The 57671-nt window shown below is 60.4% G+C and carries 52 protein-coding genes and 1 pseudogene (1 of these 53 only partly in view); 19 read left to right on the top strand and 34 right to left on the bottom strand.

Features of this window, described 5'->3' with window-relative positions; genetic code table 11:
• The first annotated feature begins 9 nt into the window (after positions 1 to 9).
• Complete coding sequence (locus AACY44_RS03680; RefSeq protein WP_339415528.1) at positions 10 to 969, top strand: amino acid ABC transporter permease; 960 nt, start codon at positions 10 to 12, stop codon at positions 967 to 969.
• Positions 962 to 1696, top strand: a complete 735-nt coding sequence (locus AACY44_RS03675; RefSeq protein ID WP_339457297.1) for an amino acid ABC transporter ATP-binding protein — start codon at positions 962 to 964, stop codon at positions 1694 to 1696. The genes AACY44_RS03680 and AACY44_RS03675 overlap by 8 nt, the downstream gene beginning before the upstream one ends.
• A 16-nt stretch (positions 1697 to 1712) precedes the next feature.
• Here AACY44_RS03675 and AACY44_RS03670 read toward each other — a convergent pair whose 3' ends face one another.
• From AACY44_RS03670 to ubiE, 11 genes are all read right to left on the bottom strand, one after another.
• A complete protein-coding gene (locus AACY44_RS03670) occupies positions 1713 to 3620 on the bottom strand; it encodes a methyl-accepting chemotaxis protein (RefSeq protein ID WP_339415530.1) in 1908 nt (635 codons plus the stop codon).
• Positions 3621 to 3748: 128 nt separating this feature from the next.
• Complete coding sequence (locus AACY44_RS03665) at positions 3749 to 5665, bottom strand: methyl-accepting chemotaxis protein (RefSeq protein WP_339427290.1); 1917 nt, start codon at positions 5663 to 5665, stop codon at positions 3749 to 3751.
• A gap of 111 nt (positions 5666 to 5776) precedes the next feature.
• Positions 5777 to 6484 (bottom strand): 16S rRNA (uracil(1498)-N(3))-methyltransferase, encoded by a 708-nt coding sequence (locus AACY44_RS03660; RefSeq protein ID WP_339415532.1) that lies wholly within the window; start codon positions 6482 to 6484, stop codon positions 5777 to 5779.
• Positions 6481 to 7272, bottom strand: a complete 792-nt coding sequence (tatC, locus tag AACY44_RS03655; protein WP_339415533.1) for a twin-arginine translocase subunit TatC — start codon at positions 7270 to 7272, stop codon at positions 6481 to 6483. Before tatC ends, AACY44_RS03660 begins: the two co-directional genes overlap by 4 nt.
• The gene (tatB, locus tag AACY44_RS03650) at positions 7269 to 7673 is read right to left on the bottom strand and encodes a Sec-independent protein translocase protein TatB (RefSeq protein ID WP_339415534.1); all 405 of its coding nucleotides are present in this window, start codon (positions 7671 to 7673) and stop codon (positions 7269 to 7271) included. Before tatB ends, tatC begins: the two co-directional genes overlap by 4 nt.
• A gap of 10 nt (positions 7674 to 7683) precedes the next feature.
• Positions 7684 to 7962 (bottom strand): twin-arginine translocase TatA/TatE family subunit, encoded by a 279-nt coding sequence (locus tag AACY44_RS03645; RefSeq protein WP_105695034.1) that lies wholly within the window; start codon positions 7960 to 7962, stop codon positions 7684 to 7686.
• Between the two features lie 25 nt (positions 7963 to 7987).
• The gene (locus AACY44_RS03640; protein ID WP_049710425.1) at positions 7988 to 8320 is read right to left on the bottom strand and encodes a phosphoribosyl-ATP diphosphatase; all 333 of its coding nucleotides are present in this window, start codon (positions 8318 to 8320) and stop codon (positions 7988 to 7990) included.
• A 2-nt stretch (positions 8321 to 8322) separates the two neighbouring features.
• Positions 8323 to 8715 (bottom strand): phosphoribosyl-AMP cyclohydrolase, encoded by a 393-nt coding sequence (gene hisI / locus AACY44_RS03635; protein ID WP_314561632.1) that lies wholly within the window; start codon positions 8713 to 8715, stop codon positions 8323 to 8325.
• A 41-nt stretch (positions 8716 to 8756) separates the two neighbouring features.
• The gene (gene ubiB / locus AACY44_RS03630; protein WP_339415535.1) at positions 8757 to 10361 is read right to left on the bottom strand and encodes a ubiquinone biosynthesis regulatory protein kinase UbiB; all 1605 of its coding nucleotides are present in this window, start codon (positions 10359 to 10361) and stop codon (positions 8757 to 8759) included.
• A complete protein-coding gene (locus tag AACY44_RS03625; protein WP_339415536.1) occupies positions 10358 to 10981 on the bottom strand; it encodes a ubiquinone biosynthesis accessory factor UbiJ in 624 nt (207 codons plus the stop codon). The genes ubiB and AACY44_RS03625 overlap by 4 nt, the downstream gene beginning before the upstream one ends.
• Complete coding sequence (gene ubiE, locus AACY44_RS03620) at positions 10981 to 11751, bottom strand: bifunctional demethylmenaquinone methyltransferase/2-methoxy-6-polyprenyl-1,4-benzoquinol methylase UbiE (protein WP_339415537.1); 771 nt, start codon at positions 11749 to 11751, stop codon at positions 10981 to 10983. The genes AACY44_RS03625 and ubiE overlap by 1 nt, the downstream gene beginning before the upstream one ends.
• A gap of 145 nt (positions 11752 to 11896) precedes the next feature.
• Here ubiE and AACY44_RS03615 point away from each other — a divergent pair, with 145 nt between their 5' ends.
• The 3 genes from AACY44_RS03615 (at position 11897) to AACY44_RS03605 (ending at position 13615) form a co-directional block, all read left to right on the top strand.
• Positions 11897 to 12172 (top strand): polyhydroxyalkanoic acid system family protein, encoded by a 276-nt coding sequence (locus AACY44_RS03615; protein WP_339427287.1) that lies wholly within the window; start codon positions 11897 to 11899, stop codon positions 12170 to 12172.
• A 105-nt stretch (positions 12173 to 12277) separates the two neighbouring features.
• Entirely contained in the window at positions 12278 to 12700 is a 423-nt protein-coding gene (locus AACY44_RS03610) for a phasin family protein (protein WP_065875741.1), read from the top strand.
• 12 nt (positions 12701 to 12712) lie between these two features.
• Entirely contained in the window at positions 12713 to 13615 is a 903-nt protein-coding gene (locus AACY44_RS03605) for a phasin family protein (protein WP_339435785.1), read from the top strand.
• Between the two features lie 146 nt (positions 13616 to 13761).
• Here the strand turns inward: AACY44_RS03605 and AACY44_RS03600 are convergent, their stop codons facing one another.
• The 10 genes from AACY44_RS03600 to AACY44_RS03555 form a co-directional block, all read right to left on the bottom strand.
• The gene (locus AACY44_RS03600; RefSeq protein ID WP_339415540.1) at positions 13762 to 14382 is read right to left on the bottom strand and encodes a TetR/AcrR family transcriptional regulator; all 621 of its coding nucleotides are present in this window, start codon (positions 14380 to 14382) and stop codon (positions 13762 to 13764) included.
• 27 nt (positions 14383 to 14409) lie between these two features.
• The gene (gene phaC, locus AACY44_RS03595; RefSeq protein ID WP_339506868.1) at positions 14410 to 16092 is read right to left on the bottom strand and encodes a class II poly(R)-hydroxyalkanoic acid synthase; all 1683 of its coding nucleotides are present in this window, start codon (positions 16090 to 16092) and stop codon (positions 14410 to 14412) included.
• A gap of 88 nt (positions 16093 to 16180) precedes the next feature.
• Positions 16181 to 17026 (bottom strand): poly(3-hydroxyalkanoate) depolymerase, encoded by an 846-nt coding sequence (phaZ, locus tag AACY44_RS03590; protein WP_016979176.1) that lies wholly within the window; start codon positions 17024 to 17026, stop codon positions 16181 to 16183.
• Positions 17027 to 17111: 85 nt separating this feature from the next.
• Positions 17112 to 18791 (bottom strand): class II poly(R)-hydroxyalkanoic acid synthase, encoded by a 1680-nt coding sequence (gene phaC, locus AACY44_RS03585; protein WP_339415542.1) that lies wholly within the window; start codon positions 18789 to 18791, stop codon positions 17112 to 17114.
• A 252-nt stretch (positions 18792 to 19043) separates the two neighbouring features.
• Complete coding sequence (locus AACY44_RS03580) at positions 19044 to 19421, bottom strand: DUF971 domain-containing protein (RefSeq protein WP_314561598.1); 378 nt, start codon at positions 19419 to 19421, stop codon at positions 19044 to 19046.
• An 82-nt stretch (positions 19422 to 19503) separates the two neighbouring features.
• The gene (hslU, locus tag AACY44_RS03575; protein WP_339427284.1) at positions 19504 to 20841 is read right to left on the bottom strand and encodes an ATP-dependent protease ATPase subunit HslU; all 1338 of its coding nucleotides are present in this window, start codon (positions 20839 to 20841) and stop codon (positions 19504 to 19506) included.
• Positions 20842 to 20878: 37 nt separating this feature from the next.
• Positions 20879 to 21409: an ATP-dependent protease subunit HslV gene (hslV, locus tag AACY44_RS03570; protein ID WP_049710414.1), complete on the bottom strand. Its 531-nt coding sequence runs from the start codon at positions 21407 to 21409 to the stop codon at positions 20879 to 20881.
• 257 nt (positions 21410 to 21666) lie between these two features.
• Positions 21667 to 22377, bottom strand: coding sequence for an SPOR domain-containing protein (locus tag AACY44_RS03565; protein ID WP_339415545.1), 711 nt, complete (start codon positions 22375 to 22377; stop codon positions 21667 to 21669).
• Between the two features lies 1 nt (position 22378).
• On the bottom strand, positions 22379 to 24115 hold the full coding sequence (argS, locus tag AACY44_RS03560; RefSeq protein ID WP_339435788.1) for an arginine--tRNA ligase: 1737 nt from the start codon (positions 24113 to 24115) through the stop codon (positions 22379 to 22381).
• Between the two features lie 199 nt (positions 24116 to 24314).
• A complete protein-coding gene (locus tag AACY44_RS03555) occupies positions 24315 to 26534 on the bottom strand; it encodes a primosomal protein N' (RefSeq protein ID WP_339529806.1) in 2220 nt (739 codons plus the stop codon).
• 214 nt (positions 26535 to 26748) lie between these two features.
• Between AACY44_RS03555 and rpmE the strand changes: the two genes are divergently transcribed.
• The 3 genes from rpmE to AACY44_RS03540 all read left to right on the top strand — a co-directional run bounded on the left by rpmE (position 26749) and on the right by AACY44_RS03540 (position 29250).
• On the top strand, positions 26749 to 26979 hold the full coding sequence (rpmE, locus tag AACY44_RS03550; RefSeq protein WP_049710411.1) for a 50S ribosomal protein L31: 231 nt from the start codon (positions 26749 to 26751) through the stop codon (positions 26977 to 26979).
• A gap of 14 nt (positions 26980 to 26993) precedes the next feature.
• On the top strand, positions 26994 to 27800 hold the full coding sequence (locus AACY44_RS03545) for a thermonuclease family protein (protein ID WP_339415548.1): 807 nt from the start codon (positions 26994 to 26996) through the stop codon (positions 27798 to 27800).
• 181 nt (positions 27801 to 27981) lie between these two features.
• Positions 27982 to 29250: a malic enzyme-like NAD(P)-binding protein gene (locus AACY44_RS03540; RefSeq protein WP_339415550.1), complete on the top strand. Its 1269-nt coding sequence runs from the start codon at positions 27982 to 27984 to the stop codon at positions 29248 to 29250.
• 135 nt (positions 29251 to 29385) lie between these two features.
• On the opposite strand, the gene AACY44_RS03535 is transcribed toward AACY44_RS03540, so the two are convergent.
• Positions 29386 to 31845, bottom strand: a complete 2460-nt coding sequence (locus AACY44_RS03535) for a penicillin-binding protein 1A (RefSeq protein ID WP_370467828.1) — start codon at positions 31843 to 31845, stop codon at positions 29386 to 29388.
• 221 nt (positions 31846 to 32066) lie between these two features.
• Here AACY44_RS03535 and pilM point away from each other — a divergent pair, with 221 nt between their 5' ends.
• The 10 genes and pseudogenes from pilM to hemE all read left to right on the top strand — a co-directional run bounded on the left by pilM (position 32067) and on the right by hemE (position 46390).
• Positions 32067 to 32720, top strand: coding sequence for a type IV pilus biogenesis protein PilM (gene pilM / locus AACY44_RS03530; RefSeq protein ID WP_339415552.1), 654 nt, complete (start codon positions 32067 to 32069; stop codon positions 32718 to 32720).
• Entirely contained in the window at positions 32717 to 33271 is a 555-nt protein-coding gene (locus AACY44_RS03525; RefSeq protein WP_339415553.1) for a PilN domain-containing protein, read from the top strand. Before pilM ends, AACY44_RS03525 begins: the two co-directional genes overlap by 4 nt.
• Positions 33268 to 34227 (top strand): pilus assembly protein PilP, encoded by a 960-nt coding sequence (locus tag AACY44_RS03520; RefSeq protein WP_339415554.1) that lies wholly within the window; start codon positions 33268 to 33270, stop codon positions 34225 to 34227. Before AACY44_RS03525 ends, AACY44_RS03520 begins: the two co-directional genes overlap by 4 nt.
• A gap of 138 nt (positions 34228 to 34365) precedes the next feature.
• Positions 34366 to 35622: pseudogene (locus AACY44_RS03515) on the top strand (type IV pilus secretin PilQ); the annotation flags it as partial.
• A 4-nt stretch (positions 35623 to 35626) separates the two neighbouring features.
• Complete coding sequence (gene aroK / locus AACY44_RS03510) at positions 35627 to 36145, top strand: shikimate kinase AroK (RefSeq protein WP_339415555.1); 519 nt, start codon at positions 35627 to 35629, stop codon at positions 36143 to 36145.
• Positions 36146 to 36270: 125 nt separating this feature from the next.
• Positions 36271 to 37371 (top strand): 3-dehydroquinate synthase, encoded by a 1101-nt coding sequence (gene aroB / locus AACY44_RS03505; RefSeq protein ID WP_065875726.1) that lies wholly within the window; start codon positions 36271 to 36273, stop codon positions 37369 to 37371.
• Between the two features lie 9 nt (positions 37372 to 37380).
• Positions 37381 to 38934, top strand: coding sequence for an SPOR domain-containing protein (locus AACY44_RS03500; RefSeq protein ID WP_339427280.1), 1554 nt, complete (start codon positions 37381 to 37383; stop codon positions 38932 to 38934).
• Positions 38935 to 39282: 348 nt separating this feature from the next.
• Positions 39283 to 43728 carry a glutamate synthase large subunit gene (gene gltB / locus AACY44_RS03495; protein ID WP_339497532.1) on the top strand — a complete coding sequence of 1482 codons (4446 nt, stop codon included), beginning with the start codon at positions 39283 to 39285 and terminating at the stop codon, positions 43726 to 43728.
• A 32-nt stretch (positions 43729 to 43760) separates the two neighbouring features.
• A complete protein-coding gene (locus AACY44_RS03490; protein WP_339415559.1) occupies positions 43761 to 45179 on the top strand; it encodes an FAD-dependent oxidoreductase in 1419 nt (472 codons plus the stop codon).
• 143 nt (positions 45180 to 45322) lie between these two features.
• Positions 45323 to 46390 (top strand): uroporphyrinogen decarboxylase, encoded by a 1068-nt coding sequence (gene hemE / locus AACY44_RS03485; protein WP_339415560.1) that lies wholly within the window; start codon positions 45323 to 45325, stop codon positions 46388 to 46390.
• Between the two features lie 48 nt (positions 46391 to 46438).
• On the opposite strand, the gene AACY44_RS03480 is transcribed toward hemE, so the two are convergent.
• The 3 genes from AACY44_RS03480 to AACY44_RS03470 form a co-directional block, all read right to left on the bottom strand.
• On the bottom strand, positions 46439 to 47080 hold the full coding sequence (locus AACY44_RS03480) for a retron system putative HNH endonuclease (RefSeq protein ID WP_339427279.1): 642 nt from the start codon (positions 47078 to 47080) through the stop codon (positions 46439 to 46441).
• Positions 47077 to 48345 (bottom strand): AAA family ATPase, encoded by a 1269-nt coding sequence (locus AACY44_RS03475; protein ID WP_339435790.1) that lies wholly within the window; start codon positions 48343 to 48345, stop codon positions 47077 to 47079. The genes AACY44_RS03480 and AACY44_RS03475 overlap by 4 nt, the downstream gene beginning before the upstream one ends.
• Before the next feature lie 75 nt (positions 48346 to 48420).
• A complete protein-coding gene (locus tag AACY44_RS03470; protein WP_339427277.1) occupies positions 48421 to 49698 on the bottom strand; it encodes an MFS transporter in 1278 nt (425 codons plus the stop codon).
• 124 nt (positions 49699 to 49822) lie between these two features.
• Here AACY44_RS03470 and AACY44_RS03465 point away from each other — a divergent pair, with 124 nt between their 5' ends.
• Positions 49823 to 50716, top strand: a complete 894-nt coding sequence (locus AACY44_RS03465; protein WP_339415562.1) for a LysR family transcriptional regulator — start codon at positions 49823 to 49825, stop codon at positions 50714 to 50716.
• 157 nt (positions 50717 to 50873) lie between these two features.
• On the opposite strand, the gene AACY44_RS03460 is transcribed toward AACY44_RS03465, so the two are convergent.
• The 9 genes in view from AACY44_RS03460 to AACY44_RS03420 are tightly spaced (at most 33 nt apart) and all read right to left on the bottom strand, a layout consistent with a single transcriptional unit that may run on beyond the window.
• Positions 50874 to 51317, bottom strand: a complete 444-nt coding sequence (locus AACY44_RS03460) for a hypothetical protein (protein WP_339415563.1) — start codon at positions 51315 to 51317, stop codon at positions 50874 to 50876.
• Between the two features lie 26 nt (positions 51318 to 51343).
• Positions 51344 to 52570, bottom strand: a complete 1227-nt coding sequence (locus AACY44_RS03455; protein WP_339415564.1) for a beta-ketoacyl-ACP synthase — start codon at positions 52568 to 52570, stop codon at positions 51344 to 51346.
• Entirely contained in the window at positions 52570 to 53298 is a 729-nt protein-coding gene (fabG, locus tag AACY44_RS03450) for a 3-oxoacyl-ACP reductase FabG (RefSeq protein WP_339529802.1), read from the bottom strand. The genes AACY44_RS03455 and fabG overlap by 1 nt, the downstream gene beginning before the upstream one ends.
• Positions 53295 to 53756, bottom strand: coding sequence for a hotdog family protein (locus AACY44_RS03445; RefSeq protein ID WP_339529800.1), 462 nt, complete (start codon positions 53754 to 53756; stop codon positions 53295 to 53297). Before AACY44_RS03445 ends, fabG begins: the two co-directional genes overlap by 4 nt.
• Positions 53753 to 54919: a beta-ketoacyl-[acyl-carrier-protein] synthase family protein gene (locus AACY44_RS03440; RefSeq protein ID WP_339497531.1), complete on the bottom strand. Its 1167-nt coding sequence runs from the start codon at positions 54917 to 54919 to the stop codon at positions 53753 to 53755. Before AACY44_RS03440 ends, AACY44_RS03445 begins: the two co-directional genes overlap by 4 nt.
• The gene (locus tag AACY44_RS03435) at positions 54916 to 55398 is read right to left on the bottom strand and encodes a hypothetical protein (protein ID WP_339415568.1); all 483 of its coding nucleotides are present in this window, start codon (positions 55396 to 55398) and stop codon (positions 54916 to 54918) included. Before AACY44_RS03435 ends, AACY44_RS03440 begins: the two co-directional genes overlap by 4 nt.
• Positions 55395 to 56129 (bottom strand): class I SAM-dependent methyltransferase, encoded by a 735-nt coding sequence (locus AACY44_RS03430; RefSeq protein WP_339415569.1) that lies wholly within the window; start codon positions 56127 to 56129, stop codon positions 55395 to 55397. The genes AACY44_RS03435 and AACY44_RS03430 overlap by 4 nt, the downstream gene beginning before the upstream one ends.
• Entirely contained in the window at positions 56126 to 57373 is a 1248-nt protein-coding gene (locus AACY44_RS03425) for an NAD(P)/FAD-dependent oxidoreductase (protein ID WP_339427276.1), read from the bottom strand. Before AACY44_RS03425 ends, AACY44_RS03430 begins: the two co-directional genes overlap by 4 nt.
• 33 nt (positions 57374 to 57406) lie before the next feature.
• Positions 57407 to 57671 carry the 3' portion of an MMPL family transporter gene (locus tag AACY44_RS03420; RefSeq protein WP_339529798.1) on the bottom strand. Its footprint extends 2048 nt past the window's final position, so 265 of the gene's 2313 nt are visible here — the last part of the coding sequence; its start codon lies beyond the right edge, outside the window; its stop codon occupies positions 57407 to 57409.

Raw genomic sequence — 57671 nt, 5'->3', positions numbered from 1 at the left:
GAAAGTAAAATGAAACAGAAAAAAGCCCAATGGCCCTGGCACCTGCTGACCGTGGTCGTGCTGGTCGGCCTGGCTGGCGCCTTGTACTACGCCACCTCGCTGATGTCCTACGAGTGGCGTTGGAACCGCGTGCCGCAATACTTCGTCTACCAGGCTGAGACGTCCCAGCGTGCCGCCGACATCTCCACGGTTGTCGAACTGGTGCGCAAAGGCGATGTGGCTGAAGTGACCCTGCGCAACGACGCGGGTGCCGAGCAAAGGCTGACCGTTGCCGACAACAGCCTGCAAGTGGCGCGTGGCGACGATGTGGCCGAAGGCGACGTGGTGGGCGTGACCCGGCATTGGGCGTTGGGCCCTTTGATGTGGGGGTTGTGGACCACGCTGTGGCTGTCGGTGGTATCCGGCATCCTCGGGCTGGCGATCGGGCTGGCGACCGGCTTGTGCCGGCTGTCCAATAACCCGACCCTGCGCGATCTGTCGACGATCTACGTCGAGCTGGTGCGCGGCACGCCGCTGTTGGTGCAAATCTTCATTTTCTATTTCTTTATCGGCACGGTACTCAACCTGTCCCGGGAATTTGCCGGTATCGCCGCGCTGTCGCTGTTTACTGGCGCGTATGTGGCGGAAATCGTGCGCGCTGGCGTGCAGTCCATCACCCGTGGCCAGAACGAAGCCGCTCGCTCCTTAGGCCTGAGCGCGAGCCAGTCGATGCGCCATGTGGTATTGCCGCAGGCCTTCAAGCGCGTGCTGCCGCCGTTGGCCGGGCAATTTATCAGCCTGGTAAAGGACACTTCCCTGGTGTCGGTGATCGCGATTACCGAACTGCTCAAGAGCGGCCGCGAGGTGATCACCACTTCGTTCTCGCCGTTTGAAATCCTGTTCTGCGTCGCAGGCTTGTACCTGCTGATCAACCTGCCGCTGTCGAAAATCGCCAGTCGGCTTGAGCGGAGGCTCGCGCAAAGTGATTGAAGTCCGCGATCTGGTAAAAGTCTTCGACACGCGTGGCCAAGTAGTGCGCGCGGTGGACCACGTCACCACCCAGGTGGCCAAGGGCGAAGTGCTGGTGGTGATCGGCCCGTCGGGCTCCGGCAAGTCGACCTTCCTGCGTTGCCTTAATGGCCTTGAGGCGTTCGACTCCGGCTCGGTGAGCATCGACGGCCTGCAACTGGCTGATCCGAAAACCGACGTCAACGCCTACCGCCGTGAAGTTGGCATGGTGTTCCAGCACTTCAACCTGTTCCCTCACATGACTGTGCTGGAAAACCTGTGCCTGGCGCAGAAAGTCGTGCGCAAGCGCGGCAAGCAGGAGCGTGAGGCCAAGGCCCTGGCGCTGCTGGAGAAGGTCGGTATCGCGCAAAAGGCCAATGAATTTCCATCCCGCTTGTCCGGCGGCCAGCAACAACGGGTCGCGATTGCCCGAGCCCTGGCGATGGAGCCCAAGGTGATGCTCTTTGATGAGCCCACTTCGGCGCTCGACCCGGAAATGGTCGGCGAGGTGCTGGATGTGATGAAGACCCTGGCCCTGGAAGGCATGACCATGGTCTGCGTCACCCACGAAATGGGCTTTGCCCGTGAAGTGGCCGACCGCGTGCTGTTTTTCGACCATGGCAAGTTGCTGGAAGACGCGGCCCCGGCCGAGTTCTTCGCTGCGCCCAAAGACCCAAGGGCCCAGGCGTTCCTGCGCCAAGTCCTCTGATGTCGCAAACCACAGGTCAAAGCCGGAACTTGTCGACCAGTGTCTGCAGGTCCAGGCTCAGCCGCGTCAACTGAACACTGGCCGCCGCCGTTTCCTCGCTGGCGGCCGCTGTTTGCTCCGACACGTCCCGCACTTTCATCACGCTGCAATTTATTTCCTCGGCCACGGCACTTTGTTGTTCGGCGGCAGCGGCAATCTGCGGGTTCATTTCCTGGATGATCGAGACTGTACGGATAATGGCTACCAATGCATCGCCTGCGTCGCGGCTCCGGTCGACACTGTTGTCGGTCAGCGCGCGGCTGCCGTCCAAAATGTCTGCCACCTGTTGGGTGCCGGTGTGCAGGCCGCAGATCAGTCCTTCGATTTCTTCAGCGGATGCCTGCGTGCGCAAGGCCAGGCTGCGGACTTCATCGGCGACCACAGCAAACCCTTCGCCTGCCGTGCCCGCACGCGCCGCTTCAATGGCCGCGTTCAGGGCCAGCAGGTTGGTTTGTTGAGACACTGATTTTATGACGTCCAACACACCTCCGATTTTTTGGCTTTCGCGTTGCAATGCAATCATCGCCTGGCTGGAGCGCGCCATTTCGTGGGCCAGATGGCCAATTTGCTCCACCGCCTGCCCGACGACCTTGTCCCCGGTGCTGGCTTGTTGATCGGCCTCATTGGCCGCCGCCGATGCTTGTTCGGCATGTCGTGCGACTTCTTGGGCGGTGGCGAGCATTTCATTCATCGCTGTGGCCATCTGGTCTGTTTCGTCTTTCTGATCATTGATCCCGGCGCGAGTCTGCTCGGTGACGGCTGAGAGCTGCGTGGCGGCGCTGGCGATCTGCCGGGCGCTGTCGCCAATGCTGCTGATCAGGCTGCGCAGGTTGCGGGTCATTTGTCCGATGCTTTGCTGCAACTGGCCCAGTTCGTCGCGACGTTCCACCTGGATGTCGTGGCTCAAGTCGCCGTCGGCGACACGGTGAGCGGCAGTGAGGATTTCGCGCAGCGGCACGGCAATCTGCCGGGCGATCCACCAGGCGGCAAATGAACCCAGCAACAAGGCGGCCACCGTGACACTCGAAAGCAAGGTGCGGGTATGGTCAGCCTCACTGTCGCGCTTGATGGTCTGGCTTTGGCTCAGCAATTCATTGTGTTCCAGTAACTGGTTGAGTTGTTGTTCAAAGCGGTTCTGTACGGTCTCAGTGGTGAGCTGGGCTTCCTTGAGCGTGAGGAGCTGCGCACGGTAGTTCGCCAGGTCTGTTTTGAGCAGGGCCGAATCGACAGGCAGGCGGGTCACGGCGGCCTGGGCAACGTCCAGCGCGTCGAGGGTGTTGCTGACGGCGTCGGCGTAGGCTTGCAACGTTTCGGCCGCCCAGGCGGGGCTCTGGGCGCGATCCGCGGCCTGCTCCATGACGTGGCGCAGGTTTTCAATCGCATCCAGTGCTTGCTGGTCTTGCTGGTCAGGCAGTTCGCTGGCCAGCTGCGCGAGGGTGTCGCTGGCCTGCAGCGCCATCGCGTGGAGCGGGGGGCGAGTATTGTCGCGCCGTTCGATCAAGGGCGGCAGTTCTACGAGCGTGGCTTTGAAACTGGCCACCAGGCGTTCCGCTTCCTGGATGCGCCGCAGTTCTGCTGGGTCCTCAAGGTGGTTTGCCAGGTCGCGCAGATGCTGGTCGATGGTTTCAATCTGTTGCGCCATCTTGCCCAGACTGGCGGTGTCAGTGAGGGTGCGGTAAACGATACGGTCGGCGCGCATCGCCTCCGCGACAGCCGCCAGTTGGCCCAGTGTCGACAAGTTGCTTGAGCGCAGAAGTACGTCATTCAGGGCCTGCCAGCCGGTCACGGCGATGACGAGGCTGAGGACCAGCACCTGGCCAAATCCCAGGGCGAGTTTGATACGGACGCTGGCGTTGACCAGCAAGCGGGTCAGCCGAGGAAACATGGTGAACCTCCAAATCTGAAAAAGCGCGTAGACCAACGCTAAATCGATTCGGGGTGATGGCGGGCTGATAACTACGTAGGAAGTTTCACAACTTGCGGCGGCCTCGACTGGCCGCCGCGTAGGACCGATCAGATACGGAAACGTCCGACCAGCGTCTGCAAGTAGATGCCCAGACGTGCCAGTTCAGCACTGGACGCGGCGGTTTCTTCACTGGCCGAAGAGGTTTGTTCCGACACATCGCGCACGTTCAGTACGCTGCGATTGATCTCTTCAGCCACGGCGCTTTGTTGCTCGGCGGCGGTGGCGATCTGCGAGTTCATTGCCTGGATGGTCGAGACCGTGCGGGTGATGTTCGCCAAGGCGCTGCCGGCACGGCGGGTCAGTTCAACGCTGCTGTCGGTCAGGCCACGGCTGTTATCCATGATGGTCGCCACCTGTTGGGTGCCGTTTTGCAGGCCGACAATCAGCTCTTCGATCTCTTCGGTGGACTTCTGCGTACGCTGGGCCAGGCTGCGCACTTCATCGGCCACCACCGCAAAGCCACGCCCGGCTTCACCGGCACGCGCGGCTTCAATCGCGGCGTTGAGGGCCAGCAGGTTGGTTTGCTGGGCCACGGACTTGATCACGTCGAGCACGCTGCCGATCTTGTCGCTTTCGCGCTTCAAGTCGCCCATGGCAGCGGTGGAGTTGCCGACTTCGGTGGCCAGGCGTTCGATCTGAGCGATGGCTTCACCGACCACTTTATCGCCCTCACGGGCTTGCTGGTCTGCGGCCACGGCGGCTTCGGACGCTTCCTCGGCGTTGCGCGCGACTTCCTGCACGGTGGCGGCCATTTCGTTCATGGCAGTGGCGACCTGGTCGGTCTCGATCTTCTGGCTGTTGACCCCGGCGCTGGTCTGCTCGGTAACGGCAGACAGTTGCTCGGCGGCGCTGGCGATCTGGGTGACGCCGTCGCTGATCCCGCCAATCAGCTCACGCAGGCCGACGGTCATGCTTTGCATGGCGCGTTGCAGTTGGCCCAGTTCGTCCTGGCGCAGGGAGGTCAGGTTGTGGCTCAGGTCACCCAAGGCCACGCGCTCGGCCACCTGGAGGGTCTCGTTCAGCGGGAGGATGATCTGACGGGTGATGGCCCATGCGGCGACCAGGCCAAAGATCAGCGCGAGTGTCGCGGCCAACAGCAACAACTGTTTGGCGCGTGCGGCGTCTGTATCACGCACAACCGTTTGCGAGGCGGTCAGTTTGTTGCTGCGGTCCAGCAGTAGTTCGCCCTGGTTGACCATGATTTTCAAGGCCTCGGCGCTGGAGACTTGAGAGTCACGGTATTGGCTCACCGCTGCACGGTAAGCTTGCAGCGAAACGCTGGCCTGTTGCAGGTTTTTTGTATATTGCTCGGGTAGCTGGCTATCGAGGGCGGTGATTTTCTTCAAGGCGTTGTCGATGGCGTCCAGCGCTGGTTGCTCGGCCTCGACCCTGCCGCTATAGGTGTAGCCACGCACCTGGAAGCGGGCTTGCTGGATCAGCTTGCTCAAATCGACAACGCTGTTGAACTGGCTGACGCTGTCGCCTTGCAGCAGAGCTTTTTCAACCTCACTCACGTTGGCCACTGCGTTGTCGGCCGTGTCGCCCAGTTTGCTGCGGGCGTTTTCCCGGTTGGCGCCGGCCTGCACCATGGCCTCGAATGCGCGCTTGTACTGGTCGACCGCCGCGAGTTGATCATCGATCAAGGCAATCTCAGCGGGCTGCTCAATGAGTGTACGTGCGGTTTTCAGGCCGCTTTCCAGTTGGCCGAGAAAACCATTGACCGTCGTCGGACCCTGCTCGCCACGGCGCATTTCAAAATCCAGGCGCGCGATGCGCAATTCCTTGCTCAGGTCGTTGAGGCTGGCGATATACCCCAGTTTGTCGCCGCGGCTGATCACGCCGGAGAGCCCGGTCCAGCCGGTGAACGTGATCATCAGCGTCAGCAGCAATACCAGCCCGAAGCCTACGCCCAGCTTGGTTTTGACACTCACATTCCCCAGCCTTTCGGCTAACCATCGATACATGCTGCAAACTCCCCTGGAACAAGGCTTGGACTTATTCGAAGGGTATCGGCACGCACGCAGTATTCTGTAGCGACACAGCTCCAATGTGGGAGCGTCTGTTGGACCGAGTAGTTAGAAAAGTCGGGCGAGGAGGGCGGTGACGGCGGTTTCGACGCGCAGGATGCGCGCGCCGAGCTGCACGGGCTGCATGCCGGCCTTGGCCAGCAAGTCCACTTCGTAGGGGATCCAGCCGCCTTCCGGGCCAATCGCCAGCGTCACCGGCTCATCCAGCCCACGCGGGCAGGCCGGGTAATCGCCGGGGTGACCGATCAGGCCCAGGGTGCCTTCAGTCATGGCCGGCAGGCGGTCTTCGACGAACGGTTTGAAGCGCTTTTCGATAACGATCTCGGGCAGCACTGTATCCCGCGCCTGTTCCAGGCCCAGGATCAATTGCTCGCGAATCGCCTCGGGCTCCAGGAATGGGGTTTGCCAGAAGCTCTTTTCGACCCGGTAGCTGTTCAGCAGCACTACCTTGGGCACGCCCATGGCGGCCACGGTCTGCAGCACCCGGCGCAGCATTTTCGGGCGCGGCAGGGCCAGCAACAGGGTCAGCGGCAGTTTGGCCGGTGGCGGCTGATCGACACTCACTTGCAGCTCGGCTTCACCGGCGTCCAGGCGCAGCAACTGCGCATTGCCCATCAGCCCGCCGATACGGCCGACCCGCAGGCTGTCGCCGACGGCGGCGCGGTGGACTTCCTGCATATGCACCAGGCGCCGATCGCGCAGCACCACTCGCTCGGCCGTAATAAAATCGGCCTCTTCCAGCAGCAGCAGGTTCACGGCTGGGTCGCTGGCGGCTGGTCGTCGTCGGCGGGTTGATCATCCCGGTGTTCGCCGCGCTTGCTGATCAAGGCACTGAACAGGATGCCAATTTCGAACAGCATCCACATCGGCACGGCCAGCAGCGTCTGGGAGAAGATATCCGGCGGCGTGAGGATCATGCCGACCACGAAGCAGCCGATGATCACGTAGGGGCGGATCTTTTTCAGGTACGACACGTTGACCACGCCGATCCACACCAGCAGCACCACGGCCACCGGGATTTCGAAGGCCACGCCAAAGGCGAAGAACAACGTCATCACGAAGTCGAGGTAGCTGGTGATGTCGGTCATCATCTCCACGCCGGCCGGAGTGGCTGCGGCGAAGAACTTGAAGATCAACGGGAACACCAGGAAGTACGCGAACGCCATGCCGGTGTAGAACAGCAGGATGCTCGACACCAGCAACGGCACCGCGATGCGCTTCTCATGCTTGTACAGGCCTGGCGCGATAAAGCCCCAGATCTGGTGCAGGATCACCGGGATCGCCAGGAACAGCGAAACCATCATGGTCAGCTTCAACGGCGTGAGGAACGGCGAGGACACATCGGTGGCGATCATCGTCGCGCCGGCCGGCAGGTACTGGCGCAGTGGCGTCGAAACAAAGGTGTAGATCTGCTGGGTAAAGGCGAACAACCCGGCAAAAATGATGAAGATGGCCGCTACGCAACGCAGCAGGCGGGTACGCAGCTCAGTGAGGTGCGAGACCAGCGGCATATGCTGGTCGTTTTCCGGTTTATCAGCGCTCATGGGGCTCGCGGCGGCAATGTAGGGTCATGGGGCGCGGGCGACGCAACGGGCGTCGGCGCAGGCTCGGTTGGCGCGGTCGGTGCCACGGGGGCGGTTTCAGCGACGGGCGCGATGCTGTGTTCGGCCACAGGCTGCGCCGGTTTGGCGGGCTCCTGCACGGGCGACAGAATCTTTCGCGTTTCCTGTTCCAACGACAGAATGTGCTCGTTGTGCAGTTGCCGACGAATCTCGTCGGCGCCGATTTCCCGTTCAACTTCCTGTTTGATGGCGTTGAAACTGCGTTTCAGGCGCCCGATCCACAGGCCGGCCGTGCGCGCTGCACCGGGCAGGCGTTCCGGCCCCAATACCAGCAAGGCCACGAGGCCGACGAGCAGCAGTTCAGAGAAGCTGATACCAAACATTAGTCAGTGCTCACGAGTCTTTGCGGGTCGGCTCTTCGACTTTCTCAGCCTGCACGTCGAAGGTACGACGTTCGGTGATCGGCTGGGCGGCCTGCGGGTGCACAGGCTGGGCCGGCGGTACCGGGTTGGCGACCGGGTCGGCTGGTTTTTCATCATCGTTCATGGCTTTGCGAAAGCCCTTGATCGACTCGCCCACGTCGGTACCGAGGTTTTTGAGTTTCTTGGTGCCGAACACCAGTACCACGACCACCAGAATGACGATCCAGTGTTTCCAGTCAAAAATGCCCATGCTGCAAATCCTCAGTCAACGTTATTCAAGTGGACGGACGCGAAGCCTTTTCGGCATGCCCGGACAAGCCAAAGCGACGGTCCAGTTCATCCAGTACAGCCTGCGGATGCTGCCCCAGTTGGGCGAGCATGACCAGGCTGTGGAACCAAAGGTCGGCGGTTTCGTAGATCACATCGCTGCAGTCGCCGCTGATTTGCGCGTCTTTGGCCGCGATGATGGTCTCGACGGATTCTTCGCCGAGTTTTTCCAGAATCTTGTTCAGGCCCTTGTGATACAGGCTGGCGACATAGGAGCTGTCGGCATCCGCACCTTTGCGGTCCTCCAGCACCTGGGCCACACGGTTCAGGGTATCGCTCATGTCTAGTGTCCTGCCGGGTAGATGGCGTGCGGGTCTTTGAGTACCGGCTCGACGATCTTCCATTCGCCATGCTCGAACACGCGATAGAAGCAGCTGTGACGGCCGGTATGGCAAGCGATGCCGCCGATCTGCTCGACCTTGAGGATCACCACGTCGGCGTCGCAGTCCAGGCGTAGCTCGTGCAAGGTTTGCACATGCCCGGACTCTTCGCCCTTGCGCCACAGTTTGCCACGCGAGCGTGACCAGTAGATGGCGCGCTGCTCAGCGGCAGTGAGGCTCAGGGCCTCGCGGTTCATCCAGGCCATCATCAGCACGCGCCCGGTCTTGTAGTCCTGGGCAATGGCCGGCACCAGGCCGTCACTGTCCCACTTGATCTCGTCCAGCCAGTCTTTCATGTTCGGCTCCGGCAATTTGCGACAGTGTATAACCGGATTGGCTATCGACGCACGATCAGATAAACACCCACGGCGACCATGATGCCAGCCGGCCAGTGCCCCAGTGGGTTCAGCGGGCCCCCAATCGCCAGCATTACGCCGCCGACCAGATGGGCCGCACCCAGCAGGCGCAGGAACCAGTCGTCCTTGCGTTTCTGCCACGGCGGCGCCGGGTCCTTGGCGTGGGGCTGGGACATGCGCTCCAACAAGTCGCGGGTCATGTTGGCCAGATGCGGCAGTTGTTCCATCTGGCTGTGCAGGTTGCCCAGCATGGTCTTCGGGCTCATCCGCTCGCGCATCCAGCGCTCCAGGAACGGTTGGGCGGTGTTCCACAGGTCGAGGTCCGGGTACAGCTGACGGCCCAGGCCTTCGATGTTCAGCAGGGTCTTTTGCAACAGCACCAGTTGCGGCTGCACTTCCATATTGAAGCGCCGAGCGGTCTGGAACAGGCGCATCAGCACCTGGCCGAATGAAATATCTTTTAACGGTTTTTCAAAGATCGGCTCGCACACGGTGCGGATCGCCGCTTCGAATTCGTTGAGTTTGGTTTCTGCCGGTACCCAGCCCGAGTCGATGTGCAACTGCGCCACGCGGCGATAGTCACGCTTGAAGAAGGCAAACAGGTTACGCGCCAGGTAGTCCTGGTCCTCGGGGGTCAGGCTGCCGACGATACCGCAGTCGATCGCAATGTATTGCGGGCTCCACGGGTTGACGGTGCTGACGAAGATGTTGCCCGGGTGCATGTCGGCGTGGAAGAAACTGTCACGGAACACCTGGGTGAAGAAAATCTCCACACCACGCTCGGCGAGCATCTTCATGTCGGTACGCTGGTCGGCCAGGGTCGCAAGGTCGGTGACCTGCACGCCGTAGATGCGCTCCATCACCAGCACTTTGGGTCGGCACCAGTCCCAATACACTTGCGGCACGTACAGCAACGGCGAGCCTTCGAAGTTGCGCTTGAGCTGGCTGGCGTTGGCCGCTTCGCGCAGCAGGTCGAGTTCGTCGTAGATGGTTTTTTCGTAGTCGGCGACCACGTCCACTGGGTGCAACAGGCGCGCATCGGCGCTGAAGCGCTCGGCGGCGCGGGCGAGGATGAACAACCACGCCAGGTCCTGTCCGATGATTGGCTTGAGGCCTGGACGGATCACCTTCACCACCACTTCTTCGCCGGTCTTGAGCCGCGCTGCGTGCACTTGCGCGACCGAGGCCGAGGCCAGTGGCTCGACGTCGAAGCGGCTGAAGACTTCGCTGATCTTCTTGCCAAGCTGCTCTTCGATCAGCTTCATCGATTGCTGGGAATCGAAGGGTGGCACGCGGTCCTGCAGCAGCATCAGCTCGTCGGCGATGTCTTCCGGTAACAAATCGCGACGGGTCGAGAGGATCTGCCCGAACTTGATAAAGATCGGCCCCAGGTCCTGCAAGGCCAGGCGCAGGCGTGCGCCCCTGCTCAGCTCCAGCTGTTTACGCGGGAACCAACGCCATGGCAGCACATAGCGCACGGCAAGCAGGAACCACGGCAGGGGCAGGGCGAACAGCAGGTCATCAAGGCGGTAGCGGATTACGACGCGCTGGATACGAAACAAACGGCGGACGGCAAGCAGCTTCATGCGTTATCGCTTGGATCAAGGGAACGGCTCAGGCGCTCGAAGCGTGCCTCAAGGCGTTCCAGGTCGATTTTGGCCTTGTCGAGTTCACGAAAGCGCGCTTGCGCTTCCCGTTCTCCGACCAGGGTGCGCGATTCTTCGCTCAGGTATTCGGCAAGGTTCTGGTTGAGGCTGGCGAACCCTTGCTGGTACCAACGCGACCTGCTGCGCAGGTGTCCGCTGATCAACTGGGTAGCCACGGGGCCGATCCAGCGGGACAGCTCGTATTCCCAGTCCAGTTCCAGGTCTTGCAACACGGCGGCCAGGTCCATCAGCGCCGCGCTGTCGCCTTCCAGCTCCACTTCGGCACTGTGCAGGATGGCGGTCTTGTTGCGACTCAGGGCCAGGTGCAACAGGCTCGATGCCGGCGCACGCAAGGTGCAATCGGCCTCGGCGGCCCATTGGCTCGCAAGCATCAGGCCTTCATCGCTGGGCAGGATAAACAGCTGCAAGGCGGGGCTGCGGCAATCGACGGCAATGACTTTGCCGTTGAGGTGCGCAAGCCGCGCCAGGGCGGTGCTGTCCAGGCGCAGTACACGATTGAGGCCGTGTTCGACGCTGGCGAGAAGTCCGGCGAACACCATCAGGGCTTGATGCCGCGGTGCAGCGCGACGACGCCCGAGGTCATGTTGTGGTAAGTCACGCGGTCGAAACCGGCCTCTACCATCATCGACTTTAGGGTTTCCTGGTCAGGGTGCATGCGGATCGATTCGGCCAGGTAGCGGTAGCTCTCGGCGTCATTGGTGATCAGCTTGCCCATCAACGGCATGAAGGCGAACGAGTAGGTGTCGTAGACCTTGGACATCAGCGCGTTGGTCGGCTTGGAGAATTCCAGCACCAACAGGCGGCCGCCCGGCTTGAGCACGCGCAGCATCGAGCGGATCGCGTCTTCCTTGTGGGTCACGTTGCGCAGGCCGAAAGCGATGGTCACGCAGTCGAAATGGTTGTCGGGGAACGGCAGCTTTTCAGCGTCGGCCTGGACGAATTCGATATTGCCGGCCACGCCTTTGTCGAGCAGGCGGTCGCGACCGACCTTGAGCATCGAACCGTTGATGTCCGCCAACACCACCTGGCCGGTCGGGCCAACGAGCTTGGAGAACTTCGCTGCCAGGTCGCCCGTGCCGCCGGCGATATCCAACACACGGTTGCCGGTGCGTACACCCGACAGCTCGATGGTGAAGCGCTTCCACAGGCGGTGCATACCGCCCGACAGCACGTCGTTCATCAGGTCGTACTTGGCGGCTACAGAGTGGAACACCTCAGCGACTTTTTCCGCTTTTTGGCTTTCCGGGACGTTCTTGAAGCCGAAGTGAGTGGTGGGTTCGGCATCGCTGCCTTTGCGCTGATCAGTCATATCGCTGTCACCAAAAGAGAATGCGGCACATGATAATCCCCAAGGCCTGCTTTGTCTTGGCAAGGCTGCAGGTAAGATAGGCCATCACAGAGACCTTTTGCCGCATGGAAGGTTTACAACGTCGCTATAAAGAGGAGTCATTGCAATGGCCCGTATAACCGTTGAGCGTGCACATTCCCTGGGTAAAGAAGGCGCACGGGCAAAGGCCGAAAAGTTGGCGCAAAAACTCAAGGAGCAATACGGCCTCGAGCCGTCGTGGTCCGGGGACACCTTGAACCTCAAGCGTTCAGGGGTGAAAGGCACGGTAGTAGTGGCCGACGATTCTTTACGCATTGATGTGGAGCTGGGCCTGTTGATGTCGGCCATGAGCGGCTCCATCAAGTCTGAAATTGAAAAGGCGCTGGATAAGGCGCTGGCGTGATCCGCTCGTTCTTAGGGTGCCGATTCTAATTTTTCACCCTACTTTGTGCCCAAGCCCTCAACTCCTGCGGGCCGTTCCTCCACCCTATTCTGCGTGAGGTGCACCATGGCCAAAGTTATCCTGAAGAAAAAAATCGACGTCGAGACCACTACGCTGAGCGACGTTAAATCCTACGCCCGCAAGATCTGGCTGGCAGGACTTGGTGCCTATGCCAAGGTTGGAAGTGAGGGCGGCGAGTATTTCAAAGAGCTGGTTAAAACTGGTCAACATGTTGAAAGTAAAGGCAAAAAAGTTGCAGTTGAACAACTTGAGGCCGCCAACAGTCAGATTGATCAAGTCAAGAGTAATGTCTCCTCCGTCAAAGGCCTGGTAGAAGTTCAGCTGGATAAAGTTGAAAAAGCTTTTGATACTCGTGTTGCAAGTGCCTTGAATCGAATCGGCATTGCATCTAAACATGACGTTGAGACACTCTCTGCTAAGCTCGAAGAGCTGACGACATTGCTAGAACGTGTCGCGCGTAAACACTAAGGAGACATCGGGATGGCTGTTAAAAAGACTACTCAGAAAGAAGGCAGCTCGTGGGTCGGGGAAGTTGAAAAATATTCCCGTAAGATCTGGCTTGCTGGTTTAGGCGTGTACTCGAAGGTTAGCAGTGACGGTGGCAAGTACTTCGAGACTTTGGTCAAGGACGGCGAGAAGGCCGAGAAGTTGACCAAAACCACGGTTGGTAAAAAAGTTGATGCGGCCAAGGCAACTGCCGGTTCCGCCAAATCGAGCATTTCTGACACTTGGGGCAAGTTGGAAGAAACTTTCGACAAGCGCCTTAACAGTGCCATTTCGCGACTGGGCGTGCCTAGCAAAGCAGAACTGAAGACGCTGCACAGTAAGGTCGATACCCTGACCAAGCAAATTGAAAAGCTGACGGGTGCCAAAGTAGCTCCGGCGAAAACTGCCGCCGCTAAACCCGCTGCCAAGCCGGCTGCTAAAACCGCTGCTGCCAAACCTGCCGTGAAAGCTGCCGCCAAACCGGCTGCCAAAGCTGCGACCAAGGCACCAGCCAAAGCTGTTGCTAAACCAGCCGCCAAGCCTGCGGCAAAAACGGCAGCTGCCAAGCCCGCCGCAAAGCCTGCTGCTAAACCGGTAGCCGCTAAAGCTGCTGCTAAGCCCGCCGCCAAGGCAGCAGCAAAACCAGCCGCCAAGCCTGCGGCTAAAACCGCAGCTGCAAAGCCTGCTGCCAAACCAGCATCCAAGCCCGCCGCCGCGAAGCCGGTCGCGAAACCTGCTGCCGCGAAGAAGCCAGCAGTAGCGAAAAAACCAGCCGCACCCAAGCCTGCTACTCCGGCACCAACCGCTTCCACAGCCAACTCGGTGTCCGCACCGACGCCTGCTGCTGTGACCCCGACTGCAACGCCGGCAACCCCGACGCCATCCAGTCAGTCCTGATTTTCCCCAGGACACAAAAAATGCCCGGCCTGCAAAGGTCGGGCATTTTTATGGGTGGGAGCTGGCTTGCCTGCGATTGCGGGGTGTCAGGCCCCACGTGAGCTGACGGGTCAAGTGCTCTCGCAGGCAAGCCAGCTCTCACATTTTCAGATGGGGTCATCCAGGTATTTCAGCGCGAACGTCTCGGTTGCGAGTCGCGCCGGCAATAACAGATGCGGCGCCACCAACATCATGATTTGGTACACCACCACCCGCACCTCGCCTTCACGGTCGAGAATCCGCTGGTAATCCAGGGAAAACAACAAGGTCATGGTGATCTGCTCCACCAGTTGCCCCAAGGCTTGAGTGCCACTCACCAACTGCCCCGCCGCCTTCAGCCTCGCCAGCAACGAAGCCAGGGTGCGCTTGAGCGCCGTGAGCAGGTTGCGAATACCTTTGGCCAGCTTCGGCAGGCGCCCGGCCAGGTTCGACAGGTCCTGGAACAGGAACCGGTAATGGGCCATACGCTCGACGATCAGGTGCAGGAACAGCCAGTAATCCTCGGCTTCCAGCTGTGCGTCGGCGGGTGGGTTGAGCAGCGGCGCCAGCTCATTCTGAAAGCGCTCGAACAGGCCGAGGACCAGCGGCTCCTTGCCATGGAAGTGGTAGTAAAGGTTGCCGGGGCTGATCCCCATTTCATTGGCCACCTCCATGGTCGACACGTTTGGCTCGCCCTTCTGGTTGAACAACTGCAGGGCACATTCAAGGATACGGTCGCGCGTCTTCATCCAGTCTTCTTAATGTGATCGTTGAGCTCAACGCACCCGAACATAGGTGCCAGGCGCTGCTTCCATCGGTGGGTAATTCTGGTTGCCCAGGGCGGTGAGGGTTTCGCGTTGCACGCCTGAGCGTTGCTGGATCCACTCCAGCCATTGCGGCCACCAGCTACCCTCGACGTGGTGGGCGTCGTAGTACCAGGCGCGCGGGTCGCTGCTCATCTTAGGGTTTTCGACGTAATTGGCCTTTGGGTTGCCGGGCGGGTTGAGGATGCTCTGGATATGCCCGCTGTTGGAGAGCACGAAGCGTCGCTTACCGCCCAGCAGTTGGGTCGAACGGTACACCGCGTCCCACGGCGTGATGTGGTCGTTGATCCCGGCCACACTGAAACTGTCCACCGTGACCTTTTGCAGATCGATAGGCGTGCCGCACACCTCCAGGCCGCCGGAATGGCTGAGTGGGTTGTGCTTGAAGAAGTCCAGCAGGTCGCCGTGCAGCGCGGCGGGCAGGCGCGTGTTGTCGTTGTTCCAGTACAGGATGTCGAAGGCCGGCGGTTCCTTGCCCAGCAGGTAGTTGTTGATCCAATAGTTCCAGATCAGGTCATTGGGGCGCATCCAGGCAAAGACTTTGGCCATGTCGCGGCCATCCAACACGCCTTGCTGGTAAGAGCGGCGCTTGGCGGCTTCCAGGGTTTGCTCGTCGGCGAACAGTGTGGCGGGGCTGTCGATCTGGCTGTCCAGCAGGCTGACCAGGTAGCTGGCGCTGGAGACGCGCCGCAACTGACGCTTGGCTTGCAGGTGGCCTTGCAGTGCGGCGATGGTCAGACCGCCGGCGCAGGCGCCCATCAGGTTGACCTCGCGGGCGCCGGTGATCGCCCGGCACACGTTGAGCGCTTCTTCTGCGGCGGCGACGTAGGTCGAAAGGCCCCATTCGCGGTGCCGCACGTCCGGGTTTCGCCAACTGATCATGAAGGTCTGCAGGCCGTTTTTCAGGGCGTATTGCACAAAGCTGTTGGCCGGGCTCAGGTCGAAAATGTAGTACTTGTTGATTTGCGGCGGCACCACCAGCAGGGGCTTGGCATATTGTTTTTCGCTCATGGGCTTGTACTGGATCAGCTCCAGCAGCTCATTGCGAAACACCACTGAGCCGGGTGTAGTGGCGACCGTCTTACCCACTTCGAACGCGTGCTTGCTCACCTGGCGTGGCAGGCCATTGTTGTGCAGCAGGTCCTCGAGCAGGTTACTCACGCCGCGCACCACACTGTTGCCACCGGAGTTGAGCAGTTCCTTGATGGCCAGCGGGTTGAGCAGGCTGTTGGAGGGCGAGACGGCATCGTTGAACAGGGAGAACGCAAAATGCGCCCGTGCCCGGTCATCGTCGCTCAGGGTGCTGTCGTCAATCCACTGGCGTGATTGCTTCTGCCAGCTCAAATAGGCTTGCAGGCTGCGCCGGTACAGGGGGTTGAGTTTCCAGGTGGGGTCGGTGAAGCGGCTGTCATTGGGGTTGGGCGCATGCACGGTTTCGCCCAGCAATACACGGCCCAATTGCCCGCCCAGCGCCACGGCGTGGCGCGCGGTATGCACCGGGTTGCGCAAGCCGTGGGCGGCGACGCTGCGCAGGGTTGACAGTAAATCCCGGCCACGCAGGCCGGTGATCGCATTTTGCGCATTGATGAACGCGGCAGGGGTGGGCGCCGGGTTCGTCACGGGTCTTTCTCGCATGAGCCAACACTCCTTCGTCAAGCCATCAACAGGCACGCCAATTCAGAACCATAGTCGGTTCCTGGCAAGTTGCGCGGCGGTGTGGTCCTTACACCGCCGGTCGCGGATGAATCACCGCGCGCATGCGCTCCTCTTCGAGAAATTTCATGATGATCGGCGCCACGGCTTCGGCCCGGGTGATCAGGAATAGGTGGCCATCATCAATGATGTGCAACTGCGCATTGGGAATGCGCCAGGCGAGCATGCGCATGTTGATCAGCGGGATCAGCGGGTCGTCGTCCCCGGCCAGCACCAGGGTGGGTTGGCGGATTTTGTGCAGCCAATGGATGCTGGTCCAACCCAGCCCGGCAAACAGCTGCCAGTAGTAACCCAGCTTGCCGGCCGAGCGCACTTTGCTCGCGTGTTCGGCGGCCAGTTTCGAATCGCGGCGGAACGAGCCGCCGTAAATCATCGGCGCAATGCGCACCACGTGGGACGGTTGGATGTAACGGCGTGGGCTGGCCATCAGCCACAGCACTTTGGGCTTGCCCGGCACCATCACCGCACCCGCTGCCGTGGCCGCGAGGATCAGCTTTTTGCAACGCTCCGGGTAGTCGTAGGCGAATTGCTGCGCTAGCGCGCCACCCCACGACACACCCACTGCGTTGACCTGGCCGTAGTCCAGGTAATCGAGCATGCGCGCGGTAAGTTTGGCCAGGCCGGGAAAACGGTAGGGCCGGTTGGGCGTCGACGAACCGCCCACGCCGGGCACATCGAAGGCGATCACTTCCAGGTCCGGGTCCAACGCCTGGACGAACGGAAACACCAGCTCAAGGTTGGCGCCGATGCCATTGAAGATCAGCAAAGGCGTCAAGTGAGGCTTGCCCGGGCGCACCGCCGTGCGGATGGTCTGGCCATCCAGGTCGATGGTACGGAAGATGAACGGTTGAGGCATGGGGGAACCCTTCGGGTTAGGGGGGGCAGTTGCGAGCTTCAAGCTACAAGCTGAACTCAATCAGCTTGAGGCTTGTAGCTTGCAGCTATCGTTCATGCACATATGTTCCCGGCGCCGCTTCGGCTGCGGCGTACTTTTTATTACCTAATGCCGTCGGTGCTTTCTTCAACTTCCCCGCCCGCTCCGCCTGCCATACCTGCCAATGCAGCCACCAGGAATCGGTGTGCTTGGTTGCATTCTCCTGCCATTCCAGCGGTTTCGCCGTGAGGCTGTCACTGGTCTGGTAACGCGCCTTGGGATTGCCCGGTGGATTAAGAATGCTCTGGATGTGACCGCTGCTGGACAACACGAATTCAACCTTCCCACCAAACAGCTGCGCCGACTTGTAGCAAGACTGCCACGGCGTGATGTGGTCGTTGGTGCCGGCCAGTGAATAGATATCGGCGGTGACCTGCTTGAGGTCAATCGGCGTACCGCACACTTCCAGGGCGTTGGCGCGGACCAGTGGATTATTTTTGAACAGTTCGATGAGGTCGCCGTGGAAGGCGGCCGGCAAGCGCGTGGTGTCGTTGTTCCAGAACAGGATGTCGAACACCGGCGGCTCGTTGCCGAGCAGGTAATTGTTGACCCAGTAGTTCCAGATCAGGTCGTTGGGGCGCATCCAGGCGAACACTTTGGCCATGTCGCGGCCTTCCAGCACGCCGGCTTGATAGGAATGGCGCTTGGCCGCTTCCAGGGTCTGTTCGTCGACAAACAGCGCCACCTGGGTGTCCAACGTGGTGTCCAGCACGCTCACCAGCAGGGTCAGTGCGTTGACTTTCTTCTCGCCCAGCGCCGCGTAGTGGCCCAGCAGCGCGGTGCAGGTAATGCCACCGGAGCAGGCGCCGAGCATGTTGATGTCTTTGCTGCCCGTGATCGCGGTGACCACGTCGACCGCTTCCTTGAGCGCTTCGATATAGGTCGACAGGCCCCATTCGCGCTGGGCCTTGGTCGGGTTGCGCCAGCTGACGATAAACGTCTGCTGGCCATTGCGCAGGCAAAACCGCGCCAAGCTCTTATCCGGGCTCAAGTCGAACACATAGAATTTGTTGATCTGCGGCGGCACCACCAACAGCGGGCGCTCGTGCACCTGTTCGGTGATCGGCTTGTACTGGATCAACTCCAGCACGTCGTTGCGAAACACTACGGCACCTTCGGTGGTGCCCAGGCTCTTGCCCACTTCAAAGGCGCCCATGTTGACCTGGCTCGGCATGCCGCCGTTGTGCACCATGTCCTTGGCGAGGTGGGAAAGGCCATCAAGCAGGCTTTTGCCGCCGGTTTCAAAAAAGCGTTTGACCGCCGCCGGGTTGGCCGCGCTGTTGGTCGGGGCCATGGCTTCGGTCATCAGGTTGATCACGAAGTGGCCGCGGCTGACGTCCTGTTCCGACAGGTTGCTGTCGCCGATCCAGTCGTGCAGTTCCTTGCGCCACGCCAGGTAGGTCTGCAAATAACGTTTGTAGAGCGGGTTCTGGCTCCAGGCAGGGTCATGGAAACGACGGTCGTCGCTTTCGGGTACCAGCTGCGATTTGCCGAACATCACATTCTTCAATTCCACGCCAAAATGCGCGACGTGTTTGACGCTGTGCAACGGTTGCTTGATGGCTTGGGTCAGCACCATCTTCGCCGAGGCGAGTAAATCCTTTTTACGTAACGCGATGATCGGGTTCAGCCCCAGGGTGTTTTCCGAGGCCTGGCGTTTCAAGTCATCGTTATTCTTGTTACTCATCTACGACGCTCCATTGTCCGAAAGACGAGTACCCGTTACTGCCGCTGTGCACCCAGTTTCGATACACAACACAAGCCAGGTACTGCGACTCGGGTGACCGTTGATACCGCATCGTCAAATGCAGGGAACTTGCCAGCTCCATTGGTTACCCGAGTTTAATTTTTTTCGCAAGCGGACCAAGCGTTGGTCACGCGACAGGGCATTCAAGCAGATGAAATTAGAAAATGCCCTCTAAAGAGCAAGACGCCTGGGCTAGAGCATCAGCCGCACGACCGACTGACTTGGATCGCGGGTTTTGCCGGCCGCTTTGAGTTCGGCAAGGTAGTCGGCCCACAGCGCGTCCTGGCGCACGGCCAATTGGTAGAGGTAGTCCCAGGTGAACAGTCCGCTGTCATGACCGTCGTCGAAGGTCAATTTCAGTGCGTACTGACCGGCCGGTTCTATTTTGACCAAGCGCACGTTGAGTTTGCCGAATTGCAGGATGGGTTTGCCGTGACCCTGGACTTCTGCGGAAGGCGAGTGGGTGCGCAGCAGTTCGGCGGGGAGTTGGTACACCTCGTCGGGCCCGTAGGTAAGGCCGAGGGTGTTGGAGGTTTTGTGCAGGTTTACAGCTGTAGGGAATTTGGACATGGGAGCCTCCAGCGGCCAGCCTTAAGCTACAAGCGGCAAGTTGAATGGGCTCAACTTGAAGCTTGTAGCTTACAGCTTGAGCTCACAGAATGTAGCGCGACAGATCTTCGTTCTGCGCCAATTCGCCCAAGTGGCTATTGACGTAATCCGCATCAATTTTGATCACTTCGCCATTCTGCGCACCGGCCAGGTCGCCGGCGCTGAAGGACACTTCCTCCAGCAAACGCTCAAGCAGGGTATGCAGTCGACGCGCACCAATGTTCTCGGTCTTCTCGTTGACCTGCCAGGCGATCTCCGCCAGACGCTTGATGCCGTCCGCTTGGAACTCGATACCCAAGCCTTCGGTTTTCAGCAACTCACGGTATTGCTCGGTCAGCGAAGCATGCGGCTCGCTGAGGATGCGCTCGAAGTCGCCCGGGGTCAGTGCCTTGAGCTCGACGCGAATCGGCAGGCGGCCTTGCAGCTCCGGCACCAGGTCGCTTGGCTTGCTCAGGTGGAAGGCACCGGAGGCGATAAACAGGATGTGGTCGGTCTTGACCATGCCCAGCTTGGTGTTCACGGTGCAGCCTTCGATCAGCGGCAGCAGGTCGCGCTGCACGCCTTCGCGGGACACGTCGACGCCACCGGAGTTACCGCGCTTGGCGACTTTGTCGATCTCATCGATAAACACAATGCCGTGTTGCTCGACCGCTTCCAGGGCCTTGGCCTTGAGCTCTTCCTCATTCACCAGGCGCCCGGCTTCTTCGTCGCGCACCAGTTTCAGCGCTTCCTTCACCTTGAGCTTGCGGCTTTTCTTTTTGCCCTTGCCCATGTTGGCGAACAGGTTCTGCAACTGGCTGGTCATTTCTTCCATGCCTGGCGGGGCGGAGATGTCGACACCGGAGACTTCGGCGACTTCGATCTCGATTTCCTTGTCGTCCAACTGGCCTTCACGCAGGCGCTTGCGGAACAGCTGGCGGGTGTTGGAATCCGAGGCCGTTGCGGCGTCTTCGTTGAAACCCGCGCGTGCCGGTGGCAGCAGGGCATCAAGGATGCGTTCTTCCGCGGCGTCTTCGGCGCGATGGCTGACCTTGGTCATTTCCTGCTCGCGCAGCAGCTTCAGCGCTGCATCGGCCAAGTCACGAATGATCGACTCGACGTCGCGGCCCACGTAGCCCACTTCGGTGAACTTGGTGGCTTCGACCTTGATGAACGGTGCATTGGCCAGTTTGGCCAAGCGACGGGCGATTTCGGTTTTACCGACGCCGGTAGGGCCGATCATCAGGATGTTTTTCGGCGTTACTTCAACACGCAGCTCTTCGGGCAGTTGCATGCGGCGCCAGCGGTTACGCAGCGCGATGGCAACGGCGCGCTTGGCATCGTCCTGGCCGATGATATGGCGGTTGAGTTCATGGACGATTTCGCGGGGAGTCATGGACATAGTGTTTGGCGGCCTCAAGCGAGAATAAGCCTACGGCTTATTCGGCGAGGTCCTGCTCCTCAATGGTCTGATTGTGGTTGGTGAACACGCAGATATCGCCGGCAATGCCCAAGGCCGTCTCGACGATTTCGCGGGCCGACAGGTCGGTTTTTTTCAACAGTGCGCTGGCTGCCGCTTGGGCGTAACCACCGCCGGAACCCATAGCGATCAGGCCATGTTCGGGCTCAACCACATCGCCGTTACCGGTGATGATCAGGGAGGCATCTTTGTTGGCGACGGCCAACATGGCTTCCAGGCGGCTGAGCGTACGGTCGGTGCGCCATTCTTTGGCGAGCTCGACGGCGGCGCGCACGAGGTGGCCCTGGTGTTTTTCCAGCTGGCCTTCGAAGCGCTCGAAGAGGGTGAAGGCGTCGGCGGTAGCGCCGGCAAAGCCCGCGAGAACCTGGCCGTGGTAAAGGCGACGCACTTTCTTGGCGTTACCTTTCATCACGGTATTGCCAAGGGAAACCTGGCCGTCGCCGCCCATGACGACTTTGCCGTGGCGACGTACTGAAACGATGGTGGTCAAGGGGAGAGTCTCCACGCAGCGGGGCGAAAATGCCCTGATGGAAACTGATATGGGGGTGGCGAGGGGGATTTCAACTGTAGGACGGGAGGGAGGACGAGTTGTGTTTATGTGTCGGACTCGGTCCTGAGACCGCTGAAAATAAATGTGGGAGCTGGCTTGCCTGCGATGGCGGTGTGTCAGTTACTGAAAATATTGACTGTTACACCGCCATCGCAGGCAAGCCAGCTCTCCCACATTTGTACTGGGTTGGCTGGGAGTTAGCGGCTCTGGCGTTGTTGTAACAACAGGTTGCTAAACCCTGCGCCCGCCAGTTGTTTCTGCGCGACGGTCAGCTGTTCACGGTTGCTGAACGGCCCCACCAGCACGCGGTACCAGGTCGCATCCTTCACCGTACCGGACTCTACCGTCACCGCTTGGCCCAGCAGGATGATCTGCGCGCGCACGCGATCCGCATCCGCCTGTTTCGGGAACGAGCCCGCTTGCAGGAAGAACTTGGTCACCGGCGCTGCCTTGGTCTCGGCGACCGGTGGTGCTGGCGGCGGAGTGATCCCGGCCAATGCGGCCTGGGCGCGCGCGGTGTCGATTTTCGCGGCTTCTGCCGGCGTGACCGGCGTGACCGGCGTGGTCGGCACTTGCGGCGTCGGCAGGGTTTTCTCCGGTACGGCGTCAGGCGGCACGATCACTTCCGATTCCGGCAGCAGCGTGTAGAAGTCGTACTTTGGCTTCACCGGTGCTGTTGGGCTTGGCGCGGTCTTGTTGGCTTCGGCCATTTTGGTGGCTTTCTGCTGCTCCTGTTTGACCCGTTTGACGTCGTCGCCCTGGCCTGGCTCCAGTTTCATCAGGAACACGATAAACGCGCCAACGGTGAGGCCGATGGCCATCCACAGCCAGCCTGGAATAGGCTTCTTTGCCGGGGCCTGGTAACGGCTGGCGCCGCGCTTGGGTGCAGGTTTTTTCTTGGCAGCCAACTTACATACGCTCCAGAGTTTCCAGGCCCAACAGTTCCAGGCCTTGCTTGAGGGTCCGTCCAGCCAGTGCGGCGATGCGCAGACGGCTTTGCTTTTGGGCTTCGTCGTCGGCGGTCAGGATCGGGCAGTTCTCGTAGAAGCTGGAGAACAGGCCCGCGACTTCGTACAGGTAGGTGCACAGAATGTGCGGGGTGCCTTTCTCGCCGACGCTGTTCAGCACTTCGCCGAATTGCGCGAGCTTGGCGGCCAGTTCTTGTTCGTGCGGAGCCTCCAGCACCATCTGGCCGTCAACTTCGCTGAAGTCCTTGCCCAGCTTGCGGAACACGCCAGCCACACGGGTGTAGGCGTACAGCAGGTAAGGCGCCGTGTTGCCTTCGAAATTGAGCATCAGGTCGAAGTTGAAGCTGTAGTCGCTGGTGCGGTGCTTGGACAGGTCGGCGTATTTGACCGCGCCAATGCCCACCACGCGGGCGATGTTGCGCAGGTCGGCTTCGGCCAGCTCCGGGTTCTTTTCCTTCACCAGAGTGTAGGCGCGTTCCTGGGCTTCGGTCAGCAGGTCGATCAGCTTTACCGTGCCGCCATCGCGGGTCTTGAACGGACGGCCATCGGCGCCGTTCATGGTGCCAAAGCCCATGTGCTCCATGTGCATCGGGTGGGTGACGAAACCGGCTTTGCGCGCTACGGCGAACACTTGCTGGAAGTGCAGGGCCTGGCGCTGGTCGACGAAGTACAGCGCGCGGTCAGCCTTGAGCGTGCCGCTGCGGTAGCGTACAGCCGCCAGGTCAGTGGTGGCGTAGAGGTAGCCGCCATCGGCCTTGACGATGATCACCGGCAGCGGCTCGCCGTCGGCGTTCTTGAATTCGTCGAGGAACACGCACTGGGCGCCGTTGCTCTCGACCAGCATGCCAGCAGCCTTCAAGTCGTTGACCACATTGATCAAGTCGTCGTTGTAGGCGCTTTCGCCCATCACATCGGCCATGGTCAACTTGACGTTGAGCTGTTCGTAGATCTTCTGGCAGTGGGACAGCGAGATATCCTTGAACTTGGTCCACAACGCCAGGCATTCGGCATCGCCGGCCTGCAGCTTCACTACCAAGCCACGGGCGCGGTCGGCGAACTCTTCTGACTCATCAAAGCGCTTCTTGGCCGCGCGATAAAAATTTTCCAGGTCTGACAATTCGTCGCTGGTGATCGGGTTTTCCTGCAGGTAGGCCATCAGCATGCCGAACTGGGTGCCCCAGTCGCCGACGTGGTTCTGACGGATGACTTCGTCACCGAGGAACTCCAGGACCCGTGCTACGCCGTCGCCGATGATGGTCGAGCGCAAGTGGCCGACGTGCATCTCTTTGGCCAGGTTGGGGGCCGACAGGTCGACCACGGTGCGCTGGGCCGGGCCGGCTTTGCGCGCGCCCACATGGGCATCGACCAAGGCCGCGTCGAGGCGGTTGGCCAAGGCCTGGGTGTTCTGGAAGAAGTTGATGAAGCCAGGGCCGGCGATTTCGGCCTTGGTGACGCTTTCATCGGCAGGCAGCGCGGCAATGATTTTTTCAGCCAGGTCGCGTGGTTTCATGCCGGCAGGCTTGGACAGCATCATCGCAATGTTGCTGGCGAAGTCGCCGTGGGTCTTGTCGCGGGTGTTTTCCACCTGGATCGCCGGCGTCAGGCCTTCAGGCAACACACCTTCGTTGACGAGTTGGGTGAGGGCTTGTTGGAGCAGCTGGCGAATGGTGTCTTTCATGGTGTTCTCTTTCGACCGCAAGCGGCGGCGCGCGATGCGCAGGTGGAAAAACTGGGCATTATCCGTGGCGAGGGCGGGCTTGCCAACCATTCAGACGGGTTGGCGACCTGCGGGCCTCATCGCGGGCAAGCTCGCTTCCATATTTAAGGCTGTTCACATTTCAAAATGTGGGAGCTGGCGTGCGATAGCAATGTAACGATCAGTACAAATCCACCGGGTCCACATCCAGCGACCATCGCACTTGTCGGCCGCTGGGCATTTGCTCCAGGGCAAGCAACCAGCTACTTAATAGCCGATGCAGGGGCGCACGGGAGGTTGCTTGCAAGAGTAGCTGAGCACGATAACGCCCGGCGCGGCGTTCCATGGGCGCTGGCACCGGGCCGAGCAGCTCGATGCCGCTCAGGCTCAGCTCGCCGAGCAAACGTTCGGCGGCGCTGCACGCTTCATCCAGAAAGCTTTCGGCCTGCCCTGGTTTGTGGGCTTCGGCGCGTAATAACGCTAAATGCGAAAAAGGCGGCAGGCCGGCGGCGCGGCGTTCGCTCAGCGCCTGTTCGGCGAACGCAAAGTAACCTTGTTCAGTCAGTTGGATCAGCAGCGGATGTTCGGCCAGGTGTGTCTGGATAATCACCCGGCCTGGCTCTTCGGCGCGGCCTGCGCGGCCGGCGACCTGCACGATCAACTGCGCCATGCGTTCGCTGGCGCGGAAATCTCCGGAGAACAGCCCGCCGTCCGCGTCCAGGATCGACACCAGGGTCACCCGTGGAAAATGGTGCCCTTTGGCAAGCATCTGCGTGCCGATCAAGATGCACGGCTGGCCCTTCTGGATGGTCGCGAACAGTTGGTTCATCGCGTCTTTGCGCGAGGTGCTGTCGCGATCGACGCGCAGCACCGGGTAATCGGGGAACAGAATGCCCAGGCGCTCTTCCGCGCGTTCGGTGCCTGCGCCTACAGGTCGCAGGTCGACTTTGCCGCATTGCGGGCAGTGGCGAGGCAGCCGCTCCACATGACCGCAGTGATGGCAGCGCAACTCGCCGTGGCGCTGGTGCACGGTCATGCGCGCATCGCAGCGCTCGCACTCGGACATCCAGCCACAGTCGTGGCACAGCAGGGTCGGCGCAAAGCCCCGACGATTGAGAAACACCAATACCTGTTGGCCGGCGGCGAGGGTCTGGCCGATGGCTTGTTGCATGGGCCCGGAAATACCGCTGTCCAATGGGCGACTTTTAACGTCGAGGCGTAGGAAGCGTGGCTGCTTGGCGCCGCCCGCACGCTCGTTGAGGCGCAGGAGGCCGTAACGGCCGGTGTAGGCGTTGTGCAGGCTTTCCAAGGACGGCGTGGCCGAGCCCAGCACAATCGGGATGTCTTCCTGGCGTGCGCGCACCAGCGCCAGGTCGCGGGCGTGGTAGCGCAAGCCTTCTTGCTGTTTATAGGAGCCGTCGTGCTCCTCGTCGATGATGATCAGCCCGGGGTTCTTCATCGGGGTGAACAGCGCCGAACGGGTGCCGATAATAATGTCGGCTTCGCCATCTCGCGCGGCCAGCCACGACTCCAGGCGCTCACGGTCGTTGACCGCCGAGTGCACCAGGGCGATACGTGCGTTGAAGCGTTGTTCGAAGCGCGCCAGGGTTTGCGGGCCCAGGTTGATCTCGGGGATTAACACCAGTGCCTGTTTACCGGCTTGCAGGGTTTCGCGGATCAACTGCAAATAGACTTCGGTCTTGCCGCTGCCGGTGACCCCGGCCAGCAGGAAGGCATGGAAACTGTCGAAGCCTGCACGAATGGCTTCATACGCAGCGCGTTGCTCTGGGTTCAGCGGCAATTCCGGTTGGGCCAGCCAGTGTTCGTGGCGGGCGTTGGGGGCTTGCTTGCGGATCTCCACCTGCACCAAGCCTTTAGCCAGCAGCAGGTTGAGGCTGTCCTTGCTCAGCATCAGCTTGCTTAACAGTTGATGGGCCACGCCGTGGGGATGCTGTGCCAGTGTCGCCAAGGCTTCACGTTGGCGCGGGGCGCGGGCGATACGCGGGTCGTCGAGGCTCGCGCCGGGCACCGTCGACCAGAAGCGTTCCTGGCGTGCTTCGGCCAGTTCGCCTTGGCGCAGCAGTACCGGCAATGCCCAGCTTAAGGTGTCGCCCAGGCTGTGCTGGTAATACTGGGCCGTCCACAGGCACAGCTTGAACAGCGCAGGTGGCAGCGGTGGGGTGGCGTCGAGCACCGCCAGCGCGGGCTTGAGCTTTTCCGCAGGCACTTCGCTATGGTCGGCCACTTCCACCAGGATGCCGATCATTTCCCGCCGGCCAAAGGGTACACGTACGCGCATGCCCGGCTGTAACTGCGCCCGCAGCACGCCAGCCGGAGCCCGGTAATCGAACAGGCGGCGCAGGGGCGAGGGCAGGGCTAGGCGCAAAATGGCGTCGGGCACGCGGGGGTCTCATATAAAGGCAGGCGGTGGCGCAGGGGCGGGAGCCTAGCAGACAGGCGCAGGCTTGGGTATGCCGCACTTTCTGATGAAAGGCGCGGATTCAGCCAGATGCGCCGCTTGCGCGATTAAAAAGGTCTGGTAGAATCCGCGGCCTAATTACGTGCGGTATTCGACAATAGTGTCGAGTGGCGGCACGCTAGCCCGAGGAAGTGCCATGAAAGCCGATATCCATCCAGCGTACGAAACCATCGAAGTAACCTGCAGCTGCGGCAACAAGTTCGAAACGCGTTCGAACCTGTGCAAGCCACTGGGTACTGACGTATGCAACGAGTGCCACCCGTTCTACACCGGTAAGCAGAAAACTCTGGACACCGGCGGCCGTGTACAGCGCTTCGCAGATCGCTTTGGTGCTTTCGGCAAGAAGCCTGCTACTCCAGCAGAGTAAGGCTCAAAAGCCTTATGGGCTTTTGCCAGCTGTTGAAAAAGGCGTCCCTTGTGGGCGCCTTTTTTGTGCCTGGGATTTGGCAGTCAGCCGCCCAGGCGCAGGTGTTCTGTCCCGCGCCGTCAGGCCTTGCCCGGGTTGAGGTGCAGCGCGTGGTGGATGGCGACACGGTGCGCCTCAAGGATGGTCGCAGCGTACGGATGATTGGCCTCAATGCGCCGGAGACCGGCAGGCGAGGCCGTTCCGACGAGCCCTACGCTGTCGCTGCCCGTCAGCGCTTGCAGGCATTGGTAGACGCCAGCGACAGTCGCCTCGGCCTGGTGCCTGGGCGCGAGAGCAAAGACCACTACGGCCGCACGCTGGCTCACCTCTATGGTGCCAATGGCGAGAATCTGGAAGCGCAGTTGCTGGCCGAGGGCCTGGGGTTCCAAGTGGGCGTCGCGCCCAATGTCGATCTCGTCACTTGCCAGCAGGCGGCCGAAAACACTGCCCGCAAGGCGCGACTGGGTCTTTGGCGCCAGTCGCCAGTGCGACAGGTGGCGCAGCTCAAGCAATCCGGCTTCGTGCTTGTCAGCGGTAAAGTGCGCAAGATCGAACGCAATCGTGGTGGAATCTGGATCGAATTGCGGGGTTCACTGGTATTGCGCATTGCACCCGACCTCATCCAACAGTTCGACGCCGCATGGCTAAGTGGTCTGCAAGGCAAGGCAATCGAGGCGCGCGGCTGGGTGCAGGATCGCGCCAAGCGGGGCGCCCTGAAAAACGGCCAGGCACGTTGGCTGCTGCCAGTGACCGACCCCGGTATGCTCAAATCGATTTATTAATAAAAAATTGTAGACATTTTTTTAGGTGATTGTGAACACTTGAGCCCTTGTGTCCCGTGGCCTTAGACCAAAGTACGGCACTTTGGGGCCTTGACACCTGTGACTGCCCAGTCTTGTAGGGACTTTGCGACACGCGTATCCTCGGCGGTCCGTCGACCAACAGCAAAAGCGGAATGCCGATATGTCTGATTTGAAAACTGCCGCTCTCGAATACCATGCCCATCCTCGTCCAGGGAAGCTGAGTGTAGAGCTCACCAAAGCCACTGCCACCGCCCGCGACTTGTCGCTGGCCTACAGCCCTGGTGTTGCCGAGCCCGTACGTGAAATCGCCCGCGACCCTGAACTGGCGTACAAGTACACCGGCAAAGGCAACCTGGTTGCAGTGATTTCCGATGGCACCGCGATTCTCGGCCTGGGCAACCTTGGCCCATTGGCGTCCAAGCCAGTCATGGAAGGCAAAGGCGTGCTGTTCAAGCGCTTCGCCGGCATCGACGTTTTCGACATCGAAGTCGACTCCGAAAGCCCGCAGGCGTTCATCGACACGGTCAAGCGCATTTCCATCACCTTTGGTGGCATCAACCTGGAAGACATCAAGGCACCTGAGTGCTTCGAGATCGAAAAAGCCCTGATCGAACAGTGCGACATTCCGGTATTCCACGATGACCAGCACGGCACCGCGATCGTTACCGCTGCCGGCATGATCAACGCCCTGGAAATCGCTGGCAAAACCCTGGCTGATGCCAAGATCGTCTGCCTGGGCGCTGGCGCCGCGGCCATCTCTTGCATGAAGTTGATCGTGAGCATGGGCGCCAAGCTGGAAAACATCTACATGGTCGACAGCAAGGGCGTGATCCAGTCCGAGCGTACCGACCTGAACCAGTACAAGGCGATGTTTGCCCATCCTTCGTCCAAGCGCACCCTGGCTGACGCGCTCGACGGTGCAGACGTGTTCGTTGGCCTGTCCGGCCCGAACCTGCTGAGCGCCGAAGGCCTGAAGTCCATGGCCGCCAACCCGATCGTGTTCGCCTGCTCCAACCCGGACCCGGAGATCTCGCCGGAACTGGCGCATGCCACTCGCAACGACGTGATCATGGCCACTGGCCGTTCGGACTACCCGAACCAGGTCAACAACGTTCTGGGCTTCCCGTTCATCTTCCGTGGCGCCCTCGACGTTCGCGCCCGGCGCATCAACGAAGAGATGAAAGTGGCTGCTGCCAACGCCCTGCGTGAACTGGCCAAACTGCCGGTGCCTCAAGACGTGTGCGATGCCTACGGTGGCGCCAAGCTGGAATTCGGTCGTGAGTACATCATCCCGAAACCAATGGATAAGCGCCTGATCACCCTGATCTCCGATGCCGTGGCCAAAGCCGCCATCGAGACCGGTGTGGCTACCCTGGCGTATCCGAAGAACTACCCGCTGCAAAGCGTGGATGATGTGTTCAACGGCTAAGCCGTAGACCCATAAAAAAACCCGGCTCGGAACGCCGGGTTTTTTTATGGGGAGGTTTCAAGCTGCAAGCTGCAAGTTTAAGGGTGGCACATCACGGCTCTTTCTTGCCGCTTGTAGCTGACAGCTTGCCGCTCTCTAAAAGAGATCGATCGGCGCCGCCTCGTCTGCTGGCAGCGGGCTGCCCGGCGCGACGCCATTGCCCAACTCATTAATTGACGGCGGCGTGTCTTCGCTCTTGAACAGTTCGAAGTACGCATTCGGCGTGCTTGGCGATGCCGCACGGCCACTGATCGGGTCGATCCGCAGGCTGAGGATGCCTTCCGGCTCCGGCTGGGTGTGCAGTGGCTTGTCCTTCAAGGCTGCGCCCATGTAGCTCATCCAGATCGGCAGCGCGACGGTGCCACCGTACTCTCGACGACCAAGGCTTTCCGGTTGGTCGTAGCCGGTCCACACGGTGGTGACGTAGTCGGCGTTGTAGCCGGAGAACCACGCATCCTTGGACTCGTTGGTGGTGCCGGTCTTGCCCGCGATATCGGCGCGGCCAAGGGCCAGGGCGCGGCGGCCGGTGCCCTTCTTGATCACGTCTTCAAGGATGCTGTTGAGGATATAAGTGGTACGGCCATCGACGATGCGCTCGGCCACGGCTGGCGCCTGCGGTTCGGTTGCAGCGGCGTTGGCAGTTGGCGCAGCACCTGGGGTTGGCTCAATGGTGATGCCGCCATTACTCGGGGCCGCCAGGCCATCATTCGCGGCTACGCCGTTGACCACATCCCCCGGCACTCGCGGCGGGTTGGCGGTAAACAGGGTGTCGCCGTTGCGGCTTTCGATCTTGTCGATCAGGTACGGCGCGATCTTGTAGCCGCCGTTGGCAAAGGTACTCCAGCCGGTGGCGATTTCCATCGGCGTAAGGGTCGCGGTGCCCAGCGCCAGGGACAGGTTTGGCGGCATGTCGGATTTGGCAAAGCCAAAGCGCGTCATGTAATCGATGGTCTTGCCCACGCCCATCGCCTGCAGCAGGCGGATCGACACCAGGTTACGCGACTTGTACAACGCCTCGCGGATGCGGATCGGGCCGAGGAACGTGTTGTTGTCGTTCTTCGGGCGCCAGACTTTGTCCAGGTACTCGTCGACAAACACGATCGGGGCATCGTTGACCAGGCTGGCGGCGGTGTAGCCGTTGTCCAGTGCGGCGCTGTAGATGAACGGCTTGAAGCTCGAGCCGGGCTGGCGCTTGGCCTGGGTCGCACGGTTATAGTTGCTCTGCTCGAACGAGAAACCACCCACCAGCGCGCGGATTGCACCGTTCTGCGGGTCCAGAGACACCAGAGCGCCCTGGGCCAATGGCACCTGGCTGAATTTGAGCGTGTCGTCCTTCTGGCGTTGCACGCGGATCAAGTCACCCACCTGCGCGACGTCAGACGGCTGCTTGGGTATTGCGCCCATGCTGTTAGTGTTCAGGAAAGGGCGCGCCCATTTCATGCTGTCCCATGCCACATGGGCTTCACCCGTGCGGGTCAGCACCTGCACGCCATCCTTGTTCACTTGGGTGACGATCGCCGGCTCCAGGCCGCTGATCGCACGTTGCTTGCCCAGCTCGGTGGTCCAGGCGCTCAGGGTCTTGCCCGGCAGGCGCGATTCAGGGCCGCGGTAGCCGTGGCGCTGGTCGTAGGTGATCAGGCCGGAATGCACCGACTCATTGGCGATGTCCTGCAGGTTGCTCGGCACGGTGGTGGTCACACGGAAACCTTCGGTGTAGGCCTCGCTGCCGTAGCGGCCGACCATCTCGGCGCGCGCCATTTCGGCGATATAGGGTGCGTTCACTTCCGGCGTCTGCACGTGGTAGCTGGCGTTCAATGGCTCGGCGATGGCGCTTTCGTAAGCGGCCTGGTCGATCTTGCCCAGCTTGTACATGCGCCCCAGGATCCAGTCGCGGCGTTCTTTGCTGCGTGCCGGGTTGGCCAGGGGGTTGAAGCGTGATGGGGCCTTTGGCAGGCCGGCAATCATGGCCATCTGCGCCAGGCTGGCATCACGAATTGACTTGCCGTAGTAGACCTGCGAAGCCGCCTCAATCCCATAGGCACGGTTGCCCAGGTAGATTTTGTTGACGTACAGCTCGAGGATCTCGTCCTTGGTCAACTGGCGCTCAATCTGCAGTGCCAAGAGGATCTCCGTGGCCTTGCGCGAAAAGCTGCGCTCGCTGGTGAGGAAGAAGTTCTTCGCCACTTGCATGGTGATGGTGCTGCCGCCGGACTGAATGTGTCCGCTTTTTACCAATTGTGTCGCCGCACGCAGCAGGCTGCTTGGGTCGACGCCATAGTGGTTGGCAAAGTTATCGTCTTCGGCCGACAGCAGGGCGTTGATGAAATTGGGTGGAATATCGGCAAAACGAATCGGTGTGCGGCGCATTTCGCCGAACTCCGCGATCAGTTTTTCATCGCTGCTGTAGACCCGCAAAGGAATCTGCAACTGGATGCTTCTAAGGGCCTCTACGGAGGGTAAACCCGGACTAAGGTAGAGGTAGGCCCCGCTGAGCACGAGCAGCAGCCCGCAAACGATGGCGACAATGGAGTACCCGAAAAACTTCAGCAGACGAATCAAGGCTTTTGGATTTCCAGAGAAAAGAATGAGTTAGGCGTCGGGGCATGCATGGCAAACGATGGATCGACCCGAGCTGCAGATAAATAGCGGGAAAAAGCGATGGGCATTAAAGCATTTTTCGACTTGGGGCGTCATTCGCGCCGGTTCAACAAGTCGACCGAATGCAGAGTGCACAACGGCAATCAGGCGGTATGACAGACAAAGTTTTAGGGAGTTTTATGAGAAAGGGATTTTTCACGCGAAAAGCCGACACCTTGCTAGGTGTTGACATCAATGACACGAGCATCCGGCTGATCGAGCTGGGTCGCTCAGTTTCGGGGTTCAACGTTCAAGGCTATGTTACACAGGCATTGCCTGCGCACACGGTGGTCGACGGCACATTCCTCGATCTCGAAGGTGTAGGGCGCACCTTGCGCAGTGCGTTGTCGCGGTTATCGACGTCGGCCCGTGGTGCTGCCGCCTCTGTGGCCGGGCCTTCGGTGATCACGCGGATGATCGAAATGGAAGCGGGGCTCACAGACGATGAGATGACCTGGATGATCCAGATGGAGGCAGACCAGTACATTCCTTATCCATTGGATGAGGTGGCCATCGACTTTCAGGTGCGCGGGCCGACTGCACTTGACCCAGGCCGTGTCGAGGTACTGCTCGCTGCATGCCTCAAGGATCAGGTGGAAGCCCGCGAGGCAGTTTTGGCCCTGGCGGGGCTGGTGCCGAAGGTGGTCGATGTCGACGCGTTTGCATTGGCGCGCGCTTGCAGTCAGGATTTCGCAAGCTTCACGCCGAGCCATCGAGTGGATAGTGCACAATGGGCCGTGGATGCCCAAGGGATGGGAATTGCTTGCGGGTTGGCCCTGAGGAGTTTCGCTTGAAGACACGAATCAACCTACTGCCTTGGCGCCAGTCGCTGGCAGAGCGGCGTCGCAAGAATTTGCTGGCGTGTTTGCTGGCGTTCGCTTGTGCGGCACTGGGGACTGTGTGGCTGGCGGATCAGGTGATCGACCAAGCCATTGATCGTCAGGTGACTCGCAATGACCATCTGGGCAAGGAAATCACCGGCCTGGATTCGCGCATCAAGACCATCGATGACCTGCAGGAGCAAAGCCAGCAACTGGCGCAGCGCATGAAGGTCGTGCAAGACCTGCACGATGCCCGCTCGAATGGTGCTCAGCTGTTGGATCAGTTGGCGCGTGCGGTGCCTGACGGTGTACACCTGCATGAAGTGCTGGCGAAGGGCGATACGGTAAGTATCAGCGGCAGCGCTGAATCCAGCCAGGACATCGCCCGGTTGATGCGCCGCCTGGAGGCCGCGCAAGGCGCCCATTCGACGCGGCTGCAACATGTGCGGACGGATGGCGCGCGCGGCAACAATGAGTTCCAGCTGATGGTCCGTCAGGGAGAGTCCACCGAGGCTCAACCTTGAGCCTGCTGAGGCTCAATCTTTCTGCACTCACTCACAACGCTGCAAAATGGCCCTTACCCGGCAAGGCCCTGTTGGGCTGTGCGCTGACGGGTCTGGTGTTTGTGGTGGGTGACCTGACGTACCTGAGTCCTTCGCGGGCGCGGTTACATCAAGTTGAGGCGCGGGAAGTGGCCCTGCAGCAGCAAGTCGCACAAAAAACTGTCCTGGCTGCCAGCCTTGAGGCGCGCACGCAACAGCTTCAGTTGATGCAGGCGAAGGTCGATGAGCTTTTGCAGGCATTGCCGAGCGAGTCAGAAATGCCCGGCTTGCTGGAAGACGTTGCGCGTCTGGCACTGGCCAATGGTTTGCTGGTTGAGAGCGTCACCCCGTTGGATGAGTTGTCGCGTCCGTTCTATCACGAACAACCTGTGCAGATCGGTGTCGCGGGCGCTTATCACGACCTCGCGATGTTCCTGAGTGGCCTGGGTGGCCTGTCGCGCATCGCCACGGTGCACGATGTGGCCTTTAGGCGTGATGGCAAGCTTTTACGCCTTGACCTGCTGGCCAAGACTTACTGGCATGCCCAGGGCGGTGGGCGAGGCGGGCAAGGGCAGCCGTTTGTCTACGACTCATTGGGGCTGCGCGATCCTTTTCAATTGCTTGCCATTCAGGTAGACCACGTGTCTGGTCGGCCAGCCCGCGCGCCAGACCTCGCCCGGCCACGTGGTGTACTGGAAAGTCTACCTATGGAACAGTTTGAAATGGTCGGCACGCTGTCCCTTGGGGTGCGAGCTTTCGCCCTGCTGCGTGCGGCATCCAACGTGCACCGCCTGGCGGTCGGTGACTACTTGGGGCCGGACCATGGGCGTATCACTGCCATCCACGAAGGTTACATAGAACTGGTCGAGCTGTTTCCTGATGGTCAGGGCGCCTGGATCGAGCGTCCCCGAACGCTGGTGTTAAACCTCAACTCATAACGGAATCAAACAATGAAAAGGACTTTTTCGTCCGTCGGTGTGGCGCTATGGATAGCGTTCACGGCACCGATGGCTAGTGCTGTGCCCAGTCGCGTGGATTTGATCCAGTTGCCGCCTCCCGGCAGCGCCATGTCAAGCGCCTACACAGGCGACAAGCTGAACCTTAACTTCCAGAGCATCGAGTTACGTACCGCGTTGCAGCAAATTGCCGATGTGGCGGGCCTCAACCTGGTAGCGAGCGACGATGTGCAGGGCTCGATCACCCTGCGCCTCAAGGATGTGCCCTGGGACCACGCGCTGGACCTGGTGCTGCAAGCCAAGGGGTTGGATAAGCGGGTAAAGTCCGGCGTATTACTGGTGGCGCCTGCCGAGGAGTTGGCCGCGCGTGAGCTGCTGACCCTTGAGTCGCGCAAGCAAATGGCCGAACTGGCGCCGTTGCGCCGTGAGCTGTTGCAAGTCAACTACGCCAAGGCGGCGGACCTGGCCAAGCTGTTCCAATCAGTCACGGGCCTTGAGGGCGTCACCGATGAGCGTGGCTCGGTGGCGGTCGATGATCGTACCAACAACATCATTGCCTACCAGACCGGGGAACGGATGGAGGAGCTGCGGCGGATCGTGGCTCAGTTGGATATTCCGGTGCGCCAGGTAATGATTGAAGCGCGGATTGTCGAGGCCAATGTCGATTACGACAAAAGCCTGGGCGCGCGCTGGGGTGGCCGGCTGAATCGCGGAAACTGGGGCGCGGGAGGTATCCCCAAGCCTCAGTCTGAAGGTGCGGAACCGCCTGAGAACCCACCCAGCTCACCCTTTGTCGATTTGGGTTCGCTGACCGGCACCTCGGGCCTGGGCATCGCCTTTATCACCGATAACCTGCTGCTGGACCTGGAACTCACCGCCATGGAGAAAACCGGCAACGGAGAAATCGTTTCGCAACCCAAAGTGGTCACCTCCGACAAGGAAACCGCGCGCATCCTCAAGGGCACCGAGATTCCTTATCAGGAATCCAGTTCCAGTGGCGCCACTTCAGTGTCGTTCAAGGAGGCGTCGCTGTCGCTGGAGGTCACCCCGCAAATCACCCCCGACGACCGCGTAATCATGGAGGTCAAGGTCACCAAGGATGAGCCCGATTACTTGAACAAACTCAACGACGTGCCGCCGATCAAGAAAAACGAGGTCAATGCCAAGGTGTTAGTGAAGGATGGCGAGACCATTGTTATCGGCGGGGTCTTCTCCAATACCCAAAGCAAAGTGGTAGATAAAGTGCCATTTTTGGGCGATGTGCCGTATCTTGGCCGCCTTTTCCGGCGCGATGTGCTGGCGGAGAAAAAATCCGAGCTGCTGGTATTCCTGACTCCGCGTATTATGAATAACCAGGCGATTGCTGTGAGTCGTTGATTCTGTGCGAAATTTGATTCTTGTAGGACCGATGGGAGCTGGAAAAAGCACCATCGGCCGTTTGCTGGCCAAAGAGCTGCGCCTGCCATTCAAAGATTCCGACAAGGAAATTGAATTGCGCACGGGTGCCAATATCCCATGGATCTTCGATAAGGAAGGCGAGCTGGGCTTTCGTGACCGCGAGCAGGCGATGATCGCCGAGCTGTGTGGCTGCGATGGCGTGGTGTTGGCGACTGGCGGTGGCGCGGTGATGCGCGACGAAAACCGCCGCGCGCTGCATGCCGGTGGTCGGGTGGTCTATCTGCATGCGTCAGTCGAGCAGCAGGTGGGCCGCACCGCCCGCGATCGCAATCGACCATTGCTGCGTACGGCCAACCCGGAAAAAACCCTGCGGGACCTGCTCATGCTGCGCGATCCGCTGTACCGGGAGATCGCCGATCTGGTGGTGGAAACCGATGAGCGGCCCCCTCGGATGGTGGTCCTCGACATTCTCGAGCGTCTGCAACGGCTGCCACCCCGTTAAAGCTGGGCCCGAAATGCGCTATTCTCGGCGGCGCGCTATCACCCTGCGGGGTGTGGCGTAGAGCCATCAGGTGATGTCAGATCTTGACGTTGCCGGTCGTCAATACATCTCTAACGCGGGGACACATGCAGACACTTAAGGTCGATCTAGGCGAGCGCAGCTACCCGATCCATATTGGCGAAGGTCTGCTGGACCAGCCCGAGTTGCTCGCACCGCACATTGCCGGGCGGCAAGTGGCGATCATCTCCAACGAAACGGTCGCGCCGCTGTATCTTGAGCGTTTGAGCCGCAGCCTGTCGGCGTACTCGGTTATTTCTGTGATCTTGCCCGACGGCGAAGCCCACAAGAACTGGGAAACCCTGCAACTGATCTTTGATGGCTTGCTGACCGCACGCCATGACCGCCGCACCACGGTGATTGCTTTGGGCGGCGGCGTGATCGGTGATATGGCCGGCTTCGCAGCCGCCTGTTACCAGCGTGGCGTGGACTTTATCCAGGTGCCGACCACTCTGTTGTCCCAAGTCGATTCGTCGGTGGGCGGCAAGACCGGTATCAACCACCCGCTGGGCAAGAACATGGTGGGCGCGTTCTATCAGCCTCAAGCCGTGCTGATCGACACCGCGACACTCAACACCCTGCCACCGCGCGAATTGTCGGCTGGCCTGGCGGAAGTCATCAAGTATGGGTTGATCTGCGACGAGCCATTCCTGACCTGGCTGGAAGAGCATGTAGACGCATTGCGCAACCTCGACCAGGTGGCACTGACCGAAGCGATTTCCCGTTCCTGCGCCGCCAAGGCGCTGGTGGTGAATGCCGACGAACGGGAGTCCGGTGTGCGGGCCACGTTAAATCTGGGCCATACCTTCGGCCATGCGATCGAAACGCACATGGGCTATGGTGTGTGGCTACATGGCGAGGCCGTGGCTGCTGGCACGGTGATGGCGTTGGAGATGTCGCAGCGCTTGGGCTGGATCAGCGCCCAGGAGCGTGATCGCGGTATCCACCTGTTCCAGCGCGCCGGTTTGCCGGTCATCCCGCCTGAGGAGATGACTGAGGCGGACTTCCTCGAACATATGGCGATAGACAAGAAAGTGATCGACGGTCGACTGCGACTGGTGCTGCTACGCCACATGGGCGAAGCGGTAGTGACCGACGATTATCCAAAAGAGATTTTACAAGCCACGCTGGGAGCGGATTACCGTGCCCTGGCTCAGCTGAAAGGTTAATCAGACCCGATGACTAGTTTGCATGCCGACGAGGCGTTCCTCGGCCACTACCAGTTAAGCCACGACCCCTTTGCTCCACGGGTGCCTGGTTTCAAATTTTTCCCGGCCCAGCGCAAACCGGTGCTTGGTCAGTTGCATCACCTGGCGCGCTACAGCCAACTGCTGCTGGTCGTGACCGGCCCGTTGGGCAGCGGCAAGACGCTGCTGCGCCAGGCCCTGGTGGCTAGCACCAACAAGCAGTCGGTACAGAGTGTGGTGGTGTCAGCCCGTGGTGCCGGTGATGCGGCCGGCGTGTTGCGCCAGGTTGCCCAGGCGCTGGACGTGGCCACAGCCGAGCCGAACGCGATCCTCAAGCAGGTTGTGCAGCTCGGTCTGACCGGCCAGGAAGTCTACCTGCTGGTGGATGACGCCGAGCAGCTCGACGAATCGGCTCTGGAAGCGCTGTTGGCGCTGGCGGCGGGTACGCCGGAAGGTCGCCCGCACGTGTTCCTGTTTGGCGAGTCGTCGTTGATCGCCGACCTCGAGCAGATCAGTGGTGATCAGGAGCTGTTCCACGTCATCGAGCTGCAGCCGTACGAAGAGGAAGAAACTCGCGAATACCTGGCTCAACGCCTGGAGGGCGCCGGGGCGGGTATCGAACTTTTCTCCGCTGCGCAGATCTCTGATATTCACGAAAGCTCCGACGGCTGGCCTGGCAACATCAATCAGGTTGCCCGCGATGCCATGATCGAAGCCATGATTGCCAGCCGCACCGCGGTCAAGCGTCCAAAGATGGGGTTCACTATGCCTAAGAAGCACGTATTGGCGATTTCCGCCGTTGTCGTGGTCGCTGTAGCGGCTGCCTGGTTGATCCCGGGTCGCAGCAAAGCACCGACCACTGCCGGCGCGCCAACCGAACAGGCGCAGTTGCCACTGGGTAAGCCCACGCCAAACGTTGAGTTTGCCAACTCCGGCCAACCGACCAACCTGCCGATGGTCGGCCAGCCCGTCATGCGCGGCCCGCTCGCTGAAGAAGCGGGTGGCATTGCCGAAGGTGACGACGGTGTGCCGGTGGAAGGTTCCAGCGCTACGCCGCCGACCGTGACCACCACCGCACCACCTGCGGGCGTGCCAGCGGGCCAGCCGGCTGCCACGCCAACACCTGCGCCTACGGTGGCCACTGCCAAGCCTGCGCCAGTGACCAAGCCGGTCGCGCCAGCACCTGCCGCCAAGCCAGCTCCGGCTGCCAAGCCTGCTGAAAAACCAGCCGCCACTGTCGCCAAAGCCGGCGCCGCTGGCAGCAGCTGGTACGCCAGCCAGCCAACCGGCAACTTCGTGGTGCAGATCCTTGGCACCAGCTCGGAAGCCAATGCCCAGGCGTTCGTGAAAGAGCAGGGCGGCGAGTACCGTTATTTCAAGAAAATGCTTAACGGCAAGCCTCTCTACGTGATCACCTACGGCAGCTTCTCCAGCCGCGCTGCCGCAGATTCCGCGATCAAATCCTTGCCAGCGAAGGTTCAGGCTGGTAAACCTTGGCCTCGCACTGTTGCCAGCGTTCAACAAGAACTCGCAACAACTCGCTGAAGGTCCGGCGGCCTTACCCAGGCCGCCCTCCCGGCACCTCAAAAAACTACAACAGCGTGCAGCCCTGAAGGCCGCGCGCTTTGTGGTGTCTGCGTCACGTAGCTTTTGAGTCGTAGCGGTCAGAATTAAAAAAGTTTTGACTAGCACAGCATATCGCTTTAAACCTTTCATAAATGCGACATAGATTTGCGACATTTCGTCGCTAAATTTGTGAGCGTCTGTGTCGGTGTGTACAATGACCTCCCTTTTGCCCCCGCTAAGCCGGCGTACGTTCGGCGTGGAAGGTAACCGGTTGAATTGAAAAGAAATTTGCCTCGGTATAAGAGGCAGCCTGGTGAGAAAGTGTCTATGAAAGCAGGTCTGTATCAACCCGATGAATTCAAGGATAACTGTGGTTTCGGCCTGATAGCCCATATGCAGGGCGAGCCCAGTCATACCCTTCTGCAAACGGCCATTGAGGCCCTGACCTGCATGACCCACCGTGGTGGGATCAACGCCGACGGCAAGACCGGTGACGGTTGTGGCTTGCTCATTCAAAAGCCCGACCAGTTCCTGCGTGCCATCGCCAAACAGCATTTCGCGGTCGACCTGCCCAAGCAGTACGCCGTGGGCATGGTGTTTTTCAACCAGGACCCGGTTAAAGCCGAGGCCGCTCGCGAGAACATGAACCGCGAGATCCTCGCTGCGGGCCTGCAACTCGTTGGCTGGCGCAAAGTGCCGATCGACACCAGCGTGCTCGGCCGCCTGGCCCTTGAGCGCCTGCCGCAGATCGAACAAGTGTTCATCGCTGGCGATGGCCTGAGCGACCAGGACATGGCGATCAAGCTGTTCACCTCGCGTCGTCGTTCGTCCGTGTCCAACGCCGCCGATACCGAGCACTACATCTGCAGCTTTTCGCACAAGACCATCATTTATAAAGGCCTGATGATGCCGGCGGACCTCACCGCCTTCTATCCAGACCTGAGCGATGAGCGCCTGCAAACCGCAATCTGCGTGTTCCACCAGCGCTTCTCCACCAACACCCTGCCGAAATGGCCGCTGGCCCAGCCATTCCGCTTCCTCGCCCACAACGGCGAGATCAACACCATCACCGGCAACCGCAACTGGGCCGTGGCCCGTCGCACCAAGTTCGCCAACGACCTGATGGACCTGGAAGAGCTCGGCCCGCTGGTCAACCGTGTGGGTTCCGACTCCTCCAGCATGGACAACATGCTCGAGTTGATGGTCACCGGCGGCATCGACCTGTTCCGTGGCGTGCGCATGATCATTCCGCCTGCGTGGCAGAACGTCGAGACCATGGACCCCGATCTGCGGGCGTTCTATGAGTACAACTCGATGCACATGGAGCCGTGGGATGGCCCGGCTGGTGTGGTAATGACCGACGGCCGCTACGCGGTGTGCCTGCTCGACCGTAACGGTCTGCGCCCGGCGCGTTGGGTCACCACCACCAACGGTTTCATTACCCTGGCGTCGGAAATCGGCGTGTGGAACTACAAGCCGGAAGACGTCATCGCCAAAGGCCGCGTAGGCCCTGGCCAGATCCTCGCCGTGGACACCGAAACAGGGCAGATCCTCGACACCGACGCCATCGACAACCGTTTGAAGTCCCGTCACCCGTACAAGCAATGGCTGCGCAAGAACGCCCTGCGCATCCAGGCGACCATGGAAGACAACGACCACGGTTCGGCTTTCTACGACGTCGACCAGCTCAAGCAGTACATGAAGATGTACCAGGTCACGTTTGAAGAGCGCGACCAGGTGCTGCGTCCGCTCGGTGAGCAAGGCTACGAGGCGGTCGGCTCCATGGGCGATGACACGCCAATGGCCGTGCTGTCCCAGCGTGTGCGTACGCCGTACGACTATTTCCGCCAGCAGTTCGCCCAGGTGACCAACCCGCCGATCGACCCGCTGCGCGAAGCCATCGTAATGTCCCTGGAAGTGTGCCTCGGTGCCGAGCGCAATATCTTCCAGGAATCGCCTGAGCATGCCTCCCGCGTGATCCTCAGCTCGCCGGTCGTGTCCCCGGCTAAGTGGCGCTCGCTGATGACTCTGGAACGCCCAGGCTTCGACCGCCAGAGCATCGACCTGAACTACGACGAGAGCCTCGGCCTTGAAGCCGCTGTGCGCAATGTCGCCGACCAGGCCGAAGAAGCCGTGCGCGCCGGTCGTACCCAGATCGTGCTGACCGACCGTCACATCGCGCCGGGCAAGCTGCCGATCCACGCATCCCTGGCGACCGGTGCGGTACACCACCGCCTGACCGAAAAAGGCCTGCGTTGCGACTCCAACATCCTCGTCGAAACCGCCACAGCCCGCGACCCGCACCACTTTGCGGTGTTGATCGGCTTCGGCGCTTCGGCGGTGTACCCGTTCCTCGCGTACGAAGTGCTCGGTGATTTGATCCGTACCGGTGAGGTGCTGGGCGACCTCTACGAGGTGTTCAAGAACTACCGTAAAGGCATCACCAAGGGCCTGTTGAAGATTCTGTCGAAGATGGGTATCTCCACTGTCACTTCGTACCGTGGCGCGCAGTTGTTCGAAGCCATCGGCCTGTCCGAAGAAGTCTGCGATTTGAGCTTCCGTGGCGTGCCAAGCCGCATCAAGGGTGCGCGTTTCGTCGACATCGAAGCCGAACAGAAAGCCCTGGCCGCGGAAGCCTGGAGCGCGCGCAAGCCGATCCAACAAGGCGGCCTGCTCAAGTTCGTGCACGGTGGCGAATACCATGCCTACAACCCGGATGTGGTCAGCACCCTGCAAGCCGCCGTGCAGCAGGGCGACTACGCCAAGTTCAAGCAATACACTGCGTTGGTGGATAACCGCCCGGTGTCGATGATCCGTGACCTGTTCAAAGTGAAAACCCTGGACACGCCGCTGGCCATCAGCGAAATCGAGCCGCTGGAATCGATCCTCAAGCGCTTCGACTCCGCGGGTATTTCCCTCGGTGCTTTGTCGCCTGAGGCCCACGAAGCCCTGGCCGAAGCCATGAACCGCCTGGGTGCGCGTTCCAACTCCGGCGAAGGCGGTGAAGACCCGGCGCGCTACGGCACCCTAAAAAGCTCAAAAATCAAACAGGTGGCGACGGGCCGTTTCGGTGTAACCCCGGAGTACTTGGTCAACGCCGAAGTGCTGCAGATCAAAGTCGCCCAAGGCGCCAAGCCTGGCGAAGGCGGCCAACTGCCCGGCGGCAAGGTCAACGGTTTGATCGCCAAGCTGCGTTACGCAGTGCCGGGCGTGACGCTGATCTCGCCACCACCGCACCACGATATCTACTCGATTGAAGATTTGTCGCAGCTGATTTTCGACCTGAAACAAGTCAATCCGCAGGCCCTGGTCTCGGTGAAACTGGTCGCGGAAGCCGGTGTGGGCACCATTGCCGCGGGTGTCGCGAAGGCCTATGCCGACCTGATCACCATCTCCGGCTACGACGGCGGCACCGGCGCATCCCCGCTGACCTCCATCAAGTACGCCGGCGCGCCATGGGAACTGGGCCTGGCTGAAACTCACCAGACCCTGCGCGGCAACGACCTGCGCGGCAAAGTCCGTGTGCAGACCGACGGCGGCCTGAAAACCGGCCTCGACGTGATCAAGGCTGCAATCCTCGGCGCTGAAAGCTTCGGCTTCGGCACTGCGCCAATGATTGCCCTGGGCTGCAAATACCTGCGCATCTGCCACCTGAACAACTGCGCCACCGGTGTGGCGACGCAGAACGAGAAGCTGCGCAAGGATCACTACATCGGCACCGTCGACATGGTGGTGAATTTCTTCACCTACGTCGCCGAAGAAACCCGTGAGTGGCTGGCCAAGCTGGGCGTGCGTTCGTTGGAAGAGCTGATCGGGCGCACCGATCTGCTGGAGATCCTCGAAGGCCAGACCGCCAAGCAACAGCACCTGGACCTGACGCCGTTGTTGGGCAGCGACCACATCCCGGCAGACAAGCCACAGTTTTGCCAAGTGGACCGCAACCCACCCTTCGACAAAGGCCTGTTGGCCGAGAAGATGGTCGAAATGGCCGGCGCCTCGATCAACGACGCCAGCGGTGGCGAATTTGCCCTGGATATCTGCAACTGCGACCGTTCCATCGGCGCACGCGTCTCCGGCGAAATCGCGCGCAAGCACGGCAACCAAGGCATGGCGAAGGCGCCAATTACCTTCCGCTTCAACGGCACTGCGGGCCAGAGCTTTGGCGTGTGGAACGCCGGTGGTCTGCACATGTACCTGGAAGGCGATGCCAACGATTACGTGGGCAAGGGCATGACCGGCGGCAAGCTGGTGATCGTTGCGCCTAAAGGCAGCGTCTACAAGAGCCAGGACAGTGCCATCATCGGCAACACCTGCTTGTACGGCGCCACCGGTGGCAAGTTGTTCGCCGCCGGTACCGCCGGTGAGCGTTTCGCCGTGCGTAACTCCGGTGCTCACACCGTGGTGGAAGGCACTGGCGATCACTGCTGCGAGTACATGACCGGGGGCTTTGTCGCCGTATTGGGCAAGACCGGTTACAACTTCGGTTCAGGCATGACCGGCGGTTTCGCCTACGTGCTCGACCAGGACAATACCTTCGTCGACAAGGTCAACCACGAGTTGGTCGAGATCCAGCGGATCAGCGGCGAAGCCATGGAATCCTATCGGAACCACTTGCAGCACGTGCTGGACGAGTACGTTGAGGAAACCGGCAGCGAATGGGGTCGTAACCTCGCCGAAAACCTCGATGATTACCTGCGTCGTTTCTGGCTGGTCAAGCCCAAGGCGGCCAACCTGAAATCGTTGCTTTCCAGCATCCGTGCCAACCCGCAGTGACATGCGCCTGAAGAGTTTGATGAGGTTTTAACATGGCTGAACGTCTGAATAACGACTTCCAGTTCATCGATGTCGGGCGCAAAGATCCGAAGAAGAAACTGTTGCGTCAACGCAAGAAAGAGTTCGTGGAAATCTACGAACCCTTCAAACCCCAGCACTCGGCCGACCAGGCCCACCGCTGCCTGGGTTGCGGTAACCCGTATTGCGAATGGAAGTGCCCGGTGCACAACTTCATTCCCAACTGGCTCAAGTTGGTGGCCGAGGGCAACATCCTCGCCGCCGCCGAGCTGTCGCACCAGACCAATACCCTGCCGGAAGTGTGCGGCCGGGTGTGCCCGCAAGACCGTCTGTGTGAAGGGGCGTGCACCCTCAACGATGGCTTCGGTGCGGTAACCATCGGTTCGGTCGAGAAGTACATCACCGACACCGCGTTCGCCATGGGCTGGCGCCCGGACATGTCCAAGGTCAAGCCGACCGGCAAGCGCGTCGCGATCATCGGTGCCGGGCCTGCTGGCCTGGGCTGCGCCGACGTGCTGGTACGGGGTGGCGTAACCCCGGTGGTGTTCGATAAGAACCCGGAAATCGGTGGCCTGCTGACCTTTGGCATCCCCGAGTTCAAGCTGGAAAAAACCGTACTGAGCAACCGGCGTGAAGTGTTCACCGGCATGGGCATTGAATTCCGCCTGAACACCGAGATCGGCAAAGACGTGACCATCGAGCAGTTGCTCGCCGAATACGATGCCGTGTTCATGGGCATGGGCACCTACACCTATATGAAGGGCGGCTTTGCCGGTGAGGACCTGCCGGGTGTGCATGACGCTTTGGACTTCCTGATCGCCAACGTGAATCGCAACCTGGGCTTTGAAAAGTCGCCGGAAGATTTCGTCGACATGAAAGGCAAGAAGGTTGTGGTGCTCGGCGGTGGTGACACCGCGATGGACTGCAACCGCACGTCGATCCGCCAGGGCGCCAAATCGGTGACCTGTGCGTACCGTCGTGACGAAGCCAACATGCCCGGCTCGCGCAAAGAGGTGAAGAACGCCAAGGAAGAAGGCGTGAAATTCCTCTACAACCGCCAGCCGATCGCTATCGTCGGTGAAGACCGCGTCGAAGGCGTGAAGGTGGTCGAGACCCGTCTCGGCGAACCGGACGCCCGTGGCCGTCGCAGCCCTGAGCCGATCCCGGGTTCTGAAGAGATCATCCCGGCTGACGCCGTTGTCATCGCTTTCGGCTTCCGCCCAAGCCCGGCGCCGTGGTTCGAGCAGTTCGAGATTCAGACCGACAGCCAGGGTCGCGTTGTAGCCCCGGAACAAGGCCAGTACAAGCACCAGACCAGCAACCCGAAGATTTTTGCCGGTGGCGATATGGTGCGCGGTTCTGACCTAGTAGTGACCGCGATCTTCGAAGGCCGTAACGCTGCCGAAGGGATTCTGGATTACCTGAACGTCTAGCGATGTTAGCTGCCAGTTTCAAGCTGCAAGCGGCAAGTGAAAGCAAATGCGCTTTTAACTTGCCGCTTGTAGCTTGTCGCTAGTCACTGTCTTTCTCCTTCTGGCTCTGAGAAAATGCCCGCACTTTTTTTGCGGATGCCGACATGACTGCCCTGAAGAACGACCGTTTCCTTCGTGCCCTGCTCAAGCAACCCGTGGACGTCACCCCCGTGTGGATGATGCGCCAGGCCGGTCGCTACCTGCCGGAATACCGCGCCAGTCGCGCCCACGCCGGCGACTTCATGAGCCTGTGCATGAACCCGGAGTTCGCCTGCGAAGTCACAATGCAGCCACTGGACCGCTATCCGCAACTGGACGCGGCCATCCTCTTCTCCGACATCCTCACCATCCCTGACGCCATGGGCCAAGGCCTGTACTTCGAAACCGGCGAAGGCCCGCGTTTCAAGAAAGTCGTCAGCACGTTGGCCGACATCGAAGCCCTGCCGATCCCGGACCCGCACAAGGACCTGGGCTACGTGATGGACGCCGTCAGCACCATCCGCCGTGAACTCAACGGCCGCGTGCCGCTGATCGGCTTCTCCGGCAGCCCATGGACCCTGGCCACCTACATGGTCGAAGGCGGTTCGTCGAAAGACTTCCGCAAGACCAAGGCCATGCTTTACGACAACCCGCAAGCCATGCACTTGCTGCTGGACAAGCTGGCACAGTCGGTTACCAGCTACCTCAACGGCCAGATCATGGCTGGCGCGCAAGCGGTGCAGATCTTCGACACCTGGGGCGGCAACCTGTCGGCGGCGGCCTACCAGGAGTTCTCCTTGGCTTACATGCGCAAAATCGTCAGCGGCCTGATCCGCGAACACGAAGGCCGCAAGGTTCCGGTCATCCTGTTCACCAAAGGGGGCGGCCTATGGCTGGAAAGCATTGCTGACGCAGGTGCAGACGCACTCGGCCTGGACTGGACGTGCGACATTGGCGAAGCCCGTCAGCGCGTGGGCAACCGTGTGGCGCTGCAAGGCAACATGGACCCGACCGTGCTGTACGCCAAGCCGGAAGCGATCCGCACCGAAGTCGGCCGTATCCTCGCCAGCTACGGCAAGGGCACCGGGCATGTATTCAACCTCGGTCATGGCATTACGCCGGAAGTGAACCCGGAACATGCCGGTGCCTTCCTGCGTGCGGTGCACGAGTTGTCGGCGCAATACCACGAGTGATCGTCGCACAATAGAAAACGCCCGGTTTATGCCGGGCGTTTTTGTTGGTTAATGTCCGAGTAGCTGCTCCGCGTAGCGGGCAACGACATGATCGAAAGCTTCATGTTGACCGCTGAGGGGCTGACGAGATCGCTGGATGATTTTCTCCAGCTCCTCAATCGTGAAATCAGCTAGAAAGTCGTTATCGAAAACACCTTCCAGCTTTTCCTTGCGGCGGCTATTCAAGAACTCAATGTCAAGTGCGAGCAGTTCGATCATAGCTTCGGCAGAAACATCGTCATTACTGCCTTTGATTTCACCCAGTAATGTAAATCTGAAACGGCTTTCGCAGTTATCCTCTAGCGGAGATATATGAGAATCTTCGCAGAAGTCACTCCCCTTGCTATGGCCGCAATGTGCCGGCTTGGGCGTTTCCGTTTCACCTTGGCAGGATGCGTGGAGATTGGTGTATTCCAAGTCCAAATGACTATGGTTTTTCTGGGGGCGAAAGTGTTCAATATGGCTCGAGTCCAGGGTGATTTTGTCTCCGCAATAACAACAGGCATAACCTTGTTCGGTCAGCAGGCTGGCATGTAGCTCTTTTTTCTGTGGATGTCGTAGCTCTGAATAGGTGGGAGACCACGCTTCATTCGCCATCGACTTCCACTCGGTAAATGATGCAGGTTCAGTGCCTTTGATAACTCGCTTCATCGACCAATCATCTCCTTACGCTTAAGAAGCGCCTCAGCTCTTAAGAACTCGGGAAGGCCGGGAGCTTTTTCCTTGAGTGCTTGAAGCTGAGCTTTGGCTTTTTTAAAGTCATTGTCTTCGAGGGTACTGAAGAGTTCGCTGAGGAGCGTTTCAATTTCTGGTTCGCGTTCGGAGACTCCCATGATTTCCTCCAGAACTCTGCTGGAGTCAAGTCCGTAGGAAACGTGAGGGTGTGAGGCATCCCTTTTATTCAAGAGCATGATTTCACCAGGCTTCAAACCACCGATTATTTGCGGTGAGTGACTGGCAGCAATAAATTGGATCTTCGGGAATGCGTTTTTCAGCGCTGAAACAATACTGCGCTGCCATCCGGGATGCAGGTGGATATCGAGCTCATCAATAATAACGATGCCATAGGTGTTTTCTAAAACTCGACTTCCCATGTGAGGGTTTAGGAGACACATACGTCTGGCAATATCTGAAACCAGAGCGATCATGCCGCGTTGCCCATCGCTTAAACTGCTAAAAGGCAAACTAATCTGTTCGTCGACATGCACTAGCAACGTACGAAGCCCCAAGTCGTACTCAATGCCTTTCGAGTCAGGTAATGCAAATTTTAGCGCTGTATTTACCCAATGAAGCTCATCGTCAAAATCCCGTGAAGAGTCTGATCGGGAAATACGTTGTAAGCGTTCTAGAGTTTTTCCTATGAACCAACTTTCAAAATTTTGTAAATTTACAGCTGCATCAAACCAATCTACATACGCATCGAGTCTTGACGATTTCTGTGTCGCTGCAAGTTCGGGAGACACTTGGGCCGATGTCCATCGGCGGTTAGCTCGGTAGAAAGTAAACAGTGGAAGATCGAAGATATGCTCTGAATCTAGGTGATCGATTTTTTTTGAGAGGGTCGTATGAATTTCATAGTTGTGGCTTTGTGACTGGTCTTTACGATCCTTGGAAATCTTCCAATTGGTGAGGCCAAATGCAGAACCTGTAGCACTCAACACCAGTGGATAGATGTGCTCATACCTGAAACGGTCATTGAATTGCTGAACGGTAAACCGTACATCTTGATCTGATATATGGGCCTCGTGTCTGCCCATGGCGCCTGAGAAGTTGCAAAGGCTTGACGCCACCGCTTGCAGCAACGAAGTCTTGCCGCTCCCATTAACCCCCACGACCAGATTAAACCCGGGTTGGAAGTCAAAAGTGGCCTCATCGTAGCAACGAAAATTCTGAATATGAAGCTGGTCCAGGCGCATCTGGCTTTCCTTTACCAAGGCTGACGAATGCCGTCAGTGTACCTTGGCCCGGCAGAACCGCTAGAGGCGCAGGTGTTACGTGCTTTTTGCACCTTGCAACGGCGGCAACTTCGCCAATTTCAACGCCACCAGCAACGCCCCAATCAACAACGCCACGATAAACGCCCCAATCCCGTTCCATTCGGCGTAGTGCCAGAAGAACCCACCCGCCGTCCCCGCCACACTCGATCCCGCGTAGTAGCAGAACAGGTACAACGAAGACGCCTGCCCCTTGGCCTTCACCGCGCGGCGGCCGATCCAGCTGCTGGCCACCGAGTGGGCGCCGAAGAAGCCGAACGTGAAGATCAGCATGCCCGGCACAATCAGCCATAGCGGTGTGAACAAGGTCAGCGTCATGCCCGCAAGCATCAGCACGATGGTGGCCCACAATACGCGACGGCGGCCGAGGCGGTCGGCCAGGGAGCCGATTTTCGCTGAGCTGTAGATCCCCGAGAGGTAGACCAGCGACAGCAGGCCGACCACGGCTTGGCTCAGGCCGTAGGGATCGGCCAGCAGGCGATAGCCGATGTAGTTGAACATCGTCACGAACGCACCCATCAGCAGGAACGCTTCAAGGAACAGCCACGGCAGGCCCGCGTCCTTGAAGTGCATGACAAAACCGTCCACCAGGCTGCGCGGCTTGAGGCTGCTGGCGCGGAAGTTGCGCGATTCGGGGAGGATTTTCCAGAACACCGTGGCGGCGATCAGCGCCAGGGCGCCAATGATCAGCATTGCGGTGTGCCAACTGACGAAGTCGATCAACACGCCGATGATCAGGCGCCCGCTCATGCCGCCAATCGCGTTGCCACCAATGTATAGGCCCATGGCCAGGCCGATGTGCTGCGGGTGGATTTCCTCGCTCAGGTAGGTCATGGCCACGGCGGCCAGGCCGCTCAGTGACAGGCCCACCAGCGCGCGCATGAATAAAATCCCCTCCCAGGAAGGCATCAAACCACTGGCAATCGTCGCGAGCGCCGCGCAGAACAGCGCGGCGACCATCACCGGTTTACGTCCCAGGGTGTCGGAAATCGGCCCGGTAATCAGCAGGCCCAGCGCGAGCATCGCAGTGGACACGGACAGGATCAGGCTGCTTTGCGCTGCATTGATGGAAAACTCGTGGGACAGCGCCGGCATCATCGGTTGCACGCAATACAGCAGGGCAAAGGTGGCGAACCCCCCGGAGAACAGCGCGAGTACCGTACGCATGAACATCGGTGTGCCTTTTTCGATGTACGCGTCATTGAGCTGGGCCACCACCTCATCCAGGGCAGTGGGCGGGACTTCTTGAGCGAGTGGAGCGACAGCAGAATTCACGGGGACCTCGGGGAGGAAGAGCGTGCCAGGACCGGCCATGCAAAAAAGAATATAGCTGGCTAATGATTCTTTCCAATATATTGTTCGACCTGTTTGATAGCTTTTACGACCTAATGAGGCCTGTATGGAATTGCGTCACTTGCGGTACTTCATTGCCGTCGCCGAAGAACTGCACTTTGGCCGGGCTGCGCAGGTGCTAGGCATCTCGCAGCCGCCGCTGAGCCAGCAGATTCAGGCGCTGGAACAGGAAGTGGGTGCACGTTTGTTTGAGCGTACCAATCGTCGGGTCGAGCTGAGCGAGGCGGGACGGTTGTTCCTGCATGAGGCGCGATTGGTGCTGGCTCAGGTCGACAAAGCGGCGGACGTGGCGCGCCGGGCGCAGTTGGGTGAGCTGGGCGAATTGAAGATCGGCTTCACGTCATCGGCACCGTTTAACTCCAGCATTCCCCAAGCGATCTTTGCGTTTCGCCAGGCGTTTCCGGCGGTGCACCTCAATCTGCAGGAGATGAGCAGCACCGAGGTGGCCGAGTCGCTGGTGGATGAGTCTATTCAGGTCGGGCTGATGCGGCCATTGCCGTTGCCGGATTCATTGAGTGTGGTCGAGCTGATGCGCGAACCGCTGGTGGCCGTAATGAACGCCGGCCATCCATTGGTAGCTGGCAGTGAGCATGGCCTGCACCTGGCGCAGCTGGCGGAAGAACCGTTCGTGTTTTTCCCGCGTAGCTATGGCAGTGGGCTCTACGCGCAGTTGCTCAGCCTGTGCCGTGACGCCGGGTTTAGCCCGCACTTTGCCCAGGAAGCGGGGGAGGCGATGACCATCATTGGCCTGGTCGCGGCGGGGCTGGGCGTGTCGGTGTTGCCGGCCTCCTATCAGCGCATACGGATCGACGGGGTGGTGTATCGCACGCTGCTGGATCCGGAGGCGGTGACGGCGGTGTGGCTGGTGCAGCGAAAAGGCGCGCAGACGCCGATGGCAGCGGCGTTTGTGGAGTTGTTGACGCGTAAATCCGCTCAGTAAGAACGCGTACTTCAAAGCGAAGCAGATCGATGTGGGAGCTGGCTTGCCTGCGATAGCATCCCCTCGGCATACCTGATCCATCGAGTCGTCCGCATCACAGGCAAGCCAACTCCCACCTTTGATCTTTGTCGTTTCTGGCGCGCAGCGAGCGCCAGTTTTATTTCGAAGTGCCCGTCTGCTCAAACAACTGCGCCGCATTCCCAGACTCACTCACGCCATTACTGCGCAACGCCGCCATGATGTCGCGGTCCAGCATGCTCACCCAGCGGTTGTAGTTGCGATGGATCTTGCCGTCTTTGTAGCCCAGTTCGCGGCTGTCGCGGTAGGTGATGGCGTAGCTGTTGCGGGTGTAGCGGATGTCGATGGCGGCGTAGTACTGGTTACGCACGGTGATCTCGGCCTGCACCAATTGCGGGCTCAGGCGTTGTACCGTCCATTCGCGCTTTTGCAGGGCGTTGACGATCACCGTTTTCATTTTCTCTTCGCTGACCTGGGCAGTGGCCGGCAGGTCGTGCTGGGTGTTGAGCACTGGTTTGCTGGTGCAGCCAGCGGTGGTCAGCAAGGCCAGGGTGATCAGGGTCGCGCGTAGCAAGGAAGACATTGCGTATTCACCAATCGATTAAAAAGTCAGGACCAGCGGCGGAAGATCAGCGAGGTGTTGACGCCGCCAAAGGCAAAGTTGTTGTTCATCACGTAATCGTTGTGCATCTCGCGGAATTCACCTTGCAGGTAATCCAGCTCGCCGCATTGCGGGTCCACTGAATCCAGGTTGAAGGTGTGTACGTACTGGTTGCGGTTCATCATCTCGATGCTGAACCACGACTCCAGTGCGCCGCACGCACCCAGGGTGTGACCGAGAAAGCTCTTCTGTGAACTGATGGGCATGCGGGCGCCGAACAGGCTGCTGGTGGCCTGCGTCTCGGCGATGTCGCCCTGGTCGGTGGCAGTACCATGACCGTTCACGTAGCCAATCGCGGAAGGCTCAAGCCCGGCATCTTCCAGGGCCAGTTCCATCGCGCGGCGCATGGTTTTCTGCTCCGGACGCGTGGTGTGCTGGCCGTCGGCGTTGCTGCCAAAGCCCACCAGCTCGGCGTGGATATGCGCACCCCGCGCCAGGGCGTGTTCCAGTTCTTCGAGCACCAGCATCCCGCCGCCTTCGCCGATCACCAGGCCATCGCGCCCGCTGTCATAGGGGCGTGGGCTGGTTTGCGGCGCGTCGTTTTTCAGGCTGGTGGCGTAGAGCGCGTCGAACACCATGGCTTCGGTGGGGCACAGTTCTTCGGCGCCGCCGGCGAGCATCAATGGCAAGCGGCCGAACTTGATCGCCTCATAGGCATAGCCGATGCCTTGGCTGCCGCTGGTGCAGGCGCTTGACGTAGGAATCAGCCGTCCGGTGAGGCCAAAGAAGATGCTGATATTCGCCGCCGTGGTGTGCGGCATCATGCGCACGTAGGAGTTGGCATTCAGTCCCTCGGCCACCGAGTTCAGCAGCATGTTGCCGAACGCCTTGATCTCGTCGGTGCTGCCGGTGGACGAGCCGCAGGCCACGCCCATGCGCCCGTCCTTGATCGACTCATCGCCGAGCAAACCGGCGTCCTGCAACGCCTGCTCCGCGGCCCACACCGCCAGGCGCGACACCCGGCCCATGCTGCGCAGTTGCTTGCGCGTCCAGTGCGCGGGCACGACAAAATCGTCGATTGGCCCGGCCAGGCGGGTGTTCAATTCAGTAAAACGGTCCCACTCGTCCATGCGCCGGATGCCGCTGCGGTTGGCGCGGAAGTTGGCGGCAATGGTCGCCCAATCACCGCCCAGGGAGGTCATGCCGGCCATACCGGTCACTACGACGCGTTTCATCAGCACAAGCCTCCATTCACCGCCAGGACCTGGCGCGTGATGTAGCCGGCTTCGGTCGACATCAGGAAGTTCACTGCGCCGGCCACCTCTTCAGGCGTGCCCATGCGCTGCGCCGGGATCATCTTCATCAGCTCTTCCACCGGTACGTTTTCATCCAGCATCGCGGTGTCGATCAAGCCGGGTGCGACGCAGTTGACGGTGATCTTACGCTTGCCCAGTTCGATGGCCAGGGCCTTGGCCGCACCGATCAACCCGGCTTTGGAGGCACTGTAGTTAACCTGGCCACGGTTGCCGATCAACCCGGAAACCGAGGTGATGCACACAATGCGCCCGGCGGCGCGACGACGAATCATCGGCATCATCACCGGGTGCAGGACGTTGTAGAAACCGTCGAGATTGGTGCGCATCACCACATCCCAATCGTCTTCCGACAGCGCCGGAAACGCACCGTCACGGGTCAGACCGGCGTTGAGCACCACGCCGTAATAGGCGCCGTTTTGCTCTACGTCGGCTTCAAGGATTTCCTTGCACGTCGCGCGATCCGCCACATCGAATTGCAGCACCCGCGCCTGGCGTCCCAGGGCTTCAACCTCGGCCTGTACCGCGCAGGCTTCGGCACGGCCACTGCGGCAATGCAGCACGATGTCATGCCCGGCCTGTGCCAGGCGCAGTGCGATGGCGCGGCCGATGCCACGGCTGGAGCCGGTGACCAGTACGGATTCAGTCATGGCGTTTCGTCCTTCGATTCATCTAAATAGGTGGCCGCCTGGGGCGGTCGAAATACATTCAAGCGGGCGCTGGCCTGGATACCGCTGCCGGTAAGGTGGCATTCGAACACACCCATGCCGTTGTCGTCTTCCAGGGAGCGCAGGGCGTGGATCGTCAGCTCGGCGTCTGCCGGGAAGTGCTCCACGTTACACTCGAACTTACGTGTGCCGAGCAGGAAGCCCAGTTCCACCGCTTTGCCTTTCTGGCGGGCGCGGCAACCGGCATAGGCGGCGACGCTTTGTGCCATCAACTCGATGCCGACCCAGGCCGGCAGGCTGCCGTCCGGGCGGTTGAACAGGCAGCCGGGCTTGATGGTCGCGCGGGTGTGAATCTGCTCTTCATCGAACGACAGCACCTGGTCGATCAGGATCATGTCGCCGGCATGGGGCAGCAGTTCGGCGAGTGGCCAATCGATCATGGGGCCTCTCCGATAATCAGGCTGACATTGTTGCCGCCGAAGGCAAACGAATTGCTCATCAGGCAGCGTTTTTCCAGGGCTTGCGCGGCCTGCGCCCACTGCAGGGCGGGCAGTGCCGGGTCGGGCTGGCCGTCCCATACATGCGGCGGCACCCGCTTATGGACCAGGCTCAACCAGCAGAACGCCGCTTCCAGGGCGCCGGCTGCGCCCAGGGTATGCCCGCTCATGGGTTTGGTCGACGAGCAGGGCACGCCTTCCGGGAATAGGCTGGCGACGGCCAGGCTTTCCATGGCGTCGTTATGCTGGGTGGCGGTGCCGTGCAGGTTCAGATAACCGATCTGTTCGGGCTGCAACTTTGCGCTGGTTAGCGCCTTGCACATTGATTTCAGAGCACCTTTGCCGGAGGGTTCGGGCGCGGAAATATGGTGCGCATCGCAACTCGCGCCGCTGCCCAATAGGGCAATCGGCGCCGGTTCCTTGCTCATCAGGAACAACACCGCTGCTTCGCCGATATTGATGCCGTTGCGGTTCGCCGAAAACGGGTTGCAGCGCTCGTTCGACACGGCATCCAGCGCGGTAAAGCCATTGAGGGTCAACTTGCATAAACTGTCGACGCCGCCGCAGATCACTGCATCGCACACGCCCAGGTCCAGCAGGCGCTGGGCACTCATCAGCGCGCGGGCGCTGGAGGTGCAGGCGGTGGAGATCACGTAGGCCGGGCCACTCAGTTGCAGCCAGTCCGCGAGGAAGTTTGCCGGGGCGCTGAGTTCCTGTTGCTGGTAGTCGTAGTCGCCGGGGAACTGGTTTTCCCGCAGGTAATGGGCAATCCCGCGACTGGCTTCGTCGATGCCCGAGGTGCTGGTGCCGAGCACAATACCCACCCGTGATGTGCCGTGGGTATTGATCGCCTGTCGGATCTCGTCTTCGATCTGCAACGCTGCTTCCAGCAGCAACTGGTTATTGCGGCTGCTCTGCTGGCCCAGTTCTAGCGGGATGGTGGCGAGTTCGCCGTGCACACCGGCCACCGGCAGCACGCGCTCCGGCACCCAGCCGCTTTCGGCGCGCATGCCCGAGCAGTCACCGGCAAACAGGCTGCGGCTGACCTCGGCCTGGCCACGGCCGAGGGCGCAGATTATGCCCAGGGCGTTGAGGTAGGCGGTCATCGGGCAGCCCCGAGCGGCGTGATGCGGTAGCTCAAGGGCTTCCCCGTCATGTTCACGCTGAAGACCTCGGACGATTGATACACGATCTGCCAATGCCCCGGCAGGGTGCGCGTCAGGTCCATCGCCTGCGCGCTGGGGTAAAGCGCGCGCACGTCATTTGCCGATGTCAGCGCAAACAGCAATGCGGCAAACAGCTCCCTGGCCTGCGGATTGGGCGGCAGCAAGCCATCGGCCTGCCACTCGCCATTGATCAGCTTTTGCCGGGCCTGTGGGATGCCCAGCGGGTCCATCATCGACCACCGAATCGCCGCGCCTTCGCGCTGGATCACCAGCAGCCAGTCCTGGCTCTGGCCGTCGGCCAGGCGCTGCACATGCAGCTGCAGCGGCAGGGCCAGGACCGGCGTTTTCTCGGGCAGCGGTGGCTGGCTGGCGCAGGCACTCAGCAGCAACAGGCAGCCCATCAACAGCATGCGTATCATGGGGCAGTACTCGCCAGGGGTTTGCGTGCCACGCAGTTGACCAGGGTTTCTTCGCGCTGGCCCACTGGTGGCGCCTGGCGCAGGCCCCAGCGCTCGAGCAGGCCGAAGTCGCTGGAGCGGCTCCACCACAAATACGGGTACGAGACGTTCTGCGGGCCAAACTCGAAGCCCTGCTCGCGGAGCATCTGCAAGTACTCTTCGGCGCTTTTCTGCACGTGCATGGGGTGGCGAAACAGCCAACGGATGACCCAGGTGTCGATATAGGCTTCGGTGGACTCGGCAAACAGCAGATAGCCGCCGGGCTTGAGTACACGATAGAACTCTTTGAGGGCGCGGTGCTGTTCAACCAGATGGTGGAAGGTCTGGTGACAGAACAGGATGTCGACGCTGGCGTCTGGCACGTCGAGGGTGGCGCAGTCGCTGCCGATCAGCTCGACGCTCAACCCTTGGCGCGTGGCCTCAACCTGGCACAACTCCAGGCTGTGGGGGTCTGCGTCCAGGCCGATCAACCGTGAAGGCGCAAATACCTGCTGCAACAGCGTGAAGGATTTGCCCTGACCGCAACCGGCGTCCAGCAGTACCGGCGCCTCAGGCAATGGCTCCGTGAACAGGCTGCGCAAGTCGTTGATCGCCACGCGTAACACGCGATGCTGCCAGGTGTGACTGCGCAGGAACCAGAGGCCAAATTTGGTTTCTTCGACGTAGTTCTTACTTAAATACTGGCTGCTCATACCGGTTCACTCGCACAAATCTCCGACAACATGCGCAACCGTCGCTTGGGCTCGCTGACAAACGGGTTGCGTTCATCCCACGCGTAGCCGGCGAGGATCGCGCTGATCATCCGACGAATCTCCGGCGAGCTGTCCGGATGGAAAATCACATCCTGGAAGGTCCCGGCGTACCAGCCTTCGACGTAGCAGCGGAAGGTATCGACACCTCGCTTCAACGGCTCTGCAAACTCGGTCTGCCAGTTGACGGTTTCACCTTTGAGCTGACGGTGCAGCACGCCGGCGGCCATGCTCGCCGAACGCATGGCGATGGTTACCCCGGAGGAAAACACCGGGTCGAGGAATTCCGCCGCGTTGCCCAGCAGTGCAAAGCCTGGGCCGTGAAGGGTTTTGACGTTGGCCGAATAGCCGCCGATGGTGCGCGCCGGCGTATCCCACACAGCGTTTTGCAGCACGCCGGACAGGCTCGGGGTTTCATCGATAAAGCCCCGCAGGCAGGCATCGAGGTCGCCGTCGCGGCCGTCGAAATGTCTCTTGGCCGCGACCACGCCCACCGAGCAGCGGCCGTCGCTGAACGGGATGGTCCAGAACCAGATATCGCGCTGGGTCGGGTGGGTGGTTACGAGGATCTTGGTACGGTCGAAGCCCGGGTGTTCGATGCGGTCTTCAACGTGGGTGAATACGGCCTGGCGCACCGGAAAAGTCGACGGTACGTCCAGGTCCAGCAGGCGCGGCAACACACGGCCGTAGCCACTGGCGTCGAGCACGAACTTGGCCTTGAGGTGGTACTCGCTGCCGTTTTCGCGACGTACGTGCAGGTAGCGGCACTCGCCGCTGAAATCCACACCGACGATGGTTTCGCCGTAGCGGATCTCTACGCCCTGAACGGCTGCCTGATCCGCCAGCAACTTGTCGAACTCGCCGCGCTGCACCTGGAAGGTGGTGGGCTTGCCGTTGCTGAACGTATCGCTGAAATCAAACGCGCTGTAGCGCTCGCCCCAGGCGAATGCGGCACCGGTTTTCACTTGGAAACCCGCCGCCTGTACGGCGTCGAGCATGCCGGCTTCTTCGATAAAGTCGATGCAGTGGGACAGCAGGCTTTCGCCAATCGAGAAGCGGGGAAAATGCTGGCGCTCGATGATCAATACATCATGGCCTTTGCGCTTTAACAGCGCAGCGGCGATGGCCCCGGACGGACCGGCACCGATCACCACCACCTGGCGACGTTCCATTTCAACTGTGGGCACGAGGGCTCCTTGCCACATTGGCATTAATCACATTCATAAGGCGTGCCTCTGTTGCCCGGCCCAGGGTGCCAGCATAAAGCTGAAGGCCAGGCCCAGGCTGACCGATAAGCCGAAATTACTCACTGCCGGTGTACTGGATACGGCCAGCAGGCCAAACGACAACCAGGTTGTCATAGCCGCCAGCAATGTGCCTAGCAGGCTGACCGCCGGACCGCCGATTTGCTCGCGCATCAGGATCGCGTAGTCGACGCTGATCGCCGTGACCAGCAGCAAGCCGAACAGGCTGAACAGCGTCAGC

It is taken from the genome of Pseudomonas sp. RA_15y_Pfl1_P11 (genome assembly GCF_963970975.1).
GTDB lineage: Bacteria > Pseudomonadota > Gammaproteobacteria > Pseudomonadales > Pseudomonadaceae > Aquipseudomonas > Aquipseudomonas tritici.
Note: the sequence above shows the minus strand (reverse complement) of the source record. Positions and strands in the feature narration are given on the sequence as shown.

Bases quoted from the DNA above. Each gene is read 5' to 3' on its own strand.
- AACY44_RS03625 (WP_339415536.1), bottom strand. From the start codon at position 10,981: ATGGTGTTCGCCGGACTTCTCGCCAGCGTCGAACACGGCCTCAATCGT.
- fabG (WP_339529802.1), bottom strand. From the start codon at position 53,298: ATGACTGAATCCGTACTGGTCACCGGCTCCAGCCGTGGCATCGGCCGC.
- AACY44_RS03580 (WP_314561598.1), bottom strand. From the start codon at position 19,421: ATGTCCAAATTCCCTACAGCTGTAAACCTGCACAAAACCTCCAACACC.
- tatC (WP_339415533.1), bottom strand. From the start codon at position 7,272: ATGAGCGCTGATAAACCGGAAAACGACCAGCATATGCCGCTGGTCTCG.
- argS (WP_339435788.1), bottom strand. From the start codon at position 24,115: ATGAAAGACACCATTCGCCAGCTGCTCCAACAAGCCCTCACCCAACTC.
- AACY44_RS03500 (WP_339427280.1), top strand. From the start codon at position 37,381: ATGACTAGTTTGCATGCCGACGAGGCGTTCCTCGGCCACTACCAGTTA.
- phaC (WP_339415542.1), bottom strand. From the start codon at position 18,791: ATGAGTAACAAGAATAACGATGACTTGAAACGCCAGGCCTCGGAAAAC.
- phaZ (WP_016979176.1), bottom strand. From the start codon at position 17,026: ATGCCTCAACCGTTCATCTTCCGTACCATCGACCTGGATGGCCAGACC.
- AACY44_RS03455 (WP_339415564.1), bottom strand. From the start codon at position 52,570: ATGAAACGCGTCGTAGTGACCGGTATGGCCGGCATGACCTCCCTGGGC.
- AACY44_RS03540 (WP_339415550.1), top strand. From the start codon at position 27,982: ATGTCTGATTTGAAAACTGCCGCTCTCGAATACCATGCCCATCCTCGT.
- AACY44_RS03430 (WP_339415569.1), bottom strand. From the start codon at position 56,129: ATGAGCAGCCAGTATTTAAGTAAGAACTACGTCGAAGAAACCAAATTT.
- phaC (WP_339506868.1), bottom strand. From the start codon at position 16,092: ATGCGAGAAAGACCCGTGACGAACCCGGCGCCCACCCCTGCCGCGTTC.
- AACY44_RS03480 (WP_339427279.1), bottom strand. From the start codon at position 47,080: ATGAAGCGAGTTATCAAAGGCACTGAACCTGCATCATTTACCGAGTGG.
- AACY44_RS03440 (WP_339497531.1), bottom strand. From the start codon at position 54,919: ATGACCGCCTACCTCAACGCCCTGGGCATAATCTGCGCCCTCGGCCGT.
- AACY44_RS03490 (WP_339415559.1), top strand. From the start codon at position 43,761: ATGGCTGAACGTCTGAATAACGACTTCCAGTTCATCGATGTCGGGCGC.
- AACY44_RS03465 (WP_339415562.1), top strand. From the start codon at position 49,823: ATGGAATTGCGTCACTTGCGGTACTTCATTGCCGTCGCCGAAGAACTG.
- AACY44_RS03605 (WP_339435785.1), top strand. From the start codon at position 12,713: ATGGCTGTTAAAAAGACTACTCAGAAAGAAGGCAGCTCGTGGGTCGGG.
- hslU (WP_339427284.1), bottom strand. From the start codon at position 20,841: ATGTCCATGACTCCCCGCGAAATCGTCCATGAACTCAACCGCCATATC.
- hisI (WP_314561632.1), bottom strand. From the start codon at position 8,715: ATGAAAGACTGGCTGGACGAGATCAAGTGGGACAGTGACGGCCTGGTG.
- AACY44_RS03610 (WP_065875741.1), top strand. From the start codon at position 12,278: ATGGCCAAAGTTATCCTGAAGAAAAAAATCGACGTCGAGACCACTACG.
- AACY44_RS03615 (WP_339427287.1), top strand. From the start codon at position 11,897: ATGGCCCGTATAACCGTTGAGCGTGCACATTCCCTGGGTAAAGAAGGC.
- rpmE (WP_049710411.1), top strand. From the start codon at position 26,749: ATGAAAGCCGATATCCATCCAGCGTACGAAACCATCGAAGTAACCTGC.
- tatB (WP_339415534.1), bottom strand. From the start codon at position 7,673: ATGTTTGGTATCAGCTTCTCTGAACTGCTGCTCGTCGGCCTCGTGGCC.
- AACY44_RS03445 (WP_339529800.1), bottom strand. From the start codon at position 53,756: ATGATCGATTGGCCACTCGCCGAACTGCTGCCCCATGCCGGCGACATG.
- aroB (WP_065875726.1), top strand. From the start codon at position 36,271: ATGCAGACACTTAAGGTCGATCTAGGCGAGCGCAGCTACCCGATCCAT.
- gltB (WP_339497532.1), top strand. From the start codon at position 39,283: ATGAAAGCAGGTCTGTATCAACCCGATGAATTCAAGGATAACTGTGGT.
- AACY44_RS03600 (WP_339415540.1), bottom strand. From the start codon at position 14,382: ATGAAGACGCGCGACCGTATCCTTGAATGTGCCCTGCAGTTGTTCAAC.
- AACY44_RS03545 (WP_339415548.1), top strand. From the start codon at position 26,994: ATGGGCTTTTGCCAGCTGTTGAAAAAGGCGTCCCTTGTGGGCGCCTTT.
- AACY44_RS03460 (WP_339415563.1), bottom strand. From the start codon at position 51,317: ATGTCTTCCTTGCTACGCGCGACCCTGATCACCCTGGCCTTGCTGACC.
- AACY44_RS03645 (WP_105695034.1), bottom strand. From the start codon at position 7,962: ATGGGCATTTTTGACTGGAAACACTGGATCGTCATTCTGGTGGTCGTG.
- AACY44_RS03665 (WP_339427290.1), bottom strand. From the start codon at position 5,665: ATGTATCGATGGTTAGCCGAAAGGCTGGGGAATGTGAGTGTCAAAACC.
- pilM (WP_339415552.1), top strand. From the start codon at position 32,067: ATGAGAAAGGGATTTTTCACGCGAAAAGCCGACACCTTGCTAGGTGTT.
- AACY44_RS03640 (WP_049710425.1), bottom strand. From the start codon at position 8,320: ATGAGCGATACCCTGAACCGTGTGGCCCAGGTGCTGGAGGACCGCAAA.
- AACY44_RS03475 (WP_339435790.1), bottom strand. From the start codon at position 48,345: ATGCGCCTGGACCAGCTTCATATTCAGAATTTTCGTTGCTACGATGAG.
- ubiB (WP_339415535.1), bottom strand. From the start codon at position 10,361: ATGAAGCTGCTTGCCGTCCGCCGTTTGTTTCGTATCCAGCGCGTCGTA.
- ubiE (WP_339415537.1), bottom strand. From the start codon at position 11,751: ATGACTGATCAGCGCAAAGGCAGCGATGCCGAACCCACCACTCACTTC.
- AACY44_RS03680 (WP_339415528.1), top strand. From the start codon at position 10: ATGAAACAGAAAAAAGCCCAATGGCCCTGGCACCTGCTGACCGTGGTC.
- hemE (WP_339415560.1), top strand. From the start codon at position 45,323: ATGACTGCCCTGAAGAACGACCGTTTCCTTCGTGCCCTGCTCAAGCAA.
- AACY44_RS03435 (WP_339415568.1), bottom strand. From the start codon at position 55,398: ATGATACGCATGCTGTTGATGGGCTGCCTGTTGCTGCTGAGTGCCTGC.
- AACY44_RS03670 (WP_339415530.1), bottom strand. From the start codon at position 3,620: ATGTTTCCTCGGCTGACCCGCTTGCTGGTCAACGCCAGCGTCCGTATC.